The organism is Streptomyces sp. NBC_01515, assembly GCF_045040345.1.
Classification (GTDB): domain Bacteria; phylum Actinomycetota; class Actinomycetes; order Streptomycetales; family Streptomycetaceae; genus Streptomyces.
Map to the genome: position 1 here is coordinate 7,981,151 of NZ_CP109416.1, position 57,671 is coordinate 8,038,821.

A 57,671-nucleotide genomic window follows, 5' to 3' on the forward strand; every position below is an offset into this window, starting at 1 on the left:
CCGAGGAGGTGCTCGCCCTCGAACCTGACTTCTCCGGTTTTCCGGACGCGATGGTCGGGGCGATCGGGGCCCACCCCGACGGATCCCGGCACGCGTTCGAGATGCGTACCTTCGCGCCCGCTGTCGGGGTTCCCGAAGACCCCGCGTGCGGGAGCATGAACGCCGGCGTGGGGCAGTGGCTCACCTCGACCGGTGGCGCGCCCTCCGCCTACCGGGTCTCCCAGGGCACCCGGCTGGGGCGGGCCGCGAGCATCGAGATCACCGCCGACGCGGATGGCACCGTCTGGGTCAGCGGCGCCGCCGTCGTGTGCATTCGCGGGACCATCACGCTCTGACCGGCACGCTCTGACCGTCAGGTTGTGTCGGTGTCGGTGTCCGCGGTGAGGGTCTTCATCGTGACGTAGCTCGTCACCGTGGCCACGCCGGGCAGGGTCGCCAGCTGGTTGGCGTGGAAGTCCTCGTAGGCGGGGAGGTCGGCCACCTCCACCTGGAGGAGGTAGTCGAAGTTGCCGGTGATGTGGTGGCAGGCGACCACCTCGGGCAGCCGGGTGACCCCGCGTTCGAACGCGACCACGTCCGCGCGGGTGTGCCGCATCAGCCGTACGCCCGCGAAGACCCGCAGGCTGCGGCCGATCGCGGCGGGGTCGATCAGCGCGCGGTAGCCGCGGATGACCCCGGCCTCCTCCAGCTGGCGCACGCGCCGCAGGCAGGGGGACGGGGAGAGCCCGACCCGGGCGGCCAGCTCGCTGTTGCTGATGCGGCCGTGCGTTTCGAGTACGGCCAGAATCGATCGGTCCACATCGTCCATGGCGGCAGATTATTGCGCCAGGGGCTCGTCTACCACAATCGTGCGCCCAGCCGGCGCGCAATTTGCTGCCAAAGTTGCCGAGATCCGGTCACTTCGGACCGTCGGTCGGTCACGCTTCAGGGAGTCGCACCGACGGTCCAGGTCCACGGAAGGGCAGCCATGCCGGGCAAGAGCACCATCACCGTTCACGCCGATCGCGAGGTCCATCCCAGCCGTGCCGTGGCCCCGCCCATCTACCAGACGGCGGCGTTCTCGGCCGAGGACGCGGAGACGTTCGCGCGAGGGGCCGTAGAAGCGCGCGGCAAGGACTTCTACACCCGGTTCGGCAACCCGAACCATGCCCAAGTCGCCGCTGTCGTCGCCGAGTTGGAGAACACCGAGGCGGCCATGGTCACCGCGTCCGGGATGGCCGCGCTCACCACGTCCGTGCTGGCGCTGGTGTCCGCCGGTGACCATGTCGTCGGGCAGCGGTCCACCTATGGGGGTACGGCGTCGGTGCTGCTGAACCTGCTGCCGCGCTTCGGTGTGACGACCACGCTGGTCGACCAGACCGACCCGGAGGCGTTCGCGAGGGCGCTGACCCCGCGGACCCGGCTGATCCTGGTGGAGACCCCGAGCAACCCGTTGCTGCAGATCACCGACCTGCGGGCCGTAGCGCAACTGGCCCGTGCGCAGGGTGTGTTGACCATGGCGGACAACACCTTCGCCACTCCGCTGAACCAGCGGCCGGTCGACTTCGGCATCGACCTGGTGTGGCACAGCGCGACCAAGTATCTGAACGGCCACTCGGACGTCTCCGCCGGGGTGCTGGCCGGGCCGGCCGAGATCCTCGACCGGATATGGGACGTGGGTCTCCTCACCGGTGCCACGCTCGGGCCGATCGACGCGTGGCTGTTGCTGCGCGGGATGCGCACCCTGCCGTTGCGGGTGCCGCGGCACAACGCCAACGGGCTTGCCCTGGCTGAGGCGTTGAGCGCGCATCCGGCGGTGACGAAGGTGCACTATCCCGGGCTGGCGACGCACCCGCAGCACAAGGTGGCCGTGGACCAGATGAGCGGTTTCGGCGGGGTGCTCGGCATCGAGTTCGCCGGTGGGTTCGAGATGGCCGACGCGTTTCTCGGGCGGCTGCGTTACCCGCGCCGGTCGGCCAGCCTCGGTGGCGTGGAGTCGCTGGCCGTGCATCCGGCGTCCATGTGGCGCGGGATGCTCAGCGAGCAACAGCTCGCGGAATCAGTGCCGTTGGGGCTGGTACGGCTGGCGGCGGGGACCGAGGACACGGCGGATCTGGTCGCGGACGCGCTCGCAGCGGCCGACGCCGTGCTGACGGAAGCGGCGACCGCCTGAGCGGGCGACGACACCCCCACCCCCACTAGTGACGTCACCCCCCTACTAGCGATGACACCCCCACCCCCCCCACTGGTTAGGAGCTCCTCCGATGACGAAGAAAACCCTGCTCACCGGCGGCACCGTGGTCAGCATGGACCCGGCCGTCGGCGATCTCGAACGCGGTGACGTACTGATCGAGGACGGTGTGATCGTCGAGGTCGCGGAGCGCATCGACGCGCAGGACGCCGAGTCGATCGACGAGGTGATCGACGCGACCGACCGGATCGTCATGCCCGGCTTCGTCGACAACCACCGCCACTCCTGGCAGACCGCGTTCCGAGGCGTCGGCGCGGACTGGACGTTCCCCGAGTGGGCGCTGGCCATGCACCGCACGGTCAAGCCCCACTACCGGCCCGAGGACGTCTACGCGGGCACCCTGCTCGGCCGCCTGGAGGCGTTGCACTCCGGCGTGACCACGATGCTGGACTGGTACCACGTCGCCCAGACCCACGCGCACGAGGACGCCGCCGTCGCCGCGCTGCGGGACGCGCCGGGACGGTCGATCCTCTGCCTCGGCGCCGGCTGGGGCACCGCCGACTCCGTCGACGCCGACATCCGCCGCGTCCGCTCCGAACTGCCCGGCGACGGCCTCGTCACCATGGCGTTCGGCCTGCGCGGACCCGACGACACCGGCATGGACACCGTCGCCCGCGAGCTGAAACTGGCGGCCGAACTCGGCCTGCGCACCAGCCTGCACATCGAAGCCGCCGGGACGGTCACCGACCTCCAAGAACACGGCCTGCTGCGGGACACCACCACCTTCGTGCACGCCAACGGGATCAGCGACGAGGAGCTGCGGATGCTCGCCGGCGCGGGCGCCTCGCTGTCGGTCAGCCCCGACGTCGAACTCAAGATGGGGTTCGGATCGCCGGTCACCGGGCGGGCGTTGGCCGCCGGTCTGCGCCCGACGCTGTCCGTCGACGACGTCCCGTCGGTCGGCGGTGACCTGTTCTCCACGATGCGTACGGCCTTCGCGGTGCAGCGCGGCCTGGACGGCGGCCTGCGCTCCCGGGACCTGCTGGAGTTCGCCACGATCGACGCCGCCGGCTCCTGCGGACTCGGCGCCCGCACCGGCAGCATCACGCCCGGCAAGGACGCCGACATCGTCCTTCTGCGCACCGACGACCTGACCGTGTTCCCGGTCACCGACCCGGTCGGCACGATCGTCAGCGCCGGTCACCCCGGACTGGTCGCCACCGTCCTCGTCGCCGGTCAAGTGGTCAAGCGCGACGGGGTGTTGGTGGGCGTGGACCTGCCCGCGCTGAGGACCCGGCTGCTCGCGTCCCGCGACCGGATCGCGGCGGCAGCGGGCATTCCCCTCGACGGGACATGGCACCCACGGCCGGAACCGAAGTAGGCGCACGTGGACGGACCCGGGGCAAGCCCCTGCCCGACGTGCCCGCTCGGGCTCCTCACACCGCGTCCCCGCCCTCCAGCGCCGAAGGATTCAGCGAGGCCAGCAACTTGAGCAGCAGCGCATGCGTCTGCTCCTGCTCCGCCGGCGTCAGCGCCTGAAGTGCCTCGGCGTGGGCCGCGTCCACCGTCTCAGCGGCCCGCGCCGCGAGCCGTACGCCGGCCTCGGTCACGTGCAGGCGCTGGGTGCGCCGGTCGCCGGGGGTGGTGCGGCGCTCCAGCATCCCGCGCTCGACCAGCCCGTTGACCGCCGTACCCATCGACTGCGGGGTGATCGCCGCCCGGCGGGCCGCGGTCGCGCTGGAGACGCCCGGGTCGAGGACGGCCTGCATCAGGGCCCGGTGCTGGGCGAGGGTCAGCTGGAGCGGGCGCAGGGCGCGCTCCATCCGGGCCGCCATGATCTGGCCGATCTGCCAGGCGACGTAGCCGGTGCGCCGGTCGGGATGGTTCACAGGGCGGACCTCTTTTGTAAGGCAGCTGATGGTGATGTACAAATATTATCAGTTGCCTTCCAATCTAGTGCCCTCTGATCTAGGACCCTCCCGATGTCCCAGCAAGCCACCACCCAAGCCACCGGCACCGGCACCACAAGCACCCCCCGGCCGTCGCACAAGCACGCCCTCGATGTCGCCCACCCACCCCCGGGCCCCGGAAATCTGCGCGCCGTCCTGCTCCCCGTGGCGGTCGTGCTGCTGATCGGTGCCGTGTTCGTCAGCGTCTACCTCGCCGCCTTCCACGCCCCGAGCCCCCACCAACTCCGGGTCGGCACAACGGAGATAGGCACGGCACAGGTCCACCTGAACGAGGACCTCGACCGCATCGCCCCCGGCGGCTTCACCGTCGAGACCTATCCCGACGAGTCCGCCGCCCGGAACGCCGTACAGGACAGGCAGGTCTACGCGGCCTACCTCGGCGACGGAAAGCTCCTCTACGGCAGCGCGAACGGCGCCGCCGTCACCGCGACCGTGACCACCGCCTTCGGCTCCGTGGCGCACGCGGAGAACCATGAACTCGCCGTCGAGGACGTCGCCCCGGCCGCGGCGGGGGACACCCGGGGCCTCTCCGTCTTCTACGCCGCCTTCGGCCTGGTCCTCGCGGGCTACCTCTTCGGTATGACGACCTACCAGCTCGCCCCCCGCCTCCAGTACCGCTGGCGGATGGCCAGCCTCGCCCTGTTCGGCGTCGTCGGCGGTCTCCTGATCGCCACCATCGCCGGAAGCACGGGCTTCGGCGCGCTGCCCGGCTCGTTCCTGCCCCTCGTCGTCGTGATCTCCCTGATGGGAGCCGCGGTCGCGGCCACGACCATGGTCCTGCTACGGCTGTTCGGCTCGGCCGGTGTCACCCTCGCGTCGATCCTCATGCTGATCCTCGGCAACAGCAGCAGCGGCGGGATCATGCCGGCCGCCTACCTGCCGGGCTGGCTGCGCCCGCTCTCCGAGATCCTGCCGGTCGGCGTCGGCGTCCGCGCGATGCAGGGCCTGTCCCGCTTCCAGAACGACGGCCTGGCCCGCGCTCTGGTGATCCTCCCGGTGTGGGTACTCGGCGCCGTCCTCGTGCTCTACCTGAAGGACGTGTACCGGCGCGGGGCACGGGCCGAGACGCCTGCGCATGCGGGGGAGAAGAGTGCGCCGGGGCCCGAACCCGTGACCGGCTGACCTCGACGTACCGGGCCTCGCCGGGCCTGCCGGGTTCGCCGGTCCTGTCCGGGGGCGTGCATCCTGGAGGCAGGTGAGGATCTCCCTCCGGGAAAGGAACCATCGATGGATGCGCAGGACGAGCGGTTCGACGTCGTCGTACTCGGCGCCGGCCCCGGCGGCTACGTCGCCGCCATCCGTGCCGCCCAACTCGGCAAGCGGGTGGCCGTGGTCGAGGAGAAGTACTGGGGCGGTGTCTGCCTGAACGTGGGCTGCATCCCGACCAAGGCCCTTTTGCGGAACGCGGAGTTGGCGCACATCTTCACCCGCGAGGCGAAGACCTTCGGCATCAAGGTCGAGGGGGAGGTCTCCTTCGACTACGGCGAGGCGTTCCGCCGCAGCCGCCGGGTCGCGGACGGCCGGGTCAGGGGCGTCCACTATCTGATGAAGAAGAACAAGATCACGGAGATCGACGGCCGCGGCACCTTCCTCGACCCGCACACGCTCCAAGTGGCGGGCTACGACGGCGAGTCGCGCACCATCGGCTTCGAGCACTGCGTCATCGCGACCGGCGCCACCCCCAGGCTGCTGCCCGGCACCAAGCGCACCGCGCGCGTGGTGACGTACGAGGAGCAGATCCTCGCCGACGACCTGCCGCGGTCGATCGTCATCGCGGGTGCCGGCGCGATCGGCATCGAGTTCGCGTACGTGCTGCACAACTACGGCGTGAAGGTCACGATCGTGGAGTTCCTGGACCGGATGGCGCCCCTGGAGGACATCGAGGTCTCCACCGAACTCGCCAAGCAGTACCGCAAGTTGGGCATCGACGTCCTCACCTCCACCCGCGTCGAGTCGATCGACGAGTCGGGCCCGCAGGTCCGCGTCACGGTCACCGGCAAGGACGGCGCGCAGCAAGTCCTGGAGGCGGACAAGGTGTTGCAGGCGATCGGCTTCGCGCCGAACGTCACCGGCTACGGCCTGGAGAACGTGGGCGTACGGCTGACCGAGCGCGGCGCGATCGACGTCGACGGCCGGTGCCGTACGTCCGTCCCGCACCTGTACGCCATCGGCGACGTCACCGCGAAGCTGATGCTCGCGCACGCGGCCGAGGCGATGGGCGTGATCGCCGCCGAGACCCTCGCGGACGCGGAGACGATGGAGCTGGACTACGCGATGATCCCGCGCGCCACCTACTGCCAGCCGCAGATCGCCAGCTTCGGCTACACCGAGGCGCAGGCACGGGAGTTGGGGCACGACGTCAAGGTCGCGAAGTTCCCGTTCACCGCGAACGGCAAGTCGCACGGGCTCGGCGACACCACCGGTTTCGTGAAGCTGATCAGCGACGCGAAGTACGGCGAACTCCTCGGCGGCCACCTCATCGGCCCCGACGTCACCGAACTCCTCCCCGAACTCACCCTGGCCCAGCAGTGGGACCTCACCGTCCACGAGGTCGCCCGCAACGTGCACGCCCACCCGACGCTGGGCGAGGCGGTGAAGGAAGCGGTGCACGGCCTCGCGGGACACATGATCAACATGTGACGCCCGGGTCAACGGGCCTTCCCCGCCTGCCGAGTCGACCTTGGGGTCGCCCACCGATTGGCCTCCCGAACGACTTTGCCATCCCTTTACAACCCACCCTCCCGCTGCCTCGTCTCTCCGCTCGATCACTGACCCGCCCCACCGCCGGACCGTCCGACGGACCCGGTGGGGCGGCCGACGAGAGAGAGCGATTCATGCGCCGAACTGTCCTCAGCGCCCTGGCACTCACGTGCGGCGCGATCCTGGCGAGCGCCGCGCCCGCGTTCGCGGACGGAGCCTCCGCGTCCCCGACCCGCGCCCCGTCCGCGGCGCCGTCCGCGGAGCCGAGCGCCACCAGGGCGCCGACCAAGGCCCCCGGCGACGCGAGCGCCGCACCCTCCGCCGTACCGTCCGCCGCGTCCACCCGGGCCCCGAGCCAGGTCGCCCAGGTCCCCAGCGGCGCCCCGGACACCGGTGTCACGACGGTGTCGAAGTCGTCCGACGACATGACCACCACGCTGGTCGGCGGAGGAGCCGCCGCGCTGGTCGTCGGCGGCGGCGCCTTCGTCGTCGTACGCCGCCGGAGGACGACCGGAGTATGACCTCGCTCTCCAGGCGCGCCTTCGTCACGGCGGCGACGGCAACGCTGCTCGCGGGCTGCGGCGGCGGACACGGGACCACCTCGGCCGCGAACGCCCCTCAGCAGCAAGGGAGTTCGACGCCTTCCGGACAGTCCTCCGCGCCACCCTCCGCCAAGACGGCGCATGCCCTCGCCCGTTCCGTCCCGGTCACCCTGCGCGTCCCGGCGATCGGGGTCGACACCCCGGTCATGCGGCTGGGGCTGGCGGCGGACGGCACCGTGCAGGTGCCGCCGATCGCCGCGCACGACCGGGCGGGCTGGTACCGGAACTCGCCGACGCCCGGCCAGACCGGGCCGTCGGTGATCCTCGGGCATGTGACCGTGGGCGCTTACGGGGACGGTGTCTTCCGTCACCTCGCGCGGCTGCGCAAGGGCGACCGGATCGAGGCGGGCCTGGAGAACGGCACGACGGCCACGTTCACCGTCACCACCGTACGGACGGTCGCGAAGGCCGACTTCCCGTCCGACGAGGTGTACGGGAACGTGGACCGTCCCGAACTGCGTCTCATCACCTGCGGCGGGACCCGCACGGGTACGGGCTACCTCGACAACGTGATCGTCTTCGCCACGCTGACCGGCTGAATTCCCGTACCCCGTAAGTACTTTGCACGTCACGACCATGGAGAGCGTTGAAACGGTCCCGCGAGAGGGCAGCGTCCGAACTGTTCGCCGCCGTCTACCCGCGTCTCGCCGGCTGGTGCCGCCGTCTCGTCGACGACGACGAGACGGCGCACGAGATCGCCTCCGAGGCGTTCACCCGGCTCTGGGCGCGGTGGACGAAGGTGGCGGAACCCCGCGGCTTCCTCTACGTCACCGCGGCCAACCTCGTCCGGGACCACTGGCGCAAACTGGAGCGCGAACGCCGGGCCGTGCGCCGCGCCACCACGGAGGAGGCGGTCCGCCCACCGGCCGAACAGGAAGACCCCTCGGTACGGCTCCTCGTACAGTCCCTGCCGGAACGACTGCGCGTCCCGATCCTCCTGCACTACTACGCCGACATGCCGATCCGGGAGGTGTCCGTGCTGACCGGACGCAAGGAAGGAACCATCAAGGCCGACCTCCACGCGGCCCGCGAACTGCTCCGCGCCCACCTGAGGAGAAGCCTTGACCACACACTTTGACGAGGGAGACGAGGGCCACGACATCGACCCCGACGACCCCCTCACGGTCATCCTGCGCCCCTCCTCCGCCGAGTACCTCGGCCCGCCCACCGGCCGCTACGAGACGATCCGCCGCGGCGCGAACCGCCGCCGCCTGCTCCGCGCGACCGTCGGCGCCGGCGCGACCTGCGCGGTGATCGTCCTCGCGGCCCTCCCGTTCCGCCTGGCCCACCACGACTCGCCCACGACCCCCACGGTCCCGCTCGCCCCACCCCCCGCGAGCAGCAGTCCTACGCCCCCGCCCACCTCGTCGGCGACGAGGGCACCCAGTCCGAGGGCAAGCACGGACCCGAGGTCCCCCGCCGACGCCCGGAACCGGAGCCACACCGCGGTGCCCACCATGGAACCGTCCAAGGCCCCGACCAAGGCCCCGACGGCATCCGCCTCGGCACCTTCATCGGTGCCCGCCACGTCCACGCCGACCACGAGCTCCGTCGAGCCGTCGGCCGTTCAGACGCACACGGGGTAACTCCCGTGCCCGTGCGGGAATTCGGTTTTGAACGTGTTCAATTATCGGCGTAGGCTGCCGCCATGAACGACAGAGCCGCCCTCCTGAAGGGCATCCGCGCCTGGCTGGTCCTGTTCGTCGTCTGTCTGGTGCTCAGCGGCGCCACCGCCTTTCCGCTGGTCCACGAACTCCGCTGGACCGAGGACGTGTTGAGATCCCTGTCCGTACCGCACTACCTGCCCACGCTCATGGACTGGATCGTGCGGGTACGACAGGGACTCGACACCGCCGACACCGACTACCCCTTCCTCCTCTACGGCACGGACTGGCTGGCCTTCGCCCACCTCGTCATCGCGGTCGCCTTCTACGGCCCCTACCGCGACCCGGTCCGCAACATCTGGGTCGTCGAGTTCGCGATGATCGCCTGCGCCGGGATCGTTCCGCTCGCCCTGGTCTGCGGGCCGATCCGCGGAATTCCCTTCTGGTGGACGGTGATCGACATGTCCTTCGGGGTCATCGGGATCGTCCCGCTGTACGTCGTACGGAGGAAGATCAAGCGGCTGGAAGCCGTGACGCCCGCGCCGACTCCCGCCCTCGCGCCCGCTACTTGAGTGCCGCCAGCGCGATCCGTTCCGCGACCGCGTTCATCGACTCGCCCTTCGCGTCCGTCGAGTCGACCGAGTAGACGAGGGTGCGGGAGAGGTCGCGGGTGGCGAGGACGACGGTGCTGTAGCCGTACCGGGCACCGGACTTGAGCCAGTAGACCTTGCCGCCGTACTCGAAGCGCTGCAGGCCCGCGCTGTAGTCGGCGCCCGCGATGCCCGCCGGGACCGTGAACATCTCCTTCAGCTGCGGCTCCGGCACGATGCGGCCCCGGAACAGTGACGTGATCAGGCGCTCCAGGTCGGCGGTCGTCGAGATCATGTCGCCGGCTGCCCAGCGGTCGGCCTGGTTCCACTCGGTGACGTCCACGAACTTCGTTGTGCCGTCCGACTGTTGGACCAGCTGGTAACCGTGGTTGTGCGGGCCTCGGATGCGCGGGTCGGTGCCGGGGAAGTACGTGTCCCGCATGCCCGCCGGGCGCAGGACGAGGCGGGTGGCCTCCGTGGCGTACGAGTGGCCCGTCACCTTCTCGATCAGCAGGCCGAGGACCGTGTAGTTGATGTTGAGATAGTCCTGCCGCTCGCCCGGCCGGAACTCCGGGCCCTTCGCCACCGCCGACGCCACCACCTGTCCCGGCGTGAGGGTGTCGAAGCGGTGCGCGTACTGGTCCTCGAAGGCGTCCCCGAAACCGTCACCGGCCTGGATGCCGCTGGTGTGGTTCAGCAACTGCCGTACGGAGATGGGCTCGAAGGCCTTCGTGAGCAGCCCCGGCAGGTAGTGCTGGACCGGGGCGTCCAGGTCGACCTTCCCCCGCGCCGCGAGCCGTAGCACGGTCGCCGCCGTCACGACCTTCGTCGTCGAACCCGCCCGGAAGCGCGCGTCGGGGTCGGCGGCAGCACCGCTCTCCAGATCGTGCACCCCCGAACTGCCGCGCCAGGTCCCGTCCGTGCCTCCCACCCGTACGAGAGCCGCCGTCGCGTCGGAATCCGGGAGCCCGGCGAGTGCCGCGCGCAGTGCTTCGGCGTCCGGTCCGGCCGCTTGCCGCGCGGTGGCCGACGGGGGTGCGGCGAACGCGGGTGCGGCCAACGGGCCTGCCGCGAGGGCGAGTACGAGGGAGGCGGTGAGGACGGTGGTGCGACGGCGGGGGCGCGTCGAGTGCATCGGCTGCTCCTGGGATCTCCGGTGGCTGTCGGTGATCAGCCTCGTCCCGCGCGGCCGTAGGGGGATCGTCGGCGAGGAGGGCGCCCGCCCCTGGTGTTACCCGGAGCAACTGCCGTACCGCACAAGGGGTTTGCCGGGGTTGCCCCCTACGGGATCGGGTCGACTCGGCACGGTGGAATCGGAGTCGAAGTCCGCGTCTCCGCCCGCGAGGACCCCTGGCTGAAGGGCTGGACGCGGCTCACCGACAACCGCCATTCCGCGAGCGGTTGGCAGCCCCGCCCGCAGTCCGCCGTCGTACGCGGCGGCACCGGCCAGAACTACGTCCTCGTCCGCTGGCGGATCTCGCCGCAGTACCGCAACGGCGCGCTGGTCATGCCGAGTTGGACCGCGCTGAAGGGCAAGCTCTTCCACGTGGCCTCGGGCGGCGGACGCCGGATGGACGACCCGGTCAGCACCACCGACACCACCGCCACCGGCATGGGCAGCTCCACCACCGGCTACGACGTCCTGCCCACCGGCACCCAACAGATGTGGCAGAACGAGTACTTCTACGTCGACGGCAGCGTCACCCTCACGGTCAACGAACGCGGCGCCGACTACGGCCTGAACGTCTTCCCCACCACCTGGGACGCCGTGGAGCAGGACATCACCACCGGCCCCACCCAGGGCGCGACCCGCTATGGCCTCACCCGCGACACCGGCAAGGACAACACCCCGATACCGCAGTACGTCACCCGTACGACCCCGGCCGACCCGGCGACGGTGCCTCAGCGTTCCCAGCTCTGGCTGTCCCGGGTGTAGTCGTCCTGCGCGGCCATGACCTCGTCACCGTGCGCGAAGGCCCACGCCCCGAACGCGTCGATCGGGTCGAGCAACGTCCGCCCCAGCGCGGTGAGTTCGTACTCCACCCGCGGTGGCGAACCGCCGTACGGCCGCCGCGCCACCAGCCCGTTGAACTCCAGCCGCCGCAGCGTCTCCGTCAGCACCTTCTGACTGATCCCACCGATCCGCCCACGCAACTCACCCGGCCGTCGCGGCCCGTGCCGCAGGGCCCACAGCACCACGCAGTTCCAGGTGTTGCCCAGCAGGTCGAAGGCGAGCCGGGCCCGGCAGTCGGCGAGGAACACCGAGTCCGTCGGGTACGTCGAGTCTGAGGTCACGCACCACATGGTGCCTGAGCGGCTTCCTACTGTCGTGGCATGAAGAGTGGCATGCGGATGCGCATAGGAATTCTCGGCACCGGAGGCATGGCGGATGCCCTGGGCACGCAGTGGATCCTGGCCGGACACGAAGTGCTGTTCGGCGGGCGGGACTTGGGGCGGGCGGAGGCGCTGGCGCGGCGGCGCGGAGGCCTGTCCGGCAGCTTCCGTGAGGCTGCCCGCTTCGGCACCGGCGCCGTACTGGTCGCGTTGCCGTGGGACGCCGTAGCGGAAGTGGCCCGGCAACTCCCTTTGTCCGGACGGGTGTTGATCGACTGCACGAACCCTGTCGGTGACGGCTTCCGCCTACTCACCATGCGTGGTCCCTCCGCTGCCGAACAACTTGCCGCAGCGGTAGGCCCCGACGCCCACGTCGTCAAGGCGTTCAACCTCTGCCACGAGGACGTCTGGCGTCTGACGCCGCCGGTGTTCGACGGCCGCCCGCTCGGCGTGCCGTTGAGCGGGGACGACGCCGAAGCCCTGGCGGTCGTAGGGCAGTTGGTGCGGGATGTGGGCTGCGAGCCGTTCGCTGCTGGGGAGTTGGGCCAGGGTGCGGGGTTGCTGGAGGCGACCGCCGCGCTGCTGATCCGGCTGTGGGTGGGGGAGGGGGTGGACGCTCAATCCATCGCCCCGCCGAGGGAGTCGGCGGGGCGGCGGGACGCGTCCCTCAGCCCTTCTTCCTGAGCCCGCAGAGCACGTCGACACGATTGGTGGTGATCGAGTCGACGCCCATGTCGAGGAGCCGGCGCATCGAGCGGCGGGTGTCCGGGGTCCAGACCGAGAGGAGGTAGCCGTCGCGGTGGACGCGGGCGGTGAGGTCCCGATCGACCAGCGTGAAGCGGTAGTTGAGCCAGCGCGGCCGTACCGCTTCGAGGACTGCCGGGCGCGGGGGAGCGAGCGAGGTCCAGGTCAGGGCGATCTCGGCGGACGGGTCGGCCGCGCGGACGGCGAGCATGGCGTCGGCACCGGCGCAGTAGTACACGCGGTCGTCCGCCCCGAACTCGCGGATCGCGTCGACGATGTGGCGCACGGCCCGTGGGTCGGCGGGCCCGGGCAGGTCGACCATCACCCGGCTGCCCTCGGTCGCGGCCAGTGCCTCGACCAGCGTCGGCACCCGGCCGTCCGTGAGCCCGCGCACCTCGTCCACGGACAGGGACTTCAGCGGCCGGTCCAGCTCCCACAGCCGTTTCAGCGTCTCGTCGTGCAGCAGCACGGGGACGCCGTCACGGGTCAGCCGTACGTCGAACTCGACGGCGTCCGCGCCCTGGTCGAGCGCGGAACGCAGCGAGTCGATGGTGTTCTCGCGGACACGGTAGGGGTCGCCGCGATGGCCCACGGCGGTCACGTTCTGCATGGGCCCATTCTGCTGGTTGTCGGAGCGCGCCGGTCCGTCAGGGGGCGAGCCACGCCGAGGTGTAGGTGTCGATCTCGTCGTCGATGCGGGCCTTGCCCGCCGCGTCCAGGAAGGAGGCCCGCACGGCGTTCTTCGCGAGGTCGGCGACACCGCGTTCGTCGAGGTCGAGGAGGCGGGCGGCGACGGCGTACTCGTTGTTGAGGTCGGTGCCGAACATCGGCGGGTCGTCGGAGTTGATCGTGACGAGGACCCCGGCGCGGACGAACTCCTTGATCGGGTGCTCGTCGAGCGTGCGGACCGCGCGGGTGGCGATGTTGGAGGTCGGGCAGACCTCCAACGCGATGCCGTGCTCGGCGAGGTGGGCGAGCAGCTTGGGGTCCTGGGCGGAGGTGGTGCCGTGACCGATGCGCTCGGCGCGCAGGTCGTTCAGGGCGTCCCAGACCGTCTCGGGGCCGGTGGTCTCACCGGCGTGCGGCACGGAGTGCAGGCCGGCGGCGATGGCCCGGTCGAAGTACGGCTTGAACTGCGGCCGCGGCACCCCGATCTCCGGCCCGCCGAGCCCGAACGACACCAGCCCCTCCGGCCGTAGCCGGTCGTCGGTCGCGAGCCGCGCGGTCTCCTCGGCGGCTTCGAGCCCGGCCTCCCCGGGGATGTCGAAGCACCACCGCAGCACGGTCCCGAACTCCGCCTCGGCCGCTTTGCGGGCGTCCTCGATCGCGTCCATGAAGGCCCGCTCGTCGATCCCGCGCCGGGTCGACGAGAACGGCGTGATGGTCAACTCGGCGTACCGCACCTGCTGCCGGGCCATGTCCCGGGCGACCTCGTAGGTCAGCAGCCGTACGTCCTCCGGCGTGCGGATGAGGTCGACCACGGACAGATACACGTCGATGAAGTGCGCGAAGTCCGTGAAGCTGAAGTAGTCGACCAGGGCCTCGGGGTCGGTGGGCACCTTGGAGTCGGAGTGCCGGGCGGCCAGCTCGGAGACGATCCGCGGGGAGGCGGAGCCGACGTGATGGACATGCAGCTCGGCCTTCGGCAGCCCGGTGATAAAGGCATGCAGGTCACGGGCCTGACGGGCCTGACCGGCGGGGGTTGCGGCGCTGCGGTCGGAGCTCTGGTCGGACAAGGTTCCTCCCCGGAACGGCGTCCCGGGCAGTGCCGTGCGGGACGCGGGTGATCGGCTGATCGTTGACTCGGGATCATCGTAGGCCGGGGTGGGGGAGGGGGCGTGGGGTGAGGTGGGGTAGGGCGGGTCGGGGGTGGGTGGGATGGCGAGGGCGGGGTGCCTGGGTGGGGGAGGCGGTGGGGAGGGGTTGCTCGGCGGTTGATGGGGTGATGCGGGGCGGGGTGCGTGTGCCGGGGCGGGGGTGGGTGGTTTGGGTTGAGTGCGGGGTGCGGGTGTGTGGGGGCTGGTCGCGCAGTTCCCCGCGCCCCTGAGGGGTGCTGCTGGTCGGCGATGGCGTTCGTGCTGCTCGTCGGCAGGCCCCGCCCGGAACCGGCGTCGCCGATCCCGACGTCATCCCCGACAGCCCGTGTGGCAGAGCCGTCAGCGGAACGCTCTAGCATGGTCGCTCTGAACGAAGGACCGACGGGGACGGGGACGGGAACGTGGGGGACCAGACACAGCCGGACGCCGGTGCGGGCGCGGGAGCGAACCGTGACCCGTGGGCAGCACCGGAGAGCAGGCCATCGCTGGAGAAGGGCACTCAGCCACCCGCCCCCGGCAACCAGCCCCACCCGCAGGACCAGCCGCAGCCGCAGTCACCGTCCGTGCACAACCAGGCCACCGTGACCGCCATGCCGGCCGAAGGCTTCACCCCGCCCGGTTCGGCAACAGCCCCCGCACCCGGCGCGGCCCCCGGCTACGGCCCACCCGGCACACCCCCAGGCCTCCCCGCCTACGGCGCTCCCGGCTACGGCCAGCCCAACACCCCCGGCGGCTACGCCCAACCCGGCCCACCGAACGGCCCCGGCCCCGGAATGCCCGGCGGCCCGGGAATGCCGGGTGGCTACGGCTACCCCGGTTACCCGCAGGGCTACGGCTGGCCCGGTATGCCGATGGCCCCGCAGAACAACATGGGCACCGCCGCGATGGTGCTGGGCATCCTGTCCTGCTGCCTGTTCTGCTTCTACGGCGTCGTCTCCCTGGGCCTCGGCATCACCGCGATCATCCTCGGCGTCAAGGGCAAGAGGCGGGCCGACCGGGGCGAGGCCACGAACCGAGGTCAGGCCCAGGCGGGTTTCATCACGGGCATCATCGGGACCGTCCTGGGGGTCATCACGGCCGCCGCGTTGATCGCCACCATCGTGTTCGCCATCAACCACGGAGACAGCACCGACACCTCGGACACGGACCCCTTCTACAACTCCGCCCCCAGCGTGACGGCCCCGGCCCTGCCCCAGGTCTGACCCACCCTGGCGGCCCCCACAGCAGCCGGCCCCGCACACACCCCGCCGAGGGCGTGCACGCGCCCGTGATCACGGACGGGCCGGGATGGGTCCACGAGCCGGCAGCCGCCGACGAAACGGGAGCGGGTCGTGGCGGTGCGGCGCAGCCCGCCGGGTACCCGGCACCAACCCGTTCACCTGTGACAACACCAGAGGGGCGCAACAAGCGGCGGGCTCGCCGTACCGCCACGACCCCGACCTCGACCCCACCACACACCCGCGCCCTCGCCTCTGGCCCCCGCTCACCCCAACCCCCTCAGGGGCGCGGGGCTGTGTCGATATGCGGCTCCGCCGCGCGGGCGCGACCAGCCCCCACGCACGCGCACCCCGCACCCAACCGAAACCACCCACCCCCACCCCGGCACCCGCACACCCCGCGCCGCTCACACCCCCGTCACCCCACCCCCAACCGCCCCCGCGCCCCCATCAACGCGAACCCCAACAAATTCGCCCCCCGCCACCGCTCCGGATCCCCCGCCGCCACATCATCCGCGGCCAGCCCAATCCCCCACACCCGGTCCACAGGACTCGCCTCCACCAGCACCCGATCCCTCGTGCCCAGCAGAAACGCCCCCAACTCCGCATCCCCCGCGAACTTCCGCACGCTCCCCTCGACGACGATCCCGAACCGCTCCCGCGCCCAGACCTCCTCGTCGAACCCCCGCACCAGCCGCCCCGCATTCTTCGCCTGAGACGGATGCCCCGCGGCCAGCACCCGCGCAAGGGCGTCCTCGTCGCCGAACAGCCGCGCTTTGCCCGCCATCATCCAGTGCTCGGCGGTCGCATACGTCACCCCGTCCACGGTGAACGGCGACGGCCACCACTGGCTCAGACAGCTCGCGCTCACGCGGCCGTCCGGGCGTGGCCGGTGGCCCCAGAAGTGCAGGTACTTGACCCTGGTCCCCGCGCGCACTTCCCTGATCAGGGCTTCCCGCGAATCGATCTTTTCCGCGGCCCCCGCCGCGAGCTTCCCCGTGATCCTGTCCATACACGCGAGTCTTGCAGGCACCACTGACACTCCGTCCCCCCTTTTCCATGAGGACTCGACACCTGGTCGACAGATTCCGTCGCGTAACCAAAAGGCAACAACGGAATCACTTGTTGGAGTCCCTTTGCTCTGTCAGGATCGGCATTCAAATCGAGCTGGAGCTACGCCACCCGCCAGCGGACCAAGCGGGGCGAAGGCGGAGGAGAGCGACATGCACAACCCGGGCAGCGTCACCCCGGAACGATTCCCCGCACAGGAGTACTTCGCGGACGGCGCGCAGTTCATCGCGGGCCGCCTGACCAAGGGCACCTCGGGCCACACCCATGCCGTCGTCGACCCGGCCACCGGCGAGGACGTCTACACGTACGAGCTGGCCGGGACGGCGGACGTGGACGCCGCCGTGGCAGCCGCGCGCGCCGCGTTCCCGGCCTGGTCGGGGGCCACCCCCGGCGAGCGCTCCGACGCGCTGCACCGTTTCGCCGCCGTACTCGCCGAGCGCGCGGACGACTTCGCCCGCGCCGAGTCCCTCCAGTGCGGTAAGCCGCTGAAGCTGACCCGGGAGTTCGACGTCCCCGGGACGATCGACAACACGTCCTTCTTCGCCGGTGCCGCACGGCATCTGCAGGGGCAGTCCGCCGGTGAGTACTCCGGCGACCACACGTCGTACGTACGCCGTGAACCCATCGGTGTCGTCGGCTCCATCGCGCCCTGGAACTACCCCCTCCAGATGGCCGCCTGGAAGATCCTCCCGGCGATCGCCGCGGGCAACACGATCGTCCTGAAGCCCGCCGAGCTGACCCCGCTCACCTCGCTGATGTTCGCGCAGGCCGCCACCGAGGCGGGCATCCCGGACGGTGTCATCAACATCATCACCGGCGCGGGGAAGGTCGCCGGTGAGCATCTCGTCGGTCACCCGGACGTGGCCATGACCTCCTTCACCGGGTCCACCGCCGTCGGCAAGCGCGTCGCCGAGATCGCGACCGCCACCGTCAAGCGCCTCCACCTGGAGCTGGGCGGCAAGGCACCCTTCGTGGTCTTCGACGACGCGGATCTCGAAGCCGCCGTCAACGGAGCCGTCGCCGGTTCGCTCATCAACACCGGGCAGGACTGCACGGCCGCCACGCGCGCGTACGTGCAGCGGCCCCTCTACGACGCGTTCGTCCAGAAGACGGCCGCCCTCATGGCGGGCGTCCGGGTCGGCGATCCCTTCGCCCCGGGCACCGACCTCGGGCCGCTGATCTCGCACGTCCAGCGCGACCGCGTCGCCGGGTTCGTCGACCGGGCGCGTGGCTACGCGCGCGTGGTGACCGGCGGCGAGGCTCCTCAGGGAGATCTCAAGAACGGCGCCTACTATCGCCCCACCCTGGTCGCGGACGCCGCCCAGGACAGCGAGATCGTGCAGTCCGAGCTGTTCGGCCCGGTCCTCGTGGTCCTGCCCTTCGACACCGACGACGAGGGCATCGCGCTCGCCAACGACACCCCGTACGGCCTCGCGGCCTCCGCGTGGAGCCGGGACGTCTACCGGGCCAACCGCGCGACCCGCGAGATCAAGGCCGGGTGCGTGTGGATCAACGACCACATCCCGATCATCAGCGAGATGCCCCACGGCGGATACAAGGCGTCCGGCTTCGGCAAGGACATGTCCGCCTACTCGTTCGAGGAATACACGCAGATCAAGCACGTCATGTTCGACAACACCGCAGTGGCCAGGAAGGACTGGCACCGCACGATCTTCGGGGACCGATAGCAGAACTGACGGCCGCCCGAGCCGCGGCCGTCTCCTCCCGAAAGGGCAGCACGCGCATGAAGCAGTACGAGCCCGACCGCCTGACCCCGGCCGAAGTGGCCGCCGTGCGGCGCAGCTTCCGCAAGAGCCGGTCCGCCATGACCCGCCGTTCGGTGCTGCGCGCCTCCGCGGGCGGCGCGCTCGCGGTCGGCGGACTCGGGGCCCTGAGCGGCTGCGGGATCCCCGCGGCAGGCAAGACCCAGGGCGGCGTGTCCGCCGACGACCACTCGGCCACGGAGAAGGAGATCGACTTCTCCAACTGGCCCGAGTACATCGACACGGACGAGAGCGGCAACCACCGTCCGACGCTGGAGGCGTTCACCAAGCGGACCGGCATCAAGGTCAAGTACACCGAGGACATCAACGACAACGACGAGTTCTTCGGCAAGATCCAGCCGCAGCTCGCCGCCGGCCAGTCCACCGGCCGCGACCTGATCGTCCTCACCGACTGGCTGGCCGCCCGCATGATCCGCCTGGGCTACGTCCAGAAACTGGACGCGTCCAACCTGCCGCACGCCTACGCCAACCTGTCGGACCAGTTCCGCAGCCCCGACTGGGACCCGGGCCGGGCGTACTCGTACGTGTGGCAGGGCATCTCGACCGTCATCGCCTACAACAAGAAGGCGCTCGACGGCGTCGAGGTGAAGTCGATCTCCGACCTTCTCGACAACCCCAAGCTCAAGGGCCGCGTCGGCTTCCTCACCGAGATGCGCGACAGCGTCGGCATGACCATGCTCGACATGGGCAAGGACCCGGCGAAGTTCACCACCGACGACTACGACGCGGTCATCGCCCGCCTCCAGAAGGCCGTCGACAAGGGCCAGATCCGCCGCTTCACCGGCAACGACTACACGTCCGACCTCACCAAGGGCGACTTCGCCGCGTGCGTCGCCTGGGGCGGCGACATCGTGCAACTCCAGGCGGACAACCCGGACGTCGGCTACGTCATCCCCGCCGCCGGCTACATGACGTCGACCGACAACATGCTGATCCCGAACAAGGCACGCCACAAGACGAACGCCGAGCGGCTCATCGACTACTACTACGAGCCCGAGCCGGCCGCCGAACTCGCCGCCTACGTCAACTACGTCAGCCCGGTCGCGGACGTGAAGCCCTACCTCGCCAAGATCGACAAGTCGGCGGCGAGCAACCCGCTGATCCTTCCCGACAAGGCCATGGCCGCCAAGTCGCACGCCTTCCGCTCACTGAGCTCGAAGGAAGAGACGGCCTACCAGCAGAAGTTCGCAAAGCTCACAGGGGCGTGACGACGATGAACACCAAGGACAACAGCGGCGATGTCCGCCTCTCCGGTATCAGCAAGACCTACGACAACGGCTTCACCGCCGTACAGCCGCTCGACCTGACCGTCCCCCAGGGCTCCTTCTTCGCCCTGCTCGGCGCCTCGGGCTGCGGCAAGACCACCACCCTGCGCATGATCGCCGGGTTGGAGGAACCTTCCTCCGGCACCGTCCACCTCGGCGACCAGGAAGTCACCGACCTCCCGCCGTACAAGCGGCCGGTGAACACCGTCTTCCAGTCGTACGCCCTCTTCCCGCACCTCGACATCTTCGAGAACGTCGCCTTCGGCCTGCGCCGGCGCGGCATCAAGTCGGTGAAGCAGCAGGTCGTCGACATGCTCGACCTGGTGCAACTCGGCGAGCAGGCACGCAAGAAGCCGCACCAGCTCTCCGGCGGCCAGCAGCAGCGGGTGGCGGTCGCCCGCGCGCTGATCAACACCCCCAAGGTGCTCCTCCTCGACGAGCCCCTCGGCGCCCTCGACCTCAAGCTGCGCCGCCAGATGCAGCTGGAGCTCAAGCGCATCCAGACCGAGGTCGGCATCACCTTCATCCACGTCACGCACGACCAGGAGGAGGCCATGACCATGGCCGACACGGTCGCCGTGATGAACGCGGGGCGCGTCGAGCAGCTCGGCTCGCCCAGCGACCTCTACGAGAACCCGAACACCACCTTCGTCGCCAACTTCCTCGGCACCTCCAACCTCATCGAGGCCGAGGTCGACTCCAAGAGCGGCGACGACATCATCCTCAAGGCGGGCGGCGGCAAGCTGGTCCTCCCCGAGGCGCGATGTTCGGCGCCCACGACGACCGGCGGCAAGGTCCTGGTCGGCGTACGCCCGGAGAAGATCACCCTCACGCACGCCGACGACGCGGGCGAGATCCCGGCCGGCCGCAACCGCATCACCGGCAAGATCGCCGACTCCAGCTTCATCGGCGTCTCCACCCAGTACGTCATCGACAGCCCGGTCTGCCCCGAGTTCGAGGTCTACGCCCAGAACATCGACCGCGACCTCCGGCTGCGGCCCGGCGCCGACGTCGTCCTGCACTGGAACCCGGCCCACACCTTCGGCCTCGACGCGGCGCAGGACATCGACGCCGGCGTCGACATCGAGGAGGAGGCCGCCTGATGGCCGCTGTCACCGAGGCGCCGCCCCTGGCGCCCGCGCCGGAGGAGAAGCCGCCGCGCAAGAAGAGGGGCCGCTGGACGCCGTACTGGCTGCTGCTGCCCGGCATTCTCTGGCTGATCGTCTTCTTCGCGCTGCCGATGATCTACCAGGGCTCCACGTCGATCCAGACGGGCTCCCTGGAGGACGGCTACAAGGTCACCTGGCACTTCGTGACCTACTGGGACTCGCTGTCCGAGTACTGGCCGCAGTTCCTGCGCTCGGTCCTCTACGCCGCCGCCGCGACCATCCTCTGTCTGCTGCTGGGGTACCCGCTGGCGTACCTCATCGCGTTCCGCGCGGGACGCTGGCGGAACCTGATCATGATCCTGGTGATCGCGCCGTTCTTCACCAGCTTCCTGATCCGCACTCTCGCCTGGAAGACGATCCTCGCGGACAGCGGCCCGGTCGTCAGCGTCCTCAACACGCTGCACGTCCTGGACGTCACCAACTGGCTCGGCTGGACCTCCGGCGACCGCGTCCTCGCCACGCCACTCGCCGTGGTGTGCGGACTGACGTACAACTTCCTGCCGTTCATGGTGCTTCCGCTCTACACCTCGCTGGAACGCATCGACGGACGGCTGCACGAGGCGGCCGGCGACCTCTACGCCAAGCCGTTCACCACCTTCCGCAAGGTCACCTTCCCGCTGTCGATGCCCGGCGTCGTCTCCGGCACCCTGCTGACCTTCATCCCGGCGGCCGGTGACTACGTCAACGCCGAACTCCTCGGCTCCACCGACACCCGCATGATCGGAAACGTCATCCAGACGCAGTTCCTGCGCATTCTGGATTACCCGACAGCCGCCGCGCTCTCCTTCATCCTCATGGCCGCCATTCTCGCCATGGTGACCATCTACATTCGCAAGTCCGGGACGGAGGATCTGGTTTAAATGGCCGTCGTACGCTGGTTCAAGCGTCATTTCGTCGTCATCGCGGGCCTGTTGACCCTCGGATATCTCCTCCTTCCGAACGTCATCGTCACGGTCTTCTCCTTCAACAAGCCGAAGGGGCGCTTCAATTACGAGTGGCAGCATTTCTCGCTGGACGCCTGGGAGAAGCCGTGCGGTGTCGCCGACATGTGCGGTTCGCTCTCCATCAGCCTCCAGATCGCCGTCTGGGCCACCATCGGCGCCACGCTCCTCGGCACGATGATCGCCTTCGCGCTGGTCCGCTACCGCTTCCGCGCCCGCGGCGCGATCAACTCGCTGATCTTCCTGCCGATGGCGATGCCCGAGGTCGTCATGGCCGCCTCGCTGCTCACCCTGTTCCTTAACATGGGAGCCCAGCTGGGCTTCTACACCATCCTGATCGCCCACATCATGTTCTGCCTCAGCTTCGTCGTCACCGCCGTCAAGGCCCGCGTGATGTCGATGGACCCGCGCCTGGAACAGGCCGCCCAGGACCTCTACGCCGGACCGGTGCAGACGTTCCTGCGCGTCACCCTGCCCATCGCGGCCCCCGGAATCGCGGCAGGCGCGCTGCTTTCCTTCGCGCTCTCCTTCGACGACTTCATCATCACCAATTTCAACGCGGGTTCGACCGTCACCTTCCCCATGTTCGTCTGGGGTTCGGCACAGCGCGGCACACCCGTTCAGATCAATGTCATCGGTACGACCATGTTCCTCGTCGCCGTATTGTTGGTCCTCGTCTCCATGGCGATCACCAACCGCCGCAACAAGGTAAAGGCATAACCGCAGCAACAGCGCCAACCCGGTGAACCCTGTAGGGAGTTGAAATCATGGCCCCGAGCGCCATGAGCCGCAGCAACAACTGGACCAAGTCCCTTTCCGAAGCACGGCCGGTGCCGTTCTGGCTGGACGACCCCGGCAAGCCCCACCCCGAACCCGCGCTCACCGGCGGCGAGACCTGCGACCTGCTGGTCGTCGGCGGCGGTTACAGCGGACTGTGGACCGCGCTCATCGCCAAGGAGCGCGACCCACAGAGGGACGTGGTGCTGGTGGAGGGCCGCGAGGTGGGCTGGGCCGCCTCGGGCCGCAACGGCGGCTTCTGCGCCGCCTCGCTCACCCACGGACTCTCCAACGGCCTCACCCGCTGGCCGGATGAGATCCACAAGCTGGAGGAGCTGGGCGCCCGCAACCTCGACGCGATCGAGAGCGCGGTCGCCCGCTACTCCCTGGACTGCGAGTTCGAGCGCACCGGCGAGATCGACGTCGCCACCGAACCGCACCAGGCCGAGGAACTCCACGACTGGCACACCGAGTTGGCGAGCCAGGGCCTCGCCGACGGCACCGAGTTCCTGGACGCCGACGCGGTCCGCGAACAGGTCGCCTCCCCGACCTTCCTGGCCGGCCTGTACGACAGCCGGGGCGTCGCGATGCTCAACCCGGCCAAACTGGCCTGGGGGTTGAAGCGCGCCTGCCTCCAACTCGGCGTCCGCGTCTACGAACACACCCCCGCCCTCGCGCTCGGGCCGCACGGCGCCGGCATGGCCGTACGCACTCCGTACGGCTCGGTCCGCGCCCGCCGGGTCGCGCTCGGCACCAACATCTTCCCGAACCTGGTCAAGCGCGTCCGCTCGTACACCGTCCCGGTCTACGACTACGCGCTGATGACCGAGCCGCTCTCCGCCGACCAGTTGGCGTCGATCGGCTGGAAGAACCGCCAGGGGCTCGGCGATTCGGCGAACCAGTTCCACTACTTCCGGCTCTCCGCCGACAACCGCGTCCTGTGGGGCGGTTACGACGCGATCTATCCCTACGGCGGCCGGGTCCGCGCCGAGTACGACGACCGGCCGGAGACCTACGCCAAACTCGCCGAGCACTTCTTCACCTGCTTTCCGCAGCTGGAGGGGCTCAACTTCAGCCACGCGTGGGGCGGAGCGATCGACACCTGCTCGCGCTTCTCGGCGTTCTTCGGCACCGCCCACCAGGGCAAGGTCGCGTACGCGGCGGGCTTCACCGGGCTCGGTGTCGGCGCGACCCGGTTCGGCGCGGACGTGATGCTGGACCTGCTCGCGGGGGAGCGGACCGAGCGCACGGAACTGGAGATGGTCCGCAAGAAGCCGCTGCCGTTCCCGCCCGAACCCTTCGCCTGGACCGGCATCGCGCTCACCAAGTGGTCGCTGGCGCACGCCGATTCGCACGGCGGCCGGCGCAACCTCTGGCTGAAGACGATGGACAAGCTGGGCCTCGGCTTCGACAGCTGAGCCCAGCCCTCTGTGACATGTGATCCGGTTCACTCCTTCGAGGAGCCGGAACCCGCGTAATGCCTGGCGGAGACCTCCCTCTCTCCTGTGACGCGATCAGCGTCGACATGAGAAAGGGAGGTCTCCTCATGACTGGGGCGAAGACGGCCGTCGAGTGGCTGGCATCCGTAGCTCCGGATCCGGAGGCATGCCGCTGGGAATGGGAGCGCAACCCCCTCGGGGTCGCGCTGCTGCCCGCCGGCAAGGCCTGGGACGTACTCATCCTGCCGGGTGAGCTCGGCTATCCCACGCTCGATGTGCTCACCAGGGTCATCGATCAACTGGGCCCGGTACTCGTCGACTTCGGCGACGCACGGATGGGCTTCCTCGTACCGCCCGGCACCGCGAGCCGCTGGCTGGGCACGGGGATCCGTACGGCGGGACTCGGCACCTGGATCGTCGTGCCGTACCCCGGCCGGTCGACCGGCGGAGTCCGCTGGCTGGTACCGCCGGACGGTTCCGGCACCCTCACCGACCCCGCACTCCTCGAACTCGCCATGCACGAGGCGGCGGCGGGGCTGGCCACGGAAGGGGAGGACAGGTAGCCGACAACTGACCCGGCAGCCGATGTCCCGACACCGGGTGTCTTGACAACGGCAATTGGTCTGGACCAAATTGGGCGCGCTCCACCCCTCCAATTCCCCCATGCCCGGAGGCACTTGTGGACCGCACCAGACCCGTCCTCACCATGCTCACGGTCGCGGCCCTGGCCGTGTCCGGATTCACCGCGCTCTCGTCGGCCGCCCGTGCGGCCGACGCGGACCTGGCGAAGAACGGAGGCTTCGAAGCAGGCCTCGACAGCTGGTCCTGTACCGCGAACAGCGGTACGACGGTCAAGTCGCCCGTGCACGGCGGCAGTTCGGCGTTGCAGGCGACCCCGGCCGGCAACGACTACGCCCAGTGCGCGCAGACGGTGACCGTGCAGCCCAACTCCCAGTACGCGCTCGCCGGTTACGTCCGCGGCAGCTACGTCTACCTCGGCGCGAGCGGCACCGGCACCACCGACGTCTCCACCTGGACCCAATCGGCCTCCGACTGGCAGCGGTTGACCACCAGCTTCCGCACCGGCCCGTCCACCACCAAGGTCACGATCTACACGCACGGCTGGTACGCCACCGGCGCCTACTACGCCGACGACATCTCCCTCACCGGCCCGGCAGTGGACGTAGGCCAACCGCCGACCACCCCGACGGGCCTCGCCGTCGGCACCGTGACGTCCTCCTCCGTCGGCCTCTCCTGGTCCGCCGTCACCGGCGCCACGAGCTACGCGATCTACCGCGGCGGGGTCAAGGTCCAGACGGCGAGCGGCACTTCGGCCACCGTGAGCGGGCTGTCGGCCGCGACGGCGTACAGCTTCCAGGTCACCGCGGTCAACGACGCGGGCGAGTCCGCGAAGTCGACGGCGGTCACCGCGACGACGTCCACCGGCTCGGGCCCCACCTCCGGACTGCCGACCCACGCCCTGGTCGGCTACCTCCACGCGAGCTTCGCCAACGGCTCCGGCTACACGCGCCTGGCCGACGTACCCGACAGCTGGGACGTCATCGACCTGGCCTTCGGCGAACCCACCTCCGCGACTTCGGGCGACATCCGCTTCAACCGCTGCCCGGTCAGCGAGTGCGCGAACGTCGAGAGCGACGCCGACTTCAAGGCGGCGATCAAGGCCAAACAGGTGGCCGGGAAGAAGGTGTTGATCTCCATCGGCGGCGCCAACGGCCAGGTCCAGCTGACCACGACGGCGGCGAGGGACACCTTCGTCTCCTCGGTCTCGAACATCATCGACACCTACGGACTCGACGGCTTGGACATCGACTTCGAGGGCCACTCGCTGTCGCTGGACGCGAGCGACACGAACTTCAAGAGCCCCACAACTCCCGTGGTGGTCAACCTCATCGCGGCGCTGAAGACCCTGAAGGCCAAGTACGGCTCGAAGTTCGTGCTGAGCATGGCGCCCGAGACGTTCTTCGTGCAGATGGGCTACCAGTTCTACGGAACCGGCAAGTTCGGCGGCCAGGACCCGAGGTGCGGGGCGTATCTGCCCGTCATCTACGCCCTGCGCGACGACCTCACCCTGCTGCACGTCCAGGACTACAACTCGGGCCCGATCATGGGCCTCGACAACCAGTACCACACCATGGGCGGCGCCGATTTCCACATCGCGATGACCGACATGCTGCTCACGGGCTTCCCGGTCGCGGGTGACACCAACAACGTGTTCCCGGCCCTGCGCCCCGACCAGATCGCCATCGGCATGCCGGCGTCGGTCAACGCGGGCAACGGCTATGTCGCCCCGGCCGAGGTCACCAAGACCCTGGACTGCCTGACGAAGAAGGTGAGTTGCGGCTCGTACGCGACCCACGGCACCTGGCCGACCCTGCGCGGCCTGATGACCTGGTCGGTCAACTGGGACCGGTACTCGAACTGGGAGTTCCAGAAGACGTTCGACGGCTACTTCGGCTGAGGTCCACTGCGAAAGCGGGCGAGGAAGAGCCACAGCGAGGCGAGCAGCACGGTCCCGAGGCACCAACTGGCCACGACGTCCAGTGGCCAGTGGTAGCCCCGGCGGACCAGCCCGAAGCTGACGCCGGCGACGAGCAGGGCGCAGATGACGACGACCCCGCGCCGGGTGTGCACCGTCCGGAGCCGAGGGAGGAGAACCAGGGTCGAGGCGCCGTACGCGATCATCGCGGTGGCCGTGTGGCCGGAGGGGTAGTAGCCGGTGCCGGGCGGGACCGCCGGGGTGCCGCCGCGGGCGATCAGTTCCTTGAGGGGGACGACGATCGCCGGGACCAGGGCCATCAGCACGGCCGCCGCGAGGGGCGGCAGCCACCAGCGGTCGAGACCTGTGGCACGGCCGCGCCGGCCGACGTAGAGGAGAACGACGACGAGGACCGGGACCGCGACCTGGATGTTGCCGAGGTCGGCGAGGAGTTCGGAGGCGCGGTCCGGGTGGACGAGGGCGTGGCTGAGGCGGGTGTCCAGGCGGAGGAGGGGGCCGTCGGCCGCGACCTGCCAGGTGATCACCGCGAAGAGGAGCGCGGGAAGGGCGAGAAGCAGCCAGAGAAAGGAGGTCGGCCGACCTGGAACAGGGGGGGTAGTTCCAGGCCGGCCGTCCGGATCGGCGGGCCGGCCGCCCCGGGGGGTTTGGGGCGGGCGACTGTCCGATCGGTGAGGAGATTCGGAGCCAGAGGCTCCTGTTGTGTGCGCGAGGGCACGACCAGGTCGAAGCTGGGGAGGCCCCGGCCTGAAGTCGCCCACAGTCCCCTGTGGGCGGGGTGTATCTCTCATCTGGGTAGAACCTACGGCAGTGGCTGCGGGGAAGACAGGCGGAATCGCGTCCCGTCATGCACCCCGCACACCTTCTTCACACGGCCTGACGCCCGCCACCCCGGCCGTGGAATCGCTGTGAATGAAACGGGTGGGGCGGTTGAGGCGCATGAGGCTCAACTCCTGTGCGGGGGCTGGGAGTTGCGTGTGGCCGGGATGTACGGGCGGGGGTGGCTCAGATACGTGCGAACGCCTGCTCGATGATGTCGAGCCCCTCGCTCAGCAGGTCGTCCCCGATGACCAGCGGGGGCAGGAAGCGCAGCACGTTGCCGTAGGTGCCACAGGTCAGGACCAGCAGCCCCTCCTGGTGGCAGGCCTTGGCGAGCGCGGCCGTCGCCTCCGGGTTCGGCTCCTTGGTCGTACGGTCCTTGACCAGCTCGATGGCGATCATCGCGCCGCGCCCGCGCACGTCGCCGATGATGTCGAACTTCTCCGCCATGGCCCCGAGCCGGACCTTCATGACCGACTCGATGTTCTTGGCCTTGGCGTTGAGGTCCAGCTCCTTCATGGTCTCGATCGCGCCGAGCGCACCGGCACAGGCGACGGGGTTGCCACCGTACGTACCCCCCAGCCCACCGGCGTGCGCGGCGTCCATGATCTCGGCGCGCCCGGTGACGGCGGCGAGCGGCAGCCCGCCGGCGATGCCCTTGGCGGTGGTGATCAGATCGGGCACGACCCCCTCGTCCTCACACGCGAACCACTGCCCCGTACGGCAGAACCCGGACTGGATCTCGTCGGCGACGAAGACGATCCCGTTGGCCTTGGCGAACTCGCTCAGCGCGGGCAGGAAGCCCTTCGCCGGCTCGATGAAGCCGCCCTCGCCGAGGACCGGCTCGATGATGATCGCGGCGACGTTGTCCGCGCCGATCTGCTTGTTGATCATGTCGATGGCCTGCGCGGAGGCCTCGGCACCGGCGTTGTCCGGACCGGTCGGCCAGCGGTAGCCGTAGGCGACCGGGACGCGGTAGACCTCGGGCGCGAACGGCCCGAAGCCGTTCTTGTACGGCATGTTCTTCGAGGTCAGCGCCATCGTGAGGTTGGTCCGGCCGTGGTACCCGTGGTCGAACACTACGACGGCCTGCCGCTTGGTGTACGCCCGCGCGATCTTCACGGCGTTCTCGACGGCCTCGGCGCCGGAGTTGAACAGCGCGGACTTCTTGGCGTGGTCACCCGGGGTCAGCTCGGCGAGCGCCTCGGCGACCTCGACGTACCCCTCGTAGGGCGTGACCATGAAACAGGTGTGGGTGAAGTCGGCGAGCTGCGCGGTGGCACGGCGTACGACGGCCTCGGCGGACGAGCCGACGCTCGTCACGGCGATGCCGGAACCGAAGTCGATGAACCGGTTCCCGTCGACGTCCTCGACGATCCCGCCGCCCGCGCGCGCGGTGAACACGGGCAGCACGGAGCCCACACCGGCCGCGACCGCGGCGGTACGGCGGGCCTGCAGCTCCTGCGACTTCGGGCCCGGGATGGCGGTGAGAACGCGGCGCTCCTGCGGAAGTGCGGTCATGAGGGGCTCCTGGGGTGGTGCGGACGCTTTTCTGCTTTCTTCCTTTCTCGCAGGCTAGGGCGGGTGACCGGGGGTGGGCATGCTCCATGTGGGCGGTGTCGGGGAGACCGGTTGTCCGCTGTGGACAGTGCCGGGATCGCGAGGATCGGTACGGGACCGGCCCGGTAAGCGGTGAACTCCCCTGTGGGCGCGTTAGATTGACTCGCTGACGGTGTACGGAACGGCTGGTCAAGGGGCGAGGGCGAGGACGATGGACAGCGACGGGACGCGGGACGCGCGACACACACAGGCCAATCCTGTGCCGCGTCCGGCGCGGCCGCCGGAGGTACCGGCCATGCCGCCGGGGCCTGCGCGGACACCGGGTATGACACCCGCGCCCGAGCAGCCGCCGCGGTTCAACCCGGCCGTCGCCGACTGGCTGAACGAGCCCCGCCCGGCCGCCCCGCCCGGCATCTGGCGCTACGGATACCGGCCGCCCAAGGCCGACCGGGCATCGGCGCGGCTCTCCCCGGTCGCGATCCTCGGTCTGCTGGTCCCCCTGGTGGTGGCGCTGATCGTGTGGTCCTTCTGGCGCCACGGTGCCGTTCCGTACCAGTGGGCCCTGCTCAAGCTGTTCACTCCGAGCGACTGGTGGTGGGCGGGGACGGTGTCCCCCAAGGGGAACCAGGGCGCGGACGCCATCAGCGTCTACGACGGTGTCTTCTTCGCGTTGCTCGTCTACGCCGTCGTCAGGCTGGGCGGCTGGCTGGAGGTGGCCCGCCATGTCGTCGGCGATCGACCCCAGCCCGCTCGTGCCCTGCTGGCGCTCGCCGGCGGTCTCATCGCGCTCAGCTTCGTGTTTCCCACCGCGTTTCCCGGTGTCGGCTGGGAGCCCCTGCCGGTCCAGGACCCGCTGTTCTCCCTTGTCGTCCTGATCGCCGGTGGCCCCGACCTCTTCCAGTCGGTGCTCTTCACCGACACGCTGTACGCACTCATCACCGCCCTGGTCCTGTGGCCCTTCGCCCGGCTCGGCGGCTGGTGGGCGTTCGCGAAGGAACGACTCGCCGCACGCAGCCGTACGGACGAGGGCGAGGCCCGGCCGGCACCCGCCGCTCTACTGCCCGCCCAGTGGCCCGAACTGCGCGAGGCGGGCCAGTACGAGGCGGCGGAGCTCCTCACCGCCGAAGTGCTCACCGGCCGTATGAACGACGTGGACTGTGCCCGCGTCGGGCACGCGTGGGAAACCGCCCGCAGGGAAGCGCGGGTGGCCACCTTCAGCGACACGGTGCTGCGCAATGGGGCGGCGGCCTGGGTCCACCCGTCCGGAGCCCGGGACCTGCCCGGCCGTGCCGCACGGCACGACCTGCTGGACGGGCAGGTGCGTATCGGACAGTGGACGGCCGGGGAGCGTACGCCGTCGGCCTACCGCGGCGCGGGCACGGCGCTCGGCCCCGACGCCCTCGGCACCTCGCTCCTCGTCGTGGGACCGTCCGGCTCCGGCAAGACCAGGCACGTGGTCGCCCCGGTCGTCGAGTCGCTCGCCCTCCGTGCGCTGACCGGACAGTGCGCCGTCGTCGCGGTCTGCGCGGCCGGCACCCCGCTCGGACCGGACTCGGCGTACGACGTCGTGGTGCGGATCGGGGACCCCGCCTCCGTCTACGACCTGGATCCCTACGCCGACACCGCCGACCCCGACGCGGCCGCCGCGTTCCTCGCCGAGGGGCTGGCCGGAGACCTCGACACCGTCGGCGCCCAACGGGCCACGACCGCGCTCGCCCAACTGCTCGGGCCGTATCGGGCGGTGTACGGCACCTTCCCGTCCCTGCCCGTCCTGCGGGAACTCCTGGAGGGCGAACCGTCGGCGCTGGACGCCCTGCGGCAGGCCCTGTCGGCGCCGGAGCACGCCGGTCTGCGCCGCGATCTCGACGCCCGGGCCCGTCAGAGCGGCGGTGCCGCCGACCCCGGCCCGGTGCTCGCCGACCGGCTCGCGCTGCTGGACCGGCCCGTGTTCGCCGACTTCTTCGGCACCGGCGACGCGGCCGTCCGGCCGTTCTCGCTGCGCGCCGTCGCCCATCACCCGCTGCGGGTCCGCATCGACGTGCCGGCGCACGGGCACGAGGAGGCCTCCCGGCTGATCACCCGGCTGGTCCTGGCCCAGTTCGACCATGTCGTGCACGACACCGGCCGCCGGCACTTCGCCTGTCTCGTCCTCGACGACGCCACCGGGACGGTGACCACCGAGTCCGTACGGCACATGCAGCGCCTGCGCTCGCAGAACGCGGGCGTACTCCTCGCCCTGCGCACCCTCGGCGACGTCCCCGAGGCGCTGCACGGACCGCTGCACGGCGCGGTCGGCTGCCGGATGGCCTTCTCGGGAGTCACGACCTGGGACGGCAGCCGCTTCGCGCACGCCTGGGGCACGGAGTGGGTGGAGACCCGGGACGTGGCCCAGCACACCGTCTTCGCGGACCAGCCGATGACCCGGGCCATCCACGCCCTGCGCAAGCTGGTGACGGGCCGGGCGGTGACGACGGAAGCCGTGACCGTGCGGCAGGTCGAGCGGGAGAGATGGTCCGCGTCCCAGCTCGCACACGAGGTGCCGCCGGGGCACGCGGTGCTGTCCCTCACGACGGTGGAGGGGAAGCACACTCCACCATCACTGGTGGATCTGCGAGCCCCAGCCGTCTGAACCGGACATACAGGTACGCGCCCACCATACGGTGAGGCAGAATCGGCACAGGCCGTTCATACGCGGCGGCCAAAAGATCGACATGATCGCCGGTTCTTCCTCCACCTGAAGGCACCATGCCCCCCACGCTCGCCTCCCTCGTCCACCACTCCGCGCTCAAGCTCACCGTGCGCGCCGGCGAGGACCGGCTGGACGTGCCCGTGCGGTGGGTGCATGCCAGTGAGCTGGCCGATCCGGTGCCGTACATGGAGGGCGGGGAGCTGCTGCTGATCACCGCGCTGAAGCTGGACGCGGAGGACCCGAAAGCCATGCGGCGGTATGTGAAGCGGCTGGTGGGGGCCGGGGTCGTAGGGCTCGGGTTCGCCGTCGGGGTCAACTACGACGAGATTCCCCAGGCGCTCGTCGACACCGCGGGGGAAGAGGGGCTGCCGCTGCTCGAAGTCCCCCGGCGCACCCCCTTCATCGCGATCAGCAAGGCCGTCTCCGCGGCGATCGCCGCCGACCAGTACCGCTCCGTCACCGCCGGCTTCGCCGCCCAGCGCGAACTCACCAAGCAGGCCCTCACCGACGGCCCCGAGGGACTCCTCGCCGCCCTCGCCGCGCAGGTCGACGGCTGGGCCGCGCTCTACGACGCGTCCGGCGCCGTCGTCGCCACCGCACCGGAGTGGGCAGGCCGTCGCGCCGCCCGGCTCACGGCGGACGTGGAGCGGTTGCGGGACCGGCCCGCGCCGGCTTCGTCCGTCGTGGGCGGGCCGGACAACGAGGACCGCGTCGAACTGCACACCCTGGGCACCGGCCGCCGCCCCCGCGCCGCACTCGCCGTGGGTACGGCCGCGGCGCTGGGGACGGCAGAGCGGTACGCGGTGCACTCCGCGATCGCGCTCCTGACCCTCACCACGGAACGCTCGCGGTCCCTCCAGGCCGCCCATGAGCGGATCGGCGCGGCCGTGCTGCGGCTGCTGCTCGCCGGGCACCCGGACCACGCGCGGGCGGTCGCCGGGAACCTGTACGGCGGGCTGCTCGACGCGCCGTTCCGGATCATCGTGGGGGAGTCGGCGGACGGTGACCCCCTGGACGGGCTCGCCGAGGCCGTGGAATCGGCCGCCGCGCGGTCCGGGGAAGCCGTGCTCGTCGTAGCGGAAGGGCCGGAACGGCTGGTCGTGCTGGCCGTCGACGGTGGTGTCGCCGTCGAGGCGTGCGGGGAGTACGCGGCGACGCGGGAGGCCGAGCGGGCCTCCTCGACCGCGGGGGAGCACACCGGCGACGAGAGCGAACTGGTCGTCGGGCTCTCCGCGCCGGCCGGGCCCATCGCCGCCGCGGGCGCCTACAAGCAGGCCGAACAGGCGTTGTCCGTGGCGCGGCGGCGGGGGCGGGTGCTCGTCGAACACGAGCAACTGGCCGCCGGGTCCGTGCTGCCGCTGCTCGCCGACGACGCGGTGCGAGCGTTCGCGGACGGGCTGCTACGGCCGCTCGCCGAGCACGATGCCACCGGGCGCGGGGACCTCGTCGCCTCGCTGCGGGCATGGCTGTCCCGGCACGGGCAGTGGGACGCGGCGGCCGCCGACCTCGGGGTGCACCGGCACACCCTGCGGTACCGGATGCGGCGGGTCGAGGAGATCCTCGGGCGGTCGCTGGACGATCCGGACGTACGGATGGAGTTGTGGCTCGCGCTGAAGGCGACGGCCGCCGCGGAGTGAACTCTCCTACGGCGACGCCTTCTGCCGAACTGGAGTGTCCCGGCGCGGTACTGCTACGGCCCGGACAAACGCACCCCCGCTTCCCCGCGCCTACCGTTGACCGGGAAAGCATCAAGAGTTCAGCACCACCCCCAACGCGGAAGGGCCGGCACACGCAATGCCCAACGAAACTGTGGCAGTCACCCACGCCTTCTGGCTCGCCGGCCGCCAGGCCACCGGCGAGGACACCTTCGACGTCAGCTCGCCCTGGGACGGACGCCTCGTCGGCAAGGTCAGCGTGCCGACCGACGCCCAGGTCGAGGAGGCGGTGGCCGCCGCGTACGCCGTACGGGACGAGTTCGCCGCCACCCCCGCCCACGTCCGCGCCGCCGCCCTCGACCACGTCAGCCGGCGTCTCGTCGAGCGCACCGAGGAGATCGCGCAGCTCATCTCCGCCGAGAACGGCAAGCCGATCAAGTGGGCGCGCGGCGAGGTCGGCCGTGCCGTGTCCGTGTTCCGGTTCGCCGCCGAGGAGGCCCGGCGCTTCAACGGCGGCGAGGCCCAGCGCCTCGACACCGACACCGGTGGCCAGGGCCGGCTCGCCCTCACCCGGCGTTTCCCGAAGGGCGTCGTCCTCGGCATCGCGCCCTTCAACTTCCCGCTGAACCTGTGCGCCCACAAGATCGCCCCCGCGATCGCGGCCGGCGTGCCGATCATCCTCAAGCCGGCCCCGGCCACCCCGCTCTCCGGCCTGATCATCGGCGACCTGCTCGCCGAGTCCGAGCTGCCCGCCGGTGCGTGGAGCATCCTGCCGGTCGCCAACGACCACATGCCCGCCCTGGTCCAGGACGAGCGGCTGCCGGTGATCTCCTTCACCGGTTCGGAGAAGGTCGGCTACGCGATCATGGACTCGGTGCCGCGCAAGCACTGCACCCTGGAGCTGGGCGGCAACGGCGCGGCCGTGGTCCTCGGGGACTACGCCTCCGACTCCGACCTCGACTGGGCCGCCACCCGCATCGCCACCTTCTCCAACTACCAGGGCGGCCAGTCCTGCATCTCGGTGCAGCGGGTCATCGCCGACGCGGCCGTCTACGACCGGCTGCTCCCGCGCATAGTCGCCGCCGTCGAGGCCCAGGTCACCGGCGACCCGAGCGACGACAAGACCGACGTCGGGCCGCTCGTCAGCGAGGCCGCCGCGCAGCGCGTCGAGTCGTGGGTCCAGGAGGCCGTCGAGGCGGGCGCCACCCTCCTCACCGGCGGCAAGCGCGACGGTGCCTCCTACGCCCCGACCGTCCTCACCGACGTACCGGCCGACACGACGATCTCCTGCGAGGAGGTCTTCGGACCGGTGCTGACCGTGACGAAGGTGGACGGCGAGGCCGCCGCCTTCGCCGCCGCCAACGACTCCAAGTACGGCCTCCAGGCAGGGGTGTTCACCCACGACGTGCAGGTCGCCTTCCGCGCCCACCGCGCGCTCGAAGTCGGCGGCGTGGTCATCGGCGACGTCCCGTCCTACCGCGCCGACCAGATGCCGTACGGCGGCGCCAAGCAGTCCGGCGTCGGCCGCGAGGGCGTGAAGTTCGCGATGGACGACTACACCTACGAGCGGGTGCTGGTGCTCACGGGCCTCGCGCTCTGACCGGGCTCGGGACGAGAGCGGTCGCTCTGACCGTCCTCTCACCCAACGGCTCTAGCTAATGGGATCCATTTTCATATAGCCTCCCAGGAGGGGCCCGGCACCGATGCCTTCCGGTGCCGGGCCCCTTCTTTGTCGTCGGCTGCCTCCGGACCCTCAGCCGGAGAAGCCGACATGCGCGAGCCGCAGTGGGCCGCGCAGCTTCAGGTGCACGTCGTGCACGCCCTCGGCGACGATCCCGGCGCCGAGGGTGGTGTAGTCGTACGGGCCCGACGTCGGTGCGGGCAGGGCGAGTTGGGTGAGTTGGGCGACTGCCGGGCCACCGTCCAGAGACAGTTCCACGACGCCCTCGCCCGCCACCGTCACGGTCACCTCCGTGACACCGGCGCCGAAGTCGCAGTGCCGGTAGACCAGTTCGGCCGTACCGCCCTGTGCCGGGGTCACCGCGTCGCCCGCCGCCTTCGTGCGGTCGACGATCTCGCCGCCCGACTGCTCGTCGAAGTCGGCTGCTTCCAGGCCGTGTTGGAGGAGAGGGCGGGGTGCTGCGGGCTCGCCGTCGAGCGTCACCGTCGTCCGCAGGCGGATGTCCTCGCTGGAGGCGCCGAGGAGGAGGTCGTACGGGCCGGGCTCCAGGCGCCAACCACCCCGCGCCACGTCCCAGAACTCGAAGGCGGACAGCGGGAGTTGGAAGTCCAGCTCGGCCCGCTCGCCCGGTGCGAGGGTCACCCGCCGGTGCGCCACGAGTTCGCGGCGCGGGCGCGGGACCGACGGGTCGGCGGCGCGCGTGTACAGCTGCGCGACCTCGTCCGCCGTCGCGTCCCCGGTGTTGGTGACCGTGAACTCCACGTGCACCGTGCCGAGTTCGACCCGCGCCGTCAGGTCGCCGTACGCGAAGGACGCGTAGGAGAGGCCGTGGCCGAACGGGAACAGCGGGGTGCCCTCGAAGTAGAGGTAGGTCTGGCGGCCACCGATCACGTCGTAGTCGAGGAGGCCGGGCAGGTCGGTGTCGGCGGCGTACCAGGTCTGGGGGAGGCGGCCGGCGGGGGAGACGTCGCCGGCGAGGACGCGGGCCAGGGCGGTGCCCGCCGCCTGGCCGCCGTGGGCGGTCCACAGGATCGCGGAGAGGTCGGCCGGGTCGACCGTGTACGGATACGCGGAGACCAGGGCCAGGACCGTGTTCGGGTTGGCGGCGCGGGCCGCGCGCAGGAGGCGTTCCTGGTGGGCGGGGAGACGGAGGGTCGTACGGTCCTCCGTCTCGCGGCCGTTGATGTGCGGGTCGTTGCCCGCGACCACGAGCACCACGTCCGCCGCCTCCGCGACCCGGGTCACCGCGTCCCCACCGCGTTCGGCGATCACCAACTCGAAGACTTCCGCGCCGTCTTCGGCAACCTTCACGCCGTCGGCGGCGACAGAGACGTGGCGACCCGTACCGATGTGCAGCAGGAGGTGACCGTTCTCGTGGGGTTCCAGGCGGAATGTCTCCTGGACGACCCAGCCTCCGGGCTGGTTGGCGGAGGCGCGGACGTAACCGTCGTCGGCGACCGAGAGGTAACGGCCGTCCGGGGCGCGCAGGGTGAGGACGCCCTCGCCCCAGTCGACGAGGGCGAGTTCGGTGCCGGTGGCGTCGGTGGTGAGCGGCGGGAGGTCGGTGCGGCCCGCGAGGAGGGCGGGGTCCAACGCGCCCTCGGCGCCGCGTACTTCGTCTTCCGCCTCCGCCAGCGGGACGTGCAGAAAGGTGCCTTGGGAGGTGCGCAGGCGGACGCGGTCCACGCCCTCCGCGAACTCCACGCGCTCGGCGCCGAACCGCTCGTACAGGCCCTCCAGCGGAGTCGAGCGGTGGATCAACGTGCCGCTGTACCAGTCGAGTTTGCACTCGTCCGCGAGCAGGCCGACGACGGCCAGGCGGGTGTCGTGGGCGAGGGGCAGCAGGTCGGCGTCGTTCTTCAGGAGGACGACTGCTTGCTCGGCGGCCTCCTGGGCGAGGGCCCGGTGCGCCGGGGTGTCGAAGTCCTTGGTGTCGGCGTGCGGGTCGTGGGCCGGGTCGAACTCGCCGAGCCGGAACCGCACCGAGAGCTGGCGGCGGACCGCCGCGTCGACATCCGCATCCGTCAACAGGCCCTGGTCCAGGGCGCCTTGGACCCGCTCCACGATCGTCGAACCGTCCGTGCCGTGATCGGTGAAGCTGTCCACGCCGGACAGCAGCGAGGCCGCCGTCGCCTCCTCGTGGGTGTCGAAGTAGTGCTCGGAGTCGACCAGGTTGGAGGGCGCGCCCGCGTCCGAGCAGACGAGGAGGTCCTCGTCGGTCCAGGTGCGCAGATGCTCGCGGAGATAGGGCGAGACGTGGTTGGGGCGGCCGTTGACCAGGTTGTACGCGGGCATCACCCCAGCGACCGCGCCCGCCTCGACCGTCTCGCGGAAGGCGCGCAGGTCGTACTCGTGCAGCACGCGCGGGCGGACGGAGGACGACGAAACGGCGCGGCCCGTCTCGTTGTTGTGGGCCAGCCAGTGCTTGAGGACGGGGGCCGTGCGCCAGTACGTCGGGTGGTCGCCGCGCAGGCCGCGCGTGTACGCGGTGGCGATCGCCGAGGTCAGCTTCGGGTCCTCCGAGTAGCCCTCCTCGTTACGGCCCCACAGCGGATGGCGCAGCAGATTCACCGTCGGGGACCACACGTTGAGGCCGACACGGTCGTCGCGGGCCCGCATCGCGCGGACCTCCTTGGACACCGCGTCGCCGACCCGTCGTACGAGATCCTCGTTCCAGGTCGCGCCGAGGCCCACCGCCTGCGGGAAGACCGTCGCCGGGCCCATCCACGCGACGCCGTGCAGGGCCTCCTGGCCGGTGCGGAACGCGGCGACGTCCAGACGCTCCACGGCGGGCGCGTACTGGTGCAGGAAGCCGACCTTCTCGTCGGGGGTGAGCCGTGCCAGCAGGTCGTCGATGCGCTTCGCGAACGGCAGGCGCGGATCGCGGAAAGGCGGCGTAGGCGGCGTTTGTGCGGTCACGTGGGGTTCCCCTTGCGATGGAGCGGCGCGGCTCTTTCGAAGCGCTTCGATGCTGATTCGATGCGGGTCAGGTGTCAAGAGACCTTCACCGTTATTTCAAGCAGCACATACGGACAGGTCACGCCGCGCACTACCGAGGAATCTTGGGAACGACCCTTGTGCACCCCTGGGTGTTCACTTAACCTCGCAGCAACATCGAAGCGCTTCGACTAAGTGCTCTGTTCCACTCAAGACACCGCAGCCGACGGCTCCACCGCCGGGTGTCCTGGTGCGCCATGAAGGGTTGACGCAATGACGCCGAACGCCTCCGCCGCCCCCGCTCCCAGCCGGAGAAGCTTTCTCGCCTCCACGGCGGTCGTCGCCGCAGCGGTGGCGGGAGGGGTACCGCTGCTCTCCGCCTGCGGGGCCTCGGACAGCGGGTCGGGCGGGGGCAGTTCGGAGGGCAAGGGCGTCAAGAAGCTGCTGCCGGCGTTCGTCGCCGGCAACGTGGTGGCCCCGGACATCGCCGCCAAGAACGGCTCGGCGGTCGGCTTCACCAGCAAGCTGGACCTCGCCGGCCTGAAGACCTCGGTGCCGAAGAAGCTCGGCAAAGGCGGCAAGGTCTCCATCATGTCGCCGTTCTGGGGCTCCCCGCCGAAGAGCGACAACGCCTACTACAAGGCGATGAACAGCCTCATCGGTGTCGACGTGACCTGGCAGAACCAGGACGGCAACACCTACGACCAGAAGCTCGGCGCGGTCCTCGCCTCCAGCGACATCCCCGACATCGTGGTCGTCCCCGGCTGGAACATGGGCGGCAAGATACCCAGCGCCATCATCGGCAAGTTCGCCGACCTCGGCCCCTACCTCGCCGGCGACAAGGTCAAGGACTACCCGAACCTCGCCGCGATCCCGTCCGACGCCTGGCAGCGCTGCATCTTTGGCGGCAAGCTGCGCGGACTGCCGATGCCGTCCTCGTACGTCCCCAACATCGTGCCGCTCTACCGCAAGGACATCTTCGACAAGGAGGGGTACGAAGTCCCCACCTCCGCTGACGAGTTCATGGCCCTGGCCAAGGAGATCACCAACGCCAAGGCCAAGCGCTGGGCCTGCCTGGACATGAAGTGGACCGCCTTCAACGCGTGGGGCGTGCTCTCCGGCAGCGAGAAGTCGCTCGGCTGGAACCTCGTCGACGGCAAGCTGGTCAACCGCATCGAGACGCAGGAATATCTCGAAGCGCTGGAGTGGACCCGCAAGCTGTTCGCCGCCGGATACGTGCACCCCGACGCCAAGTTGGGCAAGAGTGCCGCCACCGACCCGGGCCCCAAGTTCGCCGCGGGCGAGTTCCTCATCTACAACCAGGACATCTCGCAGTGGTGGAGCCGCACCGCCGAACAGGCCACCCAGAACCCCGACTACAAGATCTGGGGCATGGACATCTTCGGCCACGCGGGCGGCGACCCGACCCTCTGGGCCGGCGAACCGGCCGGCATCTTCGCCTTCATCAGCAAGAAGGCCTCCGAGTCCGTGATCCATGACGCGCTGGCCGTCGCCAACGTCACCTCTGCGCCGTACGGCACCAAGGAGTACATGCTCACCAACTACGGTGTGGAGGGCACCCATTACACCGTCAAGAACGGTGTCCCCACCAAGACCGACCAGGGCAACAACGAGGTCATCAACGCCTTCGTCATGGTCGCCAGCCCCGCCGCGACGATCGCCCACCCCGACTTCCCCGAGGTCGCCAAGGCGCAGGTCGAGTGGCAGCAGCGGATGGGCGCCTTCACAAAGAAGTCGAGCTTCTACGGCCAGCAGATCACCGAACCGAGCCGCTACACCAACCTCTCCAACGACTTCGAGCAGTTGGAGGACGACATCACCCGCGGCCGCAAGAAGATCAGTGACATGCAACAGGCCGTCTCCGACTGGAAGAGCAAGGGCGGCGACCAACTCCGCGCCTGGTACCAGAAGTTGCTCGACGACAACGGCACCGCGACGAGCTGACCGGGTACCGAGGCAAGGAGAACGGCCGTGTCCCACAGCACGGTGCCTCGGAGCAGGACCGAGGCCGACACGACGGGAAAGACCCCGGTGGCGTCCGGCGGCGCCACGGGTTCCCGGCAGGACAAGCCCAAGGCGAAGGTGAGTTGGCGGCTCAGGTTCAGACGCGACCGCGTCCTCCTCCTGATGACCCTGCCGGCCGTCCTGCTCATCCTGGTCTTCAACTACCTGCCGATCCTCGGCAACATCGTCGCCTTCGAGGACTACGACCCCTACGTCAGCGACAACGGCATCGTCTCGATGCTGCACAGCCCCTGGGTCGGCCTGGAGAACTTCCAGCAGATCTTCGCCGACTCCGCCTTCTGGAGCGCCGTACAGAACACGCTCGTCCTGTTCTCCCTCCAACTGGTCCTGTTCTTCCCGATCCCGATCCTCCTCGCGCTGCTCATCAACAGCGTGGTCAGGCCCCGGGTCCGGGCGCTCTCACAGGCGATCCTCTACCTCCCGCACTTCTTCTCCTGGGTGCTGGTCATCGCCGTCTTCCAGCAACTCCTGGGCGGGGCGGGGCTGTTCTCGCAACTCCTGCGGCAACACGGCTTCGACGGCCTCGACGTCATGACCGACCCCAACACGTTCAAGTTCCTCATCACCGCGCAGAGCGTGTGGAAGGACGCGGGCTGGGGGATCATCGTCTTCCTCGCCGCGCTGTCCTCCGTCAGTCCCGATCTGTACGAGGCCGCCGCGATGGACGGCGCGGGGCGCTGGCGCCGGATGTGGCACGTCACGCTGCCGGCGTTGCGACCGGTGATCGCGCTGTTGCTCGTGCTGCGGGTCGGTGACGCGCTGACCGTCGGCTTCGAGCAGATCCTGCTCCAACGCGACGCCGTGGGGCCGGGAGCGGCGGAGGTCCTCGACACCTTCGTCTGGTGGAACGGCGTCCGCAACCAGGACTTCGGCTACGCGGCCGCCGCGGGACTCGTCAAGGGCGTGATCAGCCTCGGGCTGGTCCTCGCCGCGAACAAAGTGGCCCACCTCATGGGCGAGCAGGGGGTGTACAAGAAGTGACCGCCGTCATCGACCAACCCGTCGAGCCCGCCACGTCCACCAAGTCCGTACGGCCGCCCGGGCGTTGGGCCGCGCCGCCGCGGCCCACCTGGGAGGAGGAACCCGGCAGGGTCGGGCTCGCGGGCAAGGGGCTCGTCCTCACGCTCGCCTGTCTCGCCATCCTCTTTCCGCTGTGGATCGTCCTCGTCACCAGCCTCTCCTCCCGCAAGACCATCGACCAGGCCGGCGGGCTCGTCATGGTGCCCAAGGGCATCACGTTCGTCGCCTACAAGGAACTCCTCAGCGGCGGCCAGGTCACCCGCGCGGCGATCATCAGCGTGCTCATCACCGTCGTCGGTACGGCGTTCTCCATGGCGGTGTCCGTGCTGTGCGCGTACGGGCTCTCGCGTATCGGGTCGCTCGGGCACCGGTGGATTCTGATGATGATGCTGGCGACGATGTTCTTCAGCGCCGGGCTCATTCCGACGTATTTGCTGGTGCAGTCGCTCGGCCTGACCGACAGCTATCTCGCGTTGATCCTGCCCAGTGCGCTCAGTGTCTTCAACATCCTTGTGTTGCGTGGGTTCTTCATGGGGATATCGCAGGAACTCATCGACAGTGCGCGGATCGATGGTGCCGGTGACTTCCGGATTCTGTGGGTGATTGTCATGCCGTTGTCGCGTGCGGTGCTGGCTGTCATCACGTTGTTCTATGCCGTGGGGTATTGGAGTGCCTGGTTCAACGCGTCGCTGTATCTCAACGACCAGGACATGATGCCGTTGCAGAACGTCATGATCCAGTTGGTGCAGAAGCAGGAGGCTCCGGTGGGGCTTGGTCAGGCGATCAAGACGGGGGAGTTGTCGGGGCTTGCCGTGCAGATGGCGGTCATGGTGATGGCGTTGTTGCCGGTGGCTGTGCTTTCGCCGTTTGTGCAGCGGCATTTCAAGAAGGGGATGCTTACCGGCGCCGTTAAGGGCTGATCTGTTTTTGTCTGCGGGCGCGTTGGGGCTGGTCGCGCCCACGCGGCGGAGCCGCACATCGATACAGCCCCGCGCCCCTTAGGTAGGAATCCTCACCCCCTCTCAAAGAGCGAGGTATGTGCATGCTTGCGTCCCGAGTGAGCCGCCGGGCCGTCCTTGCCGGGACTGCGGCAGCCGCCGCGCTCACCGCCGTGCCGGGTGTCGCCGCGAAGGCGCATGCCGCGGAAACCCCCTCCTACCGCTGGCGCAATGCCGTAATCGGAGGCACTGGATTCGTCACCGGTGTGTTGTTCCACCCCTCCGTCCGTGGCCTCGCCTACGCCCGTACCGACATCGGCGGTGCCTATCGCTGGGACGACAGGACCGCCCGCTGGACCCCGCTCACCGACCAACTCGGGTGGGACGACTGGAACTTGTTCGGCGTGGAGGCGCTCGCCGTCGACCCCGCGCATCCGAACCGGCTGTACCTCGCCGTCGGCACGTACGCCCAGTCCTGGGCGGGCAACGGTGCCGTACTCCGCTCCGAGGACCGGGGCGCGACCTGGACCCGTACCGACCTCGCCGTGAAGCTCGGCGGTAACGAGGACGGGCGTGGGGCAGGGGAGAGGCTGGTCGTCGATCCGCGGGACAGCGACACCCTGTGGCTCGGGACCCGGCACGACGGGCTGCTCAAGTCGACCGACCGGGGCGCCACTTGGGCAGCGGTGACCGGCTTCCCGGCGACCGCCAGCGCATCCGGGCAAGGTGTCACCTTCCTCGTCGCCGTCGGGCGTGCCGTCTACGCCGGGTGGGGTGACGGCGACGGGAGCGCTGCCGCCGTCACCCTCTACCGCAGCACCGACGGCATCACCTGGACCGCCGTCCCCGCGCAGCCCACCGGCACCTCCGCCAAGGTCCCGATCCGGGCCGCGTACGACAGCCGCAGCCGCGAGCTGTACGTGACGTACGCCGACGCCCCCGGGCCCAACGGCCAGTCCACCGGCAGTGTGCACAAGTTGGCCGTCGCGAGCGGGACTTGGGCCGAGGTCACGCCGGTGAAGCCGGGTGGGACCACGTCCGACGGGTCCACCGACAGCTTCGGCTACGGCGGCGTCGCCGTCGACGCCCGTCGTGCCGGCACCGTCGTCGTCTCCACCAACAACCGCTGGGCGGCCGTCGACACCCTGTACCGGACCACCGACGGCGGCCGTACCTGGACGTCCCTCAAGGACGTTGCCGTGTTCGACGTGTCCGAGACTCCTTTCCTCAAGTGGGGTGCGGAGAAGCCGAAGTTCGGCTGGTGGATCCAGGCCGTGGCCGTCGACCCGTACGACTCGAAGCACGTCGTCTACGGCACCGGTGCCACCTTCTACGGCACCCGTGACCTCACGCACTGGGCACCGCGGATCCGCGGCCTGGAGGAGACGTCCGTGAGACAGCTGATCTCGCCCCCGGTCGGGGAGGCACACCTGATCAGCGCCTCGGGGGACATCGGCGTGATGTACCACGAGCGGCTCACGGCGTCTCCGTCGCGCGGCATGGCGACGAACCCCGTGTTCGGGTCGGCGACCGGGATCGCGCAGGCCGCGGGCAGGCCGTCGTACGTCGTCCGCACAGGCTTCGGTGACCACGGCAACGGTGCGTACTCCCGCGACGGCGGGCGGAGCTGGGCGCCCTTCGCTGCCCAGCCCGACATCGCCGGGGACTCACCGGGGCCGATCGCCACCGGCGCCGACGGCGGCACGCTGCTCTGGTCCTTCGTGCACTGGGACGGCACGAAGTATCCGACTCACCGCTCGGCGGACAACGGCGCGACCTGGTCCGAGGTCTCCTCCTTCCCGAAGGGCGCCACGCCGGTCGCCGACCCGGCCGACCCGACGCTCTTCTACGCGTACGACACCGACACAGGAACGCTATACGCCAGCACTGACAGTGGCCGTTCGTTCACTGCGCGTGCGAGTGGACTGCCCGCCGGTGACAGTCAGTTCCAGCTGGTCGCGGCGCCGGGGCGGTCCGGTGACCTGTGGCTGAGCGTCAAGTGGAACGGGCTCTACCGGTCCGTGGACGGGGGCGTCAGCTTCTCGAAGGTCGGCAGTTGCTGGGCCTCGTACACCCTCGGCTTCGGCAAGGCCGCCGCCGGAGCGGACTACCCCGCGATCTACCAGGTCGGCTCCACCGAGACCATCACCGCCGTCTACCGCTCCGACGACGAGGCCAAGACCTGGGTGCGCATCAACGACGACCAGCATCAGTGGGGTTGGGTCGGGCAGGCCATCGTCGGGGATCCGCGCGTCCACGGGCGCGTGTACCTCGCCACCAACGGGCGCGGCATCCAGTACGGGGAGCAGATCTGATGCCTCAGCTCAGTGACACCACCCGTGGGCGCATTCTCTTCGGCGGTGACTACAACCCCGAGCAGTGGCCCGAGGAGACCTGGCACGAGGACGTCCGGCTGATGAAGGACGCCGGCGTCAACTCCGTCACCCTCGGCGTCTTCTCCTGGGCCAGGCTCGAACCCGAGCCGGGAGCACGGGAGTTCGGCTGGCTCGACCGGCTGATGGATCTGATGCACGGCAGCGGGATCGGCGTCGTCCTCGCCACACCTACCTCCTCCCCGCCCCCGTGGCTCGGGCGCCTCCACCCGGAGACCCTGCCCCGCGACGCCGACGGCCGGATCGAATGGTGGGGCGGACGCCAGCACTTCTCGCACTCCAGCGCCGTCTACCGCAGCCACGCCGCCGCCATCACCGAGGCCCTGGCCGCCCGTTACGCCGGCCACCCCGCCCTCACGATGTGGCACATCAACAACGAGTACTGCACCTTCGACTACGGCGACGAGGCCGCCGTCGCCTTCCGCCGCTGGCTGCGCACGAAGTACGGCACCCTCGACGCCCTCAACTCGGCCTGGGGCACGGCCTTTTGGAGCCAGGGCTACGACACCTGGGACGGCGTCCTGCCCCCGCGTCACGCCCACTACCTCAACAACCCCACCCACGTGCTCGACTTCCGGCGCTTCACCTCCGACATGCTCCTGGAGTGCTACACCGCAGAGCGCGACATCGTCCGCCGGCACACCCCGCACCTCCCGGTCACCACCAACTTCATGCCGTTGTGGGTGGGGCAGGACGGCTGGCGCTGGTCCGAGGAGGAGGACGTCGTCTCGGTCGATCTGTATCCCGATCCGCGTGACCCTCTCGGTGCCCAAAGCGCCGCGCTCGTCCAGGACTTGACCCGCTCGCAGGCGCGCGGCCCCTGGATGCTCATGGAACAGGCCGCCGGACCGGTCAACTGGCGCGGGGTGAACCACCCGAAGCCGCGCGGCCTCAACCGCCTCTGGTCCCTCCAGGCCGTGGCCCGCGCCGCCGACGCCGTCTGCTACTTCCAGTGGCGTCAATCCCGGCAGGGCGCCGAGAAGTTCCACTCCGGGATGCTCAGCCACGCGGGGGAGCGGGGCCGCACCTTCCAGGAGGTGAAGCAACTCGGCGCCGAACTGGCCCGCATCGGCGGCGAGGTGACGGACGCTCACATCACCTCCGACATCGCGATCCTGCACGACTGGAACGCCTGGTGGGCGGGCGCGCAGGACGGCCGTCTCTCCACCGAGGTCGACTACCCGGAAGTCCTCCGCGCCTGGCATCGCGCCCTCTGGGAGTCCCACCTCGCCACCGACTTCGCCCACCCCGAACACGACCTCTCCGCCTACAAGTTGGTGGTCGTCCCGCAGCTCTACCTCCTCACGGACACCGCCATCGACAACCTCCTCGCTTACGTCCGAGGCGGCGGCACCCTCGTCTCCGGCTTCCTGACCGGCATCGCCGACGAGGACGACCGGGTCCGGCCGGGTGGCATGGACGCCCGTCTCCGCGAACTGTTCGGCATCCGCACCCTGCACGAGTGGTGGCCGCTGGACGCGGGGCAGACCGCCGAGTGCGAGGGCTTCCGCGGAACGCTCTGGTCGGAGGAGATCGAGCCTGAGACCGAGACCGAGAGTACGACCGGGTCCGGTGCTGTCGACGAGGTAATCCCTTACAAGGGCGGGGAGTTGGACGGCCTCCCCGCCGTCCTGCGCAGGGATCGCTCCTGGTACGTCTCGACGCTCCCGGAACCCCACGCACTGCGCGCCCTGCTCGCCCGTATCGCCACCGACGCGGGCGTCCGTCCGGTGCTCGCCGGGCTTCCGCCGGGCGTCGAGGCCGTACGGCGCGGGGAGTTGCTGTTCCTCCTCAACCACAGCCGCGAACCGGTCACCGTCGAACTCCCGGGCGCCCAGCACGACTTGCTCACCGACGAGACCGTCGAGGGCGAGATCACCCTCGGCCGCTACGGCGCGGCGGTGCTACGCCCATGACCAGCGAACCCCCATCCACCGACCCCGCACCCGCCGCCCCCTCGCCACCCGGCCCCGTACACGCCACCTGGGAACCCCACCCCGCCACCCGCTGGGAGGACGCCTACCTCAGCGGCAACGGCCACCACGGCGCCCTCGTGTTCGGCGATCCGAGCGACGACCGCGTCATCGTCACCCACCACACCCTCGTCCGCCCGAACGGCGCCGAACACGCCCGCCCTCCACGCCTGGCCGCCGAACTCCCCGCGCTCCAGGCCAGGTTGCTCGCCGGTGACCTCGCCGCCGCCGAGAGGTTCACGGACGGCCGCCCGCTCCAATGGGTACAGCCCTTCCACCCGGCCTTCCAGCTACGGCTGCGCAGGCCGTCCGGCGCGGCCGGGCGCGACTACCGCCGTACCGTCGACTTCACCACCGGCGAGGCCGCCGCCCGCTGCGACGACTGGCGCAGCCGTGTCTTCGTCTCCCGCGCCGACGACGTGATCGTGCAGCACGTCACCGCCCCCGACCTCACCCTCGACCTCGCGCAGGAACATCAACTCCCGGGTGCGCCAACAGGGTTGGGCGTCGGACAGGGCACGCTCCTCACTTCCGACGGTGCCGTTCTCACCCTCCGCGTCCGCTATCCCGACAGCGATCGCGCGTACACCGGAGTCACCCTCGCCGTGGTCTCCGGCGGCACAACGCGGCTCACCTCGGCGGGAGTTCGGATCGCCGGGGCCACCGAGGTCCTTCTCCTCACCCGAGTCCGACGCCACACCGGCGAGCTGGACGTCGTAGAAGAGACCCGGGCGCTGCGGGAACTGATCGACGAGCGGCAGTCGTACGACGCCCTCCTCGACCGGCACCTCGCGCTCCACCGTGCGGCCTACGCCCGTGTCACCCTCGATCTGCACGCCGACGACGCCGAACGTGCCCTCCCAGGTGGTGAGTTGCTGAAGCGGACCCATGGTTCCGCTCTCCTCGAACGGCTCTTCGCGGCCGGCCGGTACCATCTCCTCTCCTCCAGCGGCCTGTTGCCGCCCCGGCTCACCGGACTGTGGACCGGCGACTGGGACACGGCCTGGTCGGGGGCGTTCACCAACGACGCGAACCTCAACCTCCAGACCGCCTCCGCCGCGAGCGCCGCCCTTCCCGAAGTCACCGACGCCCTCGCGTCCTTGATTCATCGTCAGCTCGACGACTGGCGGGAGAACGCGCGTGCCGTCTTCGGCGCCCGGGGTGTCGTCGCGCCCGCGCACACCGACGGCGAGTCCGGGCTGTCGTACCACTTCAGCCGTGAGTACCCGCTGCATCTGTGGACCGCCGGCGCCGACTGGCTGCTCAAGCCGCTCGTCGACCACGACGAGACGCGCGGCGCGCGCGATCCGCGTACCGCCGCCGCGCTGGCCGAAGTCGCCCTGTTCTACGAGGACTTCCTCAGAGACGAGCGTACCGACGCGACCGGACTCGGCACCGACCCGGACGGGCAGCTCGTCCTCGTCCCCTCCTACTCACCCGAGAACCGCCCCGCGAACGTCAACGCCAGTTGGGGCGCGATCAACGCGGCCATGGACCTCTCCGCCGCCCGGCACGCGCTGCACACCGCCGCCGACTACCACCCGGGCCCCGACGCCGACCGCTGGCGCGCGCTCGCCGACCGGCTGCCGCCGCACCGGGTCAACTCCCAAGGCGCGCTTGCCGAATGGGCCTGGCCCGGCCTCGACGACACCTACGACCACCGTCACCTCAGCCATCTCTACGGTGTGTGGCCGCTCGACGAGATCAACCCGTACGACACCCCGCAGCTCGCCGCGGCCGCGCACCGCGCTCTCCAACTCCGGGGCGTCGAGAACGACTCCGCGCACGGGCACCTCCACCACGCGCTCGTCGCCGCCCGGCTCCGGGACGGTGAGCGGGTCGCGCACGCGCTCGGGCAGGTGCTCGACGGTGACTTCTTCCACGCCTCGCTGATGAGCGCGCACTACCCGAACCGCGACGTCTACAACGCGGACGCCGCGCACACCCTGCCCGGCGTGGTCGTCGAGGCGCTCGTGCAGTCCACCCCGGACCGGCTGGTCCTGCTGCCCGCGCTGCCCGCGGCGTATCCGCACGGCCAACTCACCGGCGTACGCACGAGGTTCGGGGCGGAGGTCGATCTGAGCTGGACGCCCCACTCCGCCACAGCGCTGATCCGGCCGTCCCGTACCCACCGCGTCGAACTCCGGACTTCCTCCGGCACGGAGCCGCTCGACCTCGTCGCCGGAGAAGACCGCGTCCTCACCCTGGGGACGCGGTAGCCACTCGCACCTCCCCCCACCCATGGAAGGGACACCATGGCAACACGCAAGCCGGGCCGCGTACTTACGGCCGTTCTCGCCCCCGCACTCGCGCTCGGCGCCACCGTCGCGCTCGCCTCGGCCCCCGCCTCCGCCGCCGTCTGGAGCTCCTGCGACCAGTACGGCAACACCACCCTGAACGGCTACACGCTCTACAACAACATCTGGGGCTCCGGCGCCGGCAGCCAGTGCATCTGGGCCAACTCCGGTACCAACTGGGGCGTCAACGCCAACCACCCCAACACCGGCGGCATCAAGTCCTACCCCAACGCCAAGAAGGTGATCAACAAGTCGATCACCTCGCTCGGTTCGCTCAAGAGCAGCTACAACGTCACGGTGCCGTCGTCCGGCGCGTACAACACGTCGTACGACATCTGGGACACCAACTACGACTACGAGATCATGCTCTGGGTCAACAAGACCGGAGCTGTCGGCGCCCTCGGCACCTCGCAGGGCACGCTCACGCTGGGCGGTTCGACCTGGACCGTCTACAAGGGCAACAACGGCAGCAACGACGTGTTCTCGTTCCTGCGCACCTCCAACTCGACGTCCGGCACGGTCGACATCCTGCCGATCCTCAAGTGGATCAAGGACACCAAGGGCTGGTTCGGCAACGTGACCATCGGCGACCTGCAGTTCGGCTTCGAGATCACGTCCTCGTCCGGCGGCCTGAACTTCACCACCAACAGCGAGAGCGTCAGCAGTAGTTGACCCACCCGGGCACCTCGGTGCTCCGCTCAGCCGCCCGGTCCTCGTACACCGCGAGGGCCGGGCGGTGCCACGACGAGCGCGGCGACCCAGCAGCCGAGGCCGGCCAGTGCGAGGCCGAACACCGCCGGGTTGACATAGCCGGGAACCGTGTCGGAGACGTAACTGCCACCGTCCTTCGTCTTGCAGACGAATCGCAGCGGGACGTAGTCCACCGAGTAGTCGATGACGTTCAAGGCCTTCTCGTCGTACTGCCGGTTGGCCGTACGGCACGGTCGCGGCGGCGCCGAGTCGGTGCCGCCGTCCCCCGCCTCCAGCAGTGCGCCCATGATGTGCAGCAGACCCCAGAGATACAGGGCGAACGCGATCAGGCCCGCCCCGCCGGCGAGCTTGCGTAAGACCATCGGAGGAGTCCACCAGAACAAGATCGGCACGGCTGTGATGGAGCCCACAGTTCCGCGCAACGGAAGCGTCACGGCCCGGAGGGGAGGCCCAACTCCCCTCCGGACTCCGCTACTCCGTCACCGGCAGCGTCGCCCCGTCCCGCAGGAACAGCGGGATCCGGTCCAGCGGCGCGTCGACCGTGACCGCCGTACCGCCCTCGTACGTCTCGCCGGTCCACGCGTCCGTCCACCACGCGCCCGCCGGGAGATACGCCGTACGGACCGTGGCGCCCGCCGTCAGCACCGGGGCGACCAGCAGGTCCGGGCCGAAGAGGTACGCGTCGTCGACCGACCAGGTCGCCTGGTCCGCCGGGAATTCGAGGAACAGCGGGCGCATCACCGGCAGCCCCTCCTCGTGCGCGGCGCGCATGACATCCAGCACGTACGGCTTCAGGCGCTCGCGCAGCCGCAGGTACTTCTCCAGGATCGGCAGGGCCCGATCGCCGTACGACCAGACCTCGTTGGGGCCGCCGGTCATGTCGGGGCCCAGCGGCATGCCCGGGTCGCGGAAGCCGTGCAGCCGCATCAGCGGGGACAGCGCGCCGAACTGGAACCAGCGGACCATGACCTCCTGGTACGCCGGGTCGTCCGGGTCGCCGCCGTGGAAGCCGCCGATGTCGGTGTTCCACCAAGGGATGCCGGAGAGCGCGGTGTTGAGACCCGCGGCTATCTGGCGGCGCAGGGTGGGGAAGTCGGTGCCGATGTCACCCGACCAGAGCGCGGCGCCGTGGCGCTGACTGCCCGCCCACGCCGAGCGGTTGAGGGTGATGATCTCGTCGTCACCGATGCCTTCGGCGCGCAACCCCTCGGAGAAGGTGCGGGAGTTCTCGGCCGGGTAGATGTTGCCGACCTCCAGGCCCGGCCCCGCCCAGTAGCGCAGGTTCTCCGGGAAGCCCGGCTTCAGCTCGGGCTCGCACGCGTCCAGCCAGAAGGCCGTAATGCCGTACGGGACAAGGTAGTTGTCGCGGATCTTCGACCACAGGAAGTCGCGGGCCTCGGGGTTCGTGGCGTCGTAGAAGGCCACCTGGACCGTCGACGCGACCCCCTTGTCCGGCCAGTCGGCGTGGGCCATCGGGCCGTACTGGGTGCCGATGAGGTAGCCGCGCTGTTCCAGTACGCCGTGGTTCTCGCTCAGGGGGGACACCGACGGCCAGACACTCACCACCAACTTCACGCCCAGCTCGTCCAGTTCGCGGACCATGGCCGCCGGGTCGGGCCACTCGGCCAGGTCGAACTTCCAGTCGCCCAGGTGCGTCCAGTGGAAGAAGTCGCAGACGATCGCCGAGAGGGGGAGGTCGCGGCGCTTGTACTCCCTTGCCACGGCGAGGAGTTCGGCCTGGGTGCGGTAGCGCAGCTTGCACTGCCAGAAGCCCGCCGCCCACTTGGGGAGCATCGGCGTACGGCCCGTCACCGCGCTGTAGCGGCGCTGGCCGTCGGCCGGGTCGCCCGCGGTGATCCAGTAGTCGATCTGCCGGGCCGAATCCGCCACCCAGCGGGTGCCGTTGCCGGCCAGCTCCACGCGGCCGATCGCCGGGTTGTTCCACAGCAGGGTGTAGCCGCGGCTGGAGACGAGCACCGGGATGCCCACCTCGGCGTTGCGCTGGACCAGGTCGAGGACCAGCCCCTTCTGGTCCAGCTTGCCGTGCTGGTGCTGGCCGAGGCCGTACAGCCTCTCGTCCTCGTAGGCGGCGAAGCGCTGCTCCAGGCGGTGGTGGCCGTTGCCGACCGCCGTGTAGAGGCGCGAGCCGGGCCACCAGAAGTGGGCGCGGGCCTCAGCGAGGAGTTCGGTGGAGTCGTCGGTGCGCAGGAAGCGGATCAGGCCCTCGGCGTCGACCTCGACAGTCAACTCGCCCACGGTCAGGGTCCCTTGGCCGTCCTCGATCTTGACGCTCGCCTCGGTGGGCGGTGCCTCGTCCAGCAGCGCACCCGGCAGCCCGTCGAGCAGCGGGCCGCCGAGCCGGGCCCTGACCCGGACCGCGTCCGGCCCCCACGGTTCGATGCGCAGGGTCTCCTGACGGCCGCTCCACTCCAGCGCGCCGTCCCGCTCGCGGAACGTTCCGACGGTGGGGGAGGACTGCGCGAGACTGACCTCGGACTGGATTTCGGCAGGCTGATTCACGAGGAGTGCTCCTGGAGGAAAGCAGACAGGGGGTAACCGCACAAACACGTGGAGCGTGGCTGGTCAAGAAGCTGACGGCGCCGGCCCCGTACTCGCCCGCATCGTCAACTCCGGTGTGATCAGCACGACTTCGTCGCTGCCGCGGCCGTCGAGCTTGGCCACCAGGTGCTCCACGGCGTAACGGCCCATCTCCTGCGCGGGGATGGCGACGGACGTGAGCCGTACCGAGGCCTGGGTGGCGACCTGGTCGGGGCAGACCGCGACCACCGACACGTCCTCCGGCACGGCCCGGCCCTGCTGGCGCAGCAGGGCGAGCAGCGGCTCGACCGCCGACTCGTTCTGCACGACGAAGCCCGTGGTGCCGGGGCGCTCGTCGAAGATCCGGGCCAGGGTCGTCGTCATCGCGTCGTACCCGCCCTCGCACGGCCGGTGCAGCACCCGCAGGCCCAACTCCCGTGCCCGGGACCGGAGTCCGTCGAGGGTGCGCTCGGCGAAACCGGTGTGCCGCTCGTAGACGGCGGGGGCCTCGCCGATGACAGCGATGTCGTGGTGACCGAGTTTGGCGAGGTGCTCGACGCACAGCGCGCCGGTCGCCCCGAAGTCGAGGTCGACACAGGTCAGTCCGGTGGTGTCGGCGGGGAGGCCGATGAGTACCGAGGGCTGGTCGGTGCCGCGCAGCAACGGCAGCCGCTCGTCGTCGAGTTCGACGTCCATCAGGATCATCGCGTCGGCGAGCCCGCTGCCGGTGACCCGGCGCACCGCGTCGGGACCCTCCTCGCCGGTGAGCAGCAGTACGTCGTAGCCGTGCAGGCGGGCGGTGGTCGCCACGGCGATGGCGATCTCCATCATCACCGGCACGTACATGTCGGTGCGCAGCGGCACCATCAGCGCGATGATGTTCGACCGGCTGCTGGCCAGGGCGCGGGCGCCCGCGTTCGGGTGGTAGCCCAGCTCGCGGATGCTCTGCTCGACCCGCTGCCGGGTGGCTCCGGAGATGGACCGCTTGCCGCTGAGGACATAGCTCACCGTGCTCGCCGAGACTCCGGCGTGCTGGGCGACCTCGGCGAGGGTGACCATCCAGCTCTCCAAGCTTTGTGAAGCGCTTCGACAGTGCGCGTTGCTGACAAGGGCGGGTGGGGGTGGTTCGACACTAGCTTCAGGCGGTGTGGGTGTCCATAGGTTGTCGAAGCGCTTCGACACTTTCTCGAATCACCGGACTCCGAGTGTTTCTCCGGGCGGGGGAGGCTACCTCCGGGCGGGCCGGCGGCCACTGAGAGGTCGTAGCGGCCGCTGACGGGCCGTAGACGAACCGTCCCCCGGAAGGACCCCCGATGCAACACTTCGGGGCGGCTTGACACGGAGGCGTACTTCGTCGACATCGGCTGAACGGACGCGCGAAGGGTGGCTGCTTCGCGGTGGATCGGGTACATACGAACGGGTAGCACCCGTCGGTAACCGCCATGGTCCGAGGGCCCGATTCGCGGCGAGGTGAGCCTCATGTCCGCTCCATCCAGCAAACCCACCGTCACCGAGCGAGAAGCCCGGCAGGTGGCGGAGGCGGCCCGGGAACAGGACTGGCGCAAGCCCAGTTTCGCCAAGGAACTGTTCCTCGGCCGCTTCCGGCTCGACCTGATCCACCCCCACCCCCTCCCGGCCGCCGAGGACTCCCGGCGCGGCGAGGAGTTCCTCGCGAAGCTGCGCGTCTTCTGCGAGACGCAGATCGACGCCGCCCGCATCGAACGCGAGGCGCGCATCCCCGACGAGGTCATCAGCGGCCTCAAGGAGATCGGCGCCATCGGCATGAAGATCGACACCAAGTACGGCGGCCTCGGCCTCACCCAGGTGTACTACAACAAGGCGCTCGCCCTCGCGGGCTCCGCCTGCCCCGCGGTCGGCGTGCTGCTCTCCGCCCACCAGTCGATCGGCGTACCGCAGCCGCTGAAGCTGTTCGGCACGGACGAGCAGAAGGCGGAGTTCCTGCCCCGCTGCGCCCGCACCGCCATCAGCGCCTTCCTGCTCACCGAACCGGACGTCGGCTCCGACCCGGCACGCCTCGCGACCAGCGCGGTGCCCGACGGGGACTCCTACGTCCTCGACGGGGTGAAGCTCTGGACCACCAACGGCGTGATCGCCGACCTCCTGGTCGTGATGGCCCGGGTGCCGAAGAGCGAGGGCCACAAGGGCGGCATCACCGCGTTCGTCGTGGAGACCGACTCGCCCGGCATCACCGTCGAGAACCGCAACGCCTTCATGGGCCTGCGCGGCATCGAGAACGGCGTCACCCGCTTCCACCAGGTCCGGGTGCCCGCCGCCAACCGCATCGGCCCCGAGGGCGCGGGCCTCAAGATCGCCCTCACCACCCTCAACACCGGCCGCCTCTCCCTCCCCGCGTCCTGCGTCGCGGCCGGCAAGTGGTGCCTGAAGATCGCCCGCGAGTGGTCGGCGGCGCGTGAGCAGTGGGGCAGGCCGATCGCCGAGCACGAGGCGGTGGGCGCGAAGATCTCCTTCATCGCGGCGACGACCTTCGCCCTGGAGGCCGTACTCGACCTCTCCTCGCAGATGGCCGACGAGGACCGCAACGACATCCGCATCGAGGGCGCGCTCGCCAAGCTCTTCTCCTCCGAGATGGGCTGGCTGATGGCCGACGAACTGGTCCAGATCCGCGGCGGCCGGGGCTTCGAGACGGCGGAATCCCTCGCGGCCCGCGGCGAGAGGGCGGTTCCCGCCGAACAGGTCCTGCGCGACCTCCGGATCAACCGCATCTTCGAGGGCTCGACGGAGATCATGCACCTCCTCATCGCCCGCGAGGCCGTCGACGCCCACCTCAAGGTCGCCGGCGACCTCATCGACCCGGACAAGTCCCTCCAGGACAAGGCGAAGGCGGGCGCCAACGCGGGCGTCTTCTACGCCAAGTGGCTCCCGAAGCTGGTCGCGGGCAGCGGCCAACTCCCGGGCACCTACGGCGAGTTCCGCCACGATGTCGACCTCTCCCGGCATCTTCGCTACGTCGAACGCGGCGCCCGCAAACTGGCCCGCTCGACCTTCTACGCCATGTCCCGCTGGCAGGGTCGCATGGAGACCAAGCAGGGTTTCCTGGGCCGGATCGTCGACATCGGCGCGGAACTCTTCGCGATGAGCGCGGTCTGCGTACGGGCCGAACTCCTGCGCACCCAGGGCGATCACGGCCGCGAGGCCTACCAACTGGCCGACGCCTTCTGCGAACAGTCCCGCATCCGCGTCGAGGAACTCTTCGGCCGCCTGTGGACCAACACCGACGACATCGACCACAAGGTCGTCAAGGGCGTCATGGGCGGCGCGTACACGTGGCTGGAGGAAGGCATCGTCGACCCGTCCGGCGACGGACCCTGGATCGCCGACACGACCCCGGGCCCGTCCAAGGCGGACAACCTCCACCGCCCCGTCAACTAGCCCTCGTTCAGCAGTACTTGTCGCTCGGATCCCGCGTCGTCCACGAACAGGTGTCGACCTTGCTGCCGTTGGACTTCGTCAGCGTCGCCGTGTCGCTGGTGTTGTTCCAGACGTAGGCGGCACGGCCCTGGTACGTGTTCGACGCGGTGTCCGTGCCCTTGCCGGTGTGCACCTTGATGTACTTGCCGGCGCCGATCTTGATGTTCTTGAAGGTGTAGCGGTGGTTGGAGACGTCCTTCAGTACGTAGCCCTTGAGCGAGATCGCCGACCGGCTGGTGTTCTTGATCTGCACCCACTCGCCGTTCAGGCTCGTGTTGGACCGGTTGTCCGAGCCCGGGCTGTCGAACCAGACGTGGTAGATCGTGACGCCGCCGGCGGCTTCTGCCGGAGTGCTCAGCAGCGTGCCGGTGAGTATCGCGGCGCCCGCGAGCGCGGGCAGGGCAGCGCGTATCCGCATGGAGAATCCCCCCAGGATGTCGTCCACGCGCCGGTCGTCCACCGGCGCAGACCTGAAGTGTTATCACACGACCTTCACGCCGTATTCACAAAGGGGGATTTCCCTTCAATCACCGACGAGAGCCGATAAGCCACCCGCCCGAGGGAACCGCTGTCCCCCCGGCCACCCGTTGCGGCAACAATGGAGGGATGAGCGACAGTCCAGCACCCCTCGCCGACCCACATCTCGTCTACGACCCCGTCGTGGGCGACGGTCCCAAGGCCCTGGTGATCCTCGGGTCCACCGGGTCCATCGGCACCCAGGCCATCGACCTGGTGCTGCGCAACCCGGACCGCTTCCGGGTCACCGCCCTCTCCGCGAACGGCGGCCGGGTCGGGCTCCTCGCCGAGCAGGCCTACCAGCTCAGGGTGCGGACGGTCGGGGTCGCCCGCGAGGACGTCGTACCGGCACTGCGCGAGGCGCTCGCCGCGCGGTACGGCGCGGGGGAGCCGCTGCCCGAGATCCTCGCCGGTCCTGACGCGGCCACCCAACTCGCCGCCTCCGACTGCCACACCGTGCTGAACGGCATCACCGGGTCCATCGGACTCGCGCCCACCCTCGCCGCCCTGGAGGCGGGCCGCGTCCTCGCGCTCGCCAACAAGGAGTCGCTCATCGTCGGCGGCCCGCTGGTGAAGGCGCTCGCCAAGCCGGGCCAGATCATCCCGGTGGACTCCGAGCACGCGGCGCTCTTCCAGGCCCTCGCGGCCGGCACCCGCGCCGATGTGCGCAAGCTCGTCGTCACCGCGTCCGGCGGCCCCTTCCGGGGTCGTACGAAGGCGGACCTGGCGCGAGTGACCGTAGAAGAGGCACTCGCGCACCCCACCTGGGCGATGGGGCCGGTGATCACGATCAACTCGGCGACCCTGGTGAACAAGGGGCTGGAAGTGATCGAGGCGCACCTGCTGTACGACATTCCCTTCGATCGCATTGAGGTGGTCGTGCACCCGCAGTCGTATGTCCACTCGATGGTGGAATTCACGGACGGTTCGACACTCGCCCAGGCGACGCCCCCCGACATGCGCGGGCCGATCGCCATCGGGCTCGGCTGGCCCGAGCGGGTCCCGGACGCGGCGCCCGCGTTCGACTGGAGCAAGGCGTCGACGTGGGAGTTCTTCCCGCTCGACACCGACGCTTTCCCGTCGGTCGGGCTGGCCCGGCAGGTGGGACAGCTCGCGGGCACGGCTCCGGCGGTGTTCAATGCGGCGAACGAGGAGTGCGTGGAGGCGTTCCGCGCGGGCGCGCTGCCGTTCAACGGCATCATGGAGACGGTGACACGGGTGGTCGAGGAACACGGGACACCGGCCACGGGAACTTCCCTGACCGTGCCGGACGTCCTCGAAGCGGAGACCTGGGCACGCGCCCGGGCCCGCGAACTGACAGCGCAGACGACCACGGCGAACGCGGAGGCGCGTGCATGACAGCCCTGATGATGATCCTCGGCATAGTCGTCTTCGCGGTCGGCCTGCTGGTCTCGATCGCCTGGCACGAGCTGGGGCATCTGTCCACGGCGAAGCTCTTCGGCATCCGGGTGCCCCAGTACATGGTCGGCTTCGGCCCGACCATCTGGTCCAAGCGGAAGGGCGACACCGAGTACGGGTTCAAGGCCATCCCGTTCGGCGGCTACATCCGCATGATCGGCATGTTCCCGCCCGGCCCCGACGGCAGGATCGAGTCCCGCTCCACCTCGCCCTGGCGCAGCATGATCGAGGACGCCCGCTCGGCGGCCTTCGAGGAACTGGAGCCCGGCGACGAGTCCCGCCTGTTCTACACACGCAAGCCCTGGAAACGGGTCATCGTG

General features: G+C 70.0%; 47 protein-coding genes and 1 pseudogene (2 of these 48 running past the window's edge). 34 read left to right on the forward strand and 14 right to left on the reverse strand.

The genetic code is table 11. From position 1 onward, the window contains the following. Positions 1 to 335, forward strand: the end of a protein-coding gene (locus tag OG407_RS36220) for a PhzF family phenazine biosynthesis protein (RefSeq protein ID WP_405863764.1). 514 nt of this gene lie to the left of the window's left edge; 335 of the gene's 849 nt are visible here — the last part of the coding sequence; the start codon falls outside the window, past its left edge; it ends in the stop codon at positions 333 to 335. 17 nt (positions 336 to 352) lie between these two features. On the opposite strand, the gene OG407_RS36225 is transcribed toward OG407_RS36220, so the two are convergent. Next, positions 353 to 808 carry an Lrp/AsnC family transcriptional regulator gene (locus OG407_RS36225; RefSeq protein WP_405863766.1) on the reverse strand — a complete coding sequence of 152 codons (456 nt, stop codon included), beginning with the start codon at positions 806 to 808 and terminating at the stop codon, positions 353 to 355. A 159-nt stretch (positions 809 to 967) separates the two neighbouring features. Between OG407_RS36225 and OG407_RS36230 the strand changes: the two genes are divergently transcribed. Further along, a complete protein-coding gene (locus tag OG407_RS36230) occupies positions 968 to 2,152 on the forward strand; it encodes a trans-sulfuration enzyme family protein (protein WP_405863768.1) in 1,185 nt (394 codons plus the stop codon). Between the two features lie 91 nt (positions 2,153 to 2,243). Further along, positions 2,244 to 3,551, forward strand: coding sequence for an amidohydrolase family protein (locus OG407_RS36235; protein ID WP_405863770.1), 1,308 nt, complete (start codon positions 2,244 to 2,246; stop codon positions 3,549 to 3,551). A gap of 55 nt (positions 3,552 to 3,606) precedes the next feature. On the opposite strand, the gene OG407_RS36240 is transcribed toward OG407_RS36235, so the two are convergent. Then, positions 3,607 to 4,059 (reverse strand): MarR family winged helix-turn-helix transcriptional regulator, encoded by a 453-nt coding sequence (locus OG407_RS36240; RefSeq protein ID WP_403587551.1) that lies wholly within the window; start codon positions 4,057 to 4,059, stop codon positions 3,607 to 3,609. Positions 4,060 to 4,152: 93 nt separating this feature from the next. Between OG407_RS36240 and OG407_RS36245 the strand changes: the two genes are divergently transcribed. The 7 genes from OG407_RS36245 (at position 4,153) to OG407_RS36275 (ending at position 9,618) form a co-directional block, all read left to right on the forward strand. Continuing rightward, entirely contained in the window at positions 4,153 to 5,262 is a 1,110-nt protein-coding gene (locus tag OG407_RS36245; protein ID WP_405863772.1) for an ABC transporter permease, read from the forward strand. 105 nt (positions 5,263 to 5,367) lie between these two features. After that, positions 5,368 to 6,780, forward strand: a complete 1,413-nt coding sequence (gene lpdA, locus OG407_RS36250) for a dihydrolipoyl dehydrogenase (RefSeq protein WP_405863774.1) — start codon at positions 5,368 to 5,370, stop codon at positions 6,778 to 6,780. Positions 6,781 to 6,974: 194 nt separating this feature from the next. Beyond that, positions 6,975 to 7,361, forward strand: a complete 387-nt coding sequence (locus OG407_RS36255; protein ID WP_405863776.1) for a sortase-dependent protein — start codon at positions 6,975 to 6,977, stop codon at positions 7,359 to 7,361. Next, positions 7,358 to 7,981 carry a class F sortase gene (locus OG407_RS36260; RefSeq protein WP_403587561.1) on the forward strand — a complete coding sequence of 208 codons (624 nt, stop codon included), beginning with the start codon at positions 7,358 to 7,360 and terminating at the stop codon, positions 7,979 to 7,981. Before OG407_RS36255 ends, OG407_RS36260 begins: the two co-directional genes overlap by 4 nt. 47 nt (positions 7,982 to 8,028) lie before the next feature. Continuing rightward, on the forward strand, positions 8,029 to 8,520 hold the full coding sequence (locus OG407_RS36265; RefSeq protein WP_328678322.1) for an RNA polymerase sigma factor: 492 nt from the start codon (positions 8,029 to 8,031) through the stop codon (positions 8,518 to 8,520). Continuing rightward, a complete protein-coding gene (locus OG407_RS36270; RefSeq protein ID WP_405863779.1) occupies positions 8,504 to 9,028 on the forward strand; it encodes a hypothetical protein in 525 nt (174 codons plus the stop codon). The genes OG407_RS36265 and OG407_RS36270 overlap by 17 nt, the downstream gene beginning before the upstream one ends. Before the next feature lie 62 nt (positions 9,029 to 9,090). After that, positions 9,091 to 9,618, forward strand: coding sequence for a hypothetical protein (locus OG407_RS36275; RefSeq protein WP_405863781.1), 528 nt, complete (start codon positions 9,091 to 9,093; stop codon positions 9,616 to 9,618). On the opposite strand, the gene OG407_RS36280 is transcribed toward OG407_RS36275, so the two are convergent. Beyond that, positions 9,611 to 10,771, reverse strand: a complete 1,161-nt coding sequence (locus OG407_RS36280) for a serine hydrolase domain-containing protein (RefSeq protein WP_405863783.1) — start codon at positions 10,769 to 10,771, stop codon at positions 9,611 to 9,613. The genes OG407_RS36275 and OG407_RS36280 overlap by 8 nt on opposite strands. Positions 10,772 to 11,077: 306 nt before the next feature. Between OG407_RS36280 and OG407_RS36285 the strand changes: the two are divergent. Continuing rightward, a pseudogene (locus OG407_RS36285) lies at positions 11,078 to 11,572 on the forward strand (sigma-70 family RNA polymerase sigma factor); the annotation flags it as partial. On the opposite strand, the gene OG407_RS36290 reads toward OG407_RS36285, so the two are convergent. Continuing rightward, positions 11,539 to 11,940: a winged helix-turn-helix transcriptional regulator gene (locus tag OG407_RS36290; RefSeq protein ID WP_405863785.1), complete on the reverse strand. Its 402-nt coding sequence runs from the start codon at positions 11,938 to 11,940 to the stop codon at positions 11,539 to 11,541. The pseudogene OG407_RS36285 and the gene OG407_RS36290 sit on opposite strands and share 34 nt — an antisense overlap. 48 nt (positions 11,941 to 11,988) lie before the next feature. On the opposite strand from OG407_RS36290, the gene OG407_RS36295 reads away from it, so the two are divergent. Next, positions 11,989 to 12,654: an NADPH-dependent F420 reductase gene (locus tag OG407_RS36295; protein WP_405868805.1), complete on the forward strand. Its 666-nt coding sequence runs from the start codon at positions 11,989 to 11,991 to the stop codon at positions 12,652 to 12,654. Here OG407_RS36295 and OG407_RS36300 read toward each other — a convergent pair. Further along, positions 12,638 to 13,324, reverse strand: coding sequence for a glycerophosphodiester phosphodiesterase (locus OG407_RS36300; RefSeq protein ID WP_405863787.1), 687 nt, complete (start codon positions 13,322 to 13,324; stop codon positions 12,638 to 12,640). The genes OG407_RS36295 and OG407_RS36300 overlap by 17 nt on opposite strands. 37 nt (positions 13,325 to 13,361) lie before the next feature. Further along, positions 13,362 to 14,450, reverse strand: a complete 1,089-nt coding sequence (locus OG407_RS36305) for an adenosine deaminase (protein WP_405863789.1) — start codon at positions 14,448 to 14,450, stop codon at positions 13,362 to 13,364. Positions 14,451 to 14,932: 482 nt separating this feature from the next. On the opposite strand from OG407_RS36305, the gene OG407_RS36310 reads away from it, so the two are divergent. Next, positions 14,933 to 15,733 (forward strand): DUF4190 domain-containing protein, encoded by an 801-nt coding sequence (locus OG407_RS36310; protein ID WP_405863791.1) that lies wholly within the window; start codon positions 14,933 to 14,935, stop codon positions 15,731 to 15,733. Positions 15,734 to 16,166: 433 nt separating this feature from the next. On the opposite strand, the gene OG407_RS36315 is transcribed toward OG407_RS36310, so the two are convergent. Beyond that, complete coding sequence (locus OG407_RS36315) at positions 16,167 to 16,760, reverse strand: NADAR family protein (RefSeq protein WP_405863793.1); 594 nt, start codon at positions 16,758 to 16,760, stop codon at positions 16,167 to 16,169. Positions 16,761 to 16,971: 211 nt separating this feature from the next. Between OG407_RS36315 and OG407_RS36320 the strand changes: the two genes are divergently transcribed. The 8 genes from OG407_RS36320 to OG407_RS36355 all read left to right on the forward strand — a co-directional run bounded on the left by OG407_RS36320 (position 16,972) and on the right by OG407_RS36355 (position 26,673). Then, on the forward strand, positions 16,972 to 18,507 hold the full coding sequence (locus OG407_RS36320) for a gamma-aminobutyraldehyde dehydrogenase (protein ID WP_405863795.1): 1,536 nt from the start codon (positions 16,972 to 16,974) through the stop codon (positions 18,505 to 18,507). 56 nt (positions 18,508 to 18,563) lie between these two features. After that, positions 18,564 to 19,811: a spermidine/putrescine ABC transporter substrate-binding protein gene (locus OG407_RS36325; RefSeq protein ID WP_365309963.1), complete on the forward strand. Its 1,248-nt coding sequence runs from the start codon at positions 18,564 to 18,566 to the stop codon at positions 19,809 to 19,811. Between the two features lie 5 nt (positions 19,812 to 19,816). Then, on the forward strand, positions 19,817 to 20,971 hold the full coding sequence (locus tag OG407_RS36330; RefSeq protein WP_327407046.1) for an ABC transporter ATP-binding protein: 1,155 nt from the start codon (positions 19,817 to 19,819) through the stop codon (positions 20,969 to 20,971). Further along, positions 20,971 to 21,897 carry an ABC transporter permease gene (locus OG407_RS36335; protein WP_328678297.1) on the forward strand — a complete coding sequence of 309 codons (927 nt, stop codon included), beginning with the start codon at positions 20,971 to 20,973 and terminating at the stop codon, positions 21,895 to 21,897. Before OG407_RS36330 ends, OG407_RS36335 begins: the two co-directional genes overlap by 1 nt. Continuing rightward, the gene (locus OG407_RS36340; RefSeq protein WP_405863798.1) at positions 21,898 to 22,698 is read left to right on the forward strand and encodes an ABC transporter permease; all 801 of its coding nucleotides are present in this window, start codon (positions 21,898 to 21,900) and stop codon (positions 22,696 to 22,698) included. Between the two features lie 47 nt (positions 22,699 to 22,745). Then, complete coding sequence (locus tag OG407_RS36345) at positions 22,746 to 24,173, forward strand: NAD(P)/FAD-dependent oxidoreductase (RefSeq protein WP_405863800.1); 1,428 nt, start codon at positions 22,746 to 22,748, stop codon at positions 24,171 to 24,173. A 128-nt stretch (positions 24,174 to 24,301) separates the two neighbouring features. Then, positions 24,302 to 24,757 carry a hypothetical protein gene (locus OG407_RS36350; RefSeq protein ID WP_403587594.1) on the forward strand — a complete coding sequence of 152 codons (456 nt, stop codon included), beginning with the start codon at positions 24,302 to 24,304 and terminating at the stop codon, positions 24,755 to 24,757. 143 nt (positions 24,758 to 24,900) lie between these two features. Beyond that, on the forward strand, positions 24,901 to 26,673 hold the full coding sequence (locus OG407_RS36355; RefSeq protein ID WP_405868807.1) for a chitinase: 1,773 nt from the start codon (positions 24,901 to 24,903) through the stop codon (positions 26,671 to 26,673). Here OG407_RS36355 and OG407_RS36360 read toward each other — a convergent pair. Together OG407_RS36360 and gabT are read right to left on the reverse strand one after the other, a co-directional pair. Further along, positions 26,661 to 27,236, reverse strand: a complete 576-nt coding sequence (locus tag OG407_RS36360; RefSeq protein ID WP_405863802.1) for a phosphatase PAP2 family protein — start codon at positions 27,234 to 27,236, stop codon at positions 26,661 to 26,663. The genes OG407_RS36355 and OG407_RS36360 overlap by 13 nt on opposite strands. A 478-nt stretch (positions 27,237 to 27,714) precedes the next feature. Further along, complete coding sequence (gene gabT / locus OG407_RS36365) at positions 27,715 to 29,049, reverse strand: 4-aminobutyrate--2-oxoglutarate transaminase (protein WP_405863804.1); 1,335 nt, start codon at positions 29,047 to 29,049, stop codon at positions 27,715 to 27,717. A gap of 250 nt (positions 29,050 to 29,299) precedes the next feature. Between gabT and OG407_RS36370 the strand changes: the two genes are divergently transcribed. The 3 genes from OG407_RS36370 (at position 29,300) to OG407_RS36380 (ending at position 35,032) form a co-directional block, all read left to right on the forward strand. Continuing rightward, positions 29,300 to 31,717: an ATP/GTP-binding protein gene (locus OG407_RS36370; RefSeq protein ID WP_405863806.1), complete on the forward strand. Its 2,418-nt coding sequence runs from the start codon at positions 29,300 to 29,302 to the stop codon at positions 31,715 to 31,717. 116 nt (positions 31,718 to 31,833) lie between these two features. Further along, positions 31,834 to 33,414, forward strand: coding sequence for a PucR family transcriptional regulator (locus OG407_RS36375; protein WP_405863808.1), 1,581 nt, complete (start codon positions 31,834 to 31,836; stop codon positions 33,412 to 33,414). Between the two features lie 172 nt (positions 33,415 to 33,586). After that, positions 33,587 to 35,032, forward strand: a complete 1,446-nt coding sequence (locus OG407_RS36380) for an aldehyde dehydrogenase family protein (protein ID WP_405868809.1) — start codon at positions 33,587 to 33,589, stop codon at positions 35,030 to 35,032. A 153-nt stretch (positions 35,033 to 35,185) separates the two neighbouring features. On the opposite strand, the gene OG407_RS36385 is transcribed toward OG407_RS36380, so the two are convergent. After that, entirely contained in the window at positions 35,186 to 38,032 is a 2,847-nt protein-coding gene (locus tag OG407_RS36385; RefSeq protein WP_405863810.1) for a glycoside hydrolase family 3 C-terminal domain-containing protein, read from the reverse strand. 291 nt (positions 38,033 to 38,323) lie between these two features. On the opposite strand from OG407_RS36385, the gene OG407_RS36390 reads away from it, so the two are divergent. From OG407_RS36390 to OG407_RS36420, 7 genes are all read left to right on the forward strand, one after another. Next, positions 38,324 to 40,015 carry an extracellular solute-binding protein gene (locus tag OG407_RS36390; RefSeq protein WP_405863812.1) on the forward strand — a complete coding sequence of 564 codons (1,692 nt, stop codon included), beginning with the start codon at positions 38,324 to 38,326 and terminating at the stop codon, positions 40,013 to 40,015. A 27-nt stretch (positions 40,016 to 40,042) separates the two neighbouring features. Then, positions 40,043 to 41,077 (forward strand): ABC transporter permease, encoded by a 1,035-nt coding sequence (locus tag OG407_RS36395; protein ID WP_405863814.1) that lies wholly within the window; start codon positions 40,043 to 40,045, stop codon positions 41,075 to 41,077. Then, positions 41,074 to 42,036 carry a carbohydrate ABC transporter permease gene (locus OG407_RS36400; protein WP_405863816.1) on the forward strand — a complete coding sequence of 321 codons (963 nt, stop codon included), beginning with the start codon at positions 41,074 to 41,076 and terminating at the stop codon, positions 42,034 to 42,036. The genes OG407_RS36395 and OG407_RS36400 overlap by 4 nt, the downstream gene beginning before the upstream one ends. Before the next feature lie 122 nt (positions 42,037 to 42,158). Further along, entirely contained in the window at positions 42,159 to 44,369 is a 2,211-nt protein-coding gene (locus OG407_RS36405) for a WD40/YVTN/BNR-like repeat-containing protein (protein ID WP_405863818.1), read from the forward strand. After that, entirely contained in the window at positions 44,369 to 46,363 is a 1,995-nt protein-coding gene (locus OG407_RS36410) for a beta-galactosidase (RefSeq protein ID WP_405863820.1), read from the forward strand. The genes OG407_RS36405 and OG407_RS36410 overlap by 1 nt, the downstream gene beginning before the upstream one ends. Next, entirely contained in the window at positions 46,360 to 48,639 is a 2,280-nt protein-coding gene (locus tag OG407_RS36415) for a glycosyl hydrolase family 95 catalytic domain-containing protein (RefSeq protein WP_405863822.1), read from the forward strand. The genes OG407_RS36410 and OG407_RS36415 overlap by 4 nt, the downstream gene beginning before the upstream one ends. 36 nt (positions 48,640 to 48,675) lie before the next feature. Then, positions 48,676 to 49,389, forward strand: a complete 714-nt coding sequence (locus OG407_RS36420) for a GH12 family glycosyl hydrolase domain-containing protein (protein ID WP_403587630.1) — start codon at positions 48,676 to 48,678, stop codon at positions 49,387 to 49,389. A 26-nt stretch (positions 49,390 to 49,415) separates the two neighbouring features. Here OG407_RS36420 and OG407_RS36425 read toward each other — a convergent pair whose 3' ends face one another. From OG407_RS36425 to OG407_RS36435, 3 genes are all read right to left on the reverse strand, one after another. Next, on the reverse strand, positions 49,416 to 49,790 hold the full coding sequence (locus OG407_RS36425) for a hypothetical protein (protein WP_405863825.1): 375 nt from the start codon (positions 49,788 to 49,790) through the stop codon (positions 49,416 to 49,418). A 109-nt stretch (positions 49,791 to 49,899) separates the two neighbouring features. Further along, entirely contained in the window at positions 49,900 to 51,948 is a 2,049-nt protein-coding gene (locus OG407_RS36430; protein WP_405863827.1) for a TIM-barrel domain-containing protein, read from the reverse strand. Positions 51,949 to 52,011: 63 nt separating this feature from the next. Next, entirely contained in the window at positions 52,012 to 53,025 is a 1,014-nt protein-coding gene (locus OG407_RS36435) for a LacI family DNA-binding transcriptional regulator (protein WP_328678266.1), read from the reverse strand. 420 nt (positions 53,026 to 53,445) lie between these two features. Here OG407_RS36435 and OG407_RS36440 point away from each other — a divergent pair, with 420 nt between their 5' ends. Next, the gene (locus OG407_RS36440; RefSeq protein WP_403587642.1) at positions 53,446 to 55,377 is read left to right on the forward strand and encodes an acyl-CoA dehydrogenase family protein; all 1,932 of its coding nucleotides are present in this window, start codon (positions 53,446 to 53,448) and stop codon (positions 55,375 to 55,377) included. A 7-nt stretch (positions 55,378 to 55,384) separates the two neighbouring features. Here OG407_RS36440 and OG407_RS36445 read toward each other — a convergent pair whose 3' ends face one another. After that, positions 55,385 to 55,834: a lamin tail domain-containing protein gene (locus tag OG407_RS36445; RefSeq protein ID WP_328678260.1), complete on the reverse strand. Its 450-nt coding sequence runs from the start codon at positions 55,832 to 55,834 to the stop codon at positions 55,385 to 55,387. A gap of 188 nt (positions 55,835 to 56,022) precedes the next feature. Here OG407_RS36445 and dxr point away from each other — a divergent pair, with 188 nt between their 5' ends. Continuing rightward, positions 56,023 to 57,291 (forward strand): 1-deoxy-D-xylulose-5-phosphate reductoisomerase, encoded by a 1,269-nt coding sequence (dxr, locus tag OG407_RS36450; RefSeq protein ID WP_405863830.1) that lies wholly within the window; start codon positions 56,023 to 56,025, stop codon positions 57,289 to 57,291. Between the two features lie 8 nt (positions 57,292 to 57,299). Then, a protein-coding gene (locus tag OG407_RS36455) for a M50 family metallopeptidase (protein WP_405868811.1) crosses the window boundary here: on the forward strand, positions 57,300 to 57,671 show its 5' end (the start). Its footprint extends 921 nt past the window's final position; 372 of the gene's 1,293 nt are visible here — the first part of the coding sequence; its start codon is at positions 57,300 to 57,302; the stop codon falls past the right edge of the window.

Bases quoted from the DNA above. Each gene is read 5' to 3' on its own strand.
- OG407_RS36405 (WP_405863818.1), top strand. From the start codon at position 42,159: ATGCTTGCGTCCCGAGTGAGCCGCCGGGCCGTCCTTGCCGGGACTGCG.
- OG407_RS36275 (WP_405863781.1), top strand. From the start codon at position 9,091: ATGAACGACAGAGCCGCCCTCCTGAAGGGCATCCGCGCCTGGCTGGTC.
- OG407_RS36260 (WP_403587561.1), top strand. From the start codon at position 7,358: ATGACCTCGCTCTCCAGGCGCGCCTTCGTCACGGCGGCGACGGCAACG.
- OG407_RS36340 (WP_405863798.1), top strand. From the start codon at position 21,898: ATGGCCGTCGTACGCTGGTTCAAGCGTCATTTCGTCGTCATCGCGGGC.
- OG407_RS36325 (WP_365309963.1), top strand. From the start codon at position 18,564: ATGAAGCAGTACGAGCCCGACCGCCTGACCCCGGCCGAAGTGGCCGCC.
- OG407_RS36245 (WP_405863772.1), top strand. From the start codon at position 4,153: ATGTCCCAGCAAGCCACCACCCAAGCCACCGGCACCGGCACCACAAGC.
- OG407_RS36410 (WP_405863820.1), top strand. From the start codon at position 44,369: ATGCCTCAGCTCAGTGACACCACCCGTGGGCGCATTCTCTTCGGCGGT.
- OG407_RS36355 (WP_405868807.1), top strand. From the start codon at position 24,901: ATGCTCACGGTCGCGGCCCTGGCCGTGTCCGGATTCACCGCGCTCTCG.
- OG407_RS36300 (WP_405863787.1), bottom strand. From the start codon at position 13,324: ATGCAGAACGTGACCGCCGTGGGCCATCGCGGCGACCCCTACCGTGTC.
- lpdA (WP_405863774.1), top strand. From the start codon at position 5,368: ATGGATGCGCAGGACGAGCGGTTCGACGTCGTCGTACTCGGCGCCGGC.
- OG407_RS36225 (WP_405863766.1), bottom strand. From the start codon at position 808: ATGGACGATGTGGACCGATCGATTCTGGCCGTACTCGAAACGCACGGC.
- OG407_RS36290 (WP_405863785.1), bottom strand. From the start codon at position 11,940: ATGTGGTGCGTGACCTCAGACTCGACGTACCCGACGGACTCGGTGTTC.
- OG407_RS36415 (WP_405863822.1), top strand. From the start codon at position 46,360: ATGACCAGCGAACCCCCATCCACCGACCCCGCACCCGCCGCCCCCTCG.
- OG407_RS36280 (WP_405863783.1), bottom strand. From the start codon at position 10,771: ATGCACTCGACGCGCCCCCGCCGTCGCACCACCGTCCTCACCGCCTCC.
- OG407_RS36315 (WP_405863793.1), bottom strand. From the start codon at position 16,760: ATGGACAGGATCACGGGGAAGCTCGCGGCGGGGGCCGCGGAAAAGATC.
- OG407_RS36345 (WP_405863800.1), top strand. From the start codon at position 22,746: ATGGCCCCGAGCGCCATGAGCCGCAGCAACAACTGGACCAAGTCCCTT.
- OG407_RS36320 (WP_405863795.1), top strand. From the start codon at position 16,972: ATGCACAACCCGGGCAGCGTCACCCCGGAACGATTCCCCGCACAGGAG.
- OG407_RS36235 (WP_405863770.1), top strand. From the start codon at position 2,244: ATGACGAAGAAAACCCTGCTCACCGGCGGCACCGTGGTCAGCATGGAC.
- OG407_RS36435 (WP_328678266.1), bottom strand. From the start codon at position 53,025: ATGGTCACCCTCGCCGAGGTCGCCCAGCACGCCGGAGTCTCGGCGAGC.
- OG407_RS36330 (WP_327407046.1), top strand. From the start codon at position 19,817: ATGAACACCAAGGACAACAGCGGCGATGTCCGCCTCTCCGGTATCAGC.
- OG407_RS36295 (WP_405868805.1), top strand. From the start codon at position 11,989: ATGCGCATAGGAATTCTCGGCACCGGAGGCATGGCGGATGCCCTGGGC.
- dxr (WP_405863830.1), top strand. From the start codon at position 56,023: ATGAGCGACAGTCCAGCACCCCTCGCCGACCCACATCTCGTCTACGAC.
- OG407_RS36230 (WP_405863768.1), top strand. From the start codon at position 968: ATGCCGGGCAAGAGCACCATCACCGTTCACGCCGATCGCGAGGTCCAT.
- OG407_RS36255 (WP_405863776.1), top strand. From the start codon at position 6,975: ATGCGCCGAACTGTCCTCAGCGCCCTGGCACTCACGTGCGGCGCGATC.
- OG407_RS36370 (WP_405863806.1), top strand. From the start codon at position 29,300: ATGGACAGCGACGGGACGCGGGACGCGCGACACACACAGGCCAATCCT.
- OG407_RS36420 (WP_403587630.1), top strand. From the start codon at position 48,676: ATGGCAACACGCAAGCCGGGCCGCGTACTTACGGCCGTTCTCGCCCCC.
- OG407_RS36390 (WP_405863812.1), top strand. From the start codon at position 38,324: ATGACGCCGAACGCCTCCGCCGCCCCCGCTCCCAGCCGGAGAAGCTTT.
- gabT (WP_405863804.1), bottom strand. From the start codon at position 29,049: ATGACCGCACTTCCGCAGGAGCGCCGCGTTCTCACCGCCATCCCGGGC.
- OG407_RS36445 (WP_328678260.1), bottom strand. From the start codon at position 55,834: ATGCGGATACGCGCTGCCCTGCCCGCGCTCGCGGGCGCCGCGATACTC.
- OG407_RS36350 (WP_403587594.1), top strand. From the start codon at position 24,302: ATGACTGGGGCGAAGACGGCCGTCGAGTGGCTGGCATCCGTAGCTCCG.
- OG407_RS36425 (WP_405863825.1), bottom strand. From the start codon at position 49,790: ATGGTCTTACGCAAGCTCGCCGGCGGGGCGGGCCTGATCGCGTTCGCC.
- OG407_RS36375 (WP_405863808.1), top strand. From the start codon at position 31,834: ATGCCCCCCACGCTCGCCTCCCTCGTCCACCACTCCGCGCTCAAGCTC.
- OG407_RS36335 (WP_328678297.1), top strand. From the start codon at position 20,971: ATGGCCGCTGTCACCGAGGCGCCGCCCCTGGCGCCCGCGCCGGAGGAG.
- OG407_RS36440 (WP_403587642.1), top strand. From the start codon at position 53,446: ATGTCCGCTCCATCCAGCAAACCCACCGTCACCGAGCGAGAAGCCCGG.